This is a genomic window from Geothermobacter hydrogeniphilus (assembly GCF_002093115.1).
GTDB classification, from domain to species: domain Bacteria; phylum Desulfobacterota; class Desulfuromonadia; order Desulfuromonadales; family Geothermobacteraceae; genus Geothermobacter_A; species Geothermobacter_A hydrogeniphilus.
In genome coordinates this window covers 1-57,671 of sequence record NZ_NAAD01000017.1, presented here as the reverse complement: position 1 = coordinate 57,671, position 57,671 = coordinate 1, and the positions used below count along the sequence as shown (strand labels likewise).

The window sequence follows — 57,671 nt, the reverse complement described above, 5'->3', positions numbered from 1 at the left end:
GTCGGCGCGATCAGCGTCTCCGGACCGTCGATGCGCCTGTCAATGGAGCGGATCGAAAAAGAGCTGATCCCGCTGGTGACCGAAGCCGGTGAAGAACTGTCACTGCGCCTCGGCTACCACAAGTAACCGCGCCTCACTCCCCCAAAAAAAATCCCCCGGCCGGCAGGTCGGGGGATTTTTTTTGTCGGCTCAAGGCTCAAGGCTCAAGGCTCAAGGGGGTGGGGGCTCCTTTGGCCCTTCGCCTTTGGCCCTTCGCCGCCGTTCATACATCCAGGGGGGTTGGATTTTCTCTTTCCAAGCGGATAGACTGGTGAGCAATCCAGAGGAAACCAGAAATGCCGACAACCGGGAAGATCAGCGAACAACTCGAACAATGGCGCGACCAGTCCCGGCAGGAGGGTGTCAGCCACCCCGCCAACCTGCCCTTCTTTCTGCCCGGCCGGGGCGAGGAAAAATCCCCGGTACTGCTGGTCCACGGTTTCAGCGCCTCCCCCTGGGAAATGCTGCATCCGGCCCGCCGCCTGGCCCGGGAGGGACATGACTGCCTGGCGGTGCGCCTGGCGGGACATGGCACCACTCCCGAGGACCTCGCCGACCGCTCGTGGCGGGAATGGCTCGATACGGTCTGCCGGGGCGTGGAATTACTGGCCGCCGGGGGACGGTCGGTGGCCGCGGTCGGCTCCAGCACCGGGGCCCTGCTGGTGCTGATGGCCGCGACCCGGGCTCCGCTGCAGCGCCTGGTGCTACTTTCCCCCTACCTGCGCCTGCGCCACTACCTGGCCCCGCTGGCGGGCTGGCTGAAATATCTCAAGGCTTTCCAGCAGCAGCCCAAACCCGAGGACCTGGCCCCCTACTTCTATGACCGGCGGCCGCTGGCCGGCGTCGAGCAGATCAACCTGCTGCGCAATGAACTGCAGAAACAGCTTGCCGGCATCGAAACCCCGACCCTGGTTCTCTGCGCCGAGGGGGATCAGACCGTTGATCCGCAAAGCGCCGAAGAGATCTTCAACCGGCTCGCCAGCAGAGAAAAACATTTCTTCCGCTATGGTCCCGATGTCCCGCACGTACTGACCATCGATGAAAACCCGCAACTCGAAGACACCCTGAAGCGGATCAGCGACTTTCTCGAAAAATAGGTTCAAGGTGCGAGGTTCAAGGTTCAAGGCAAACCCCTCGATCCTCGATCCTCGATCCTTTAGCCTTTAGCCTTCACCTTTGCCTTCCCTTCTTACCCGCTCGTAGAGCGCCCGCACCTGTGCGGCACAGTCCTGCCAGCGGCCGGAGTTGTCGATCACGTAATCGGCGCGGGCGGCCTTGAGATCCTGCGGCAACTGCGCCTCGATACGCTGCCGGGCGGCGGACGCGTCGAGCTGATCGCGGGCCATCAGCCGGGCCAGCTGCACCTTCGGGTCAACCGTCACCACCAGCACCCTGTCGACCCGGTCTTCGGCCCCGGCCTCGTAGAGCAGCGGGGCTTCGTAGACGATCAACGGCGGACCTTCCGCCCGCAATGCGGCCAGTCGCCGCACCGCCAGATCGGCGATGGCGGGGTGGGTGATCGCCTCCAGGTCCCGCCGGGCAACCGGGTCAGCGAAGACCAGCTGTCCCAGCGCCGCGCGATTGAGCTCGCCGTCAGCAAGCAGCACGCCCCTGCCGAAACGATCGACAATCTGCCGCAGGGCCCCGCTGCCGGGCGCCACCGCCTCCCGCGCCAGCAGGTCGGCGCTGACGACCGCTGCTCCCAATTCTCCGAACAGACGGGCGATGCGACTCTTGCCGCTGGCGATATTTCCGGTAATACCAAGAACCATGCTTCTTCATGCCAGTTCGCCGCCTCCCTGTCAAGCCGGCAACTGTCGGGTATAATTCAAGTGATAAGCTGCAAGTTACCTTTTGACAGCGGGGATCGGCTCCACTGGGACTCGGCCCCGCGGACACCATCGGAACGTCATGCCCCCCATCCCGCTCCCGAACCCCAACCCGGAGGCACTATATGAACAACAGCATCCCGACATCGATTCTCAAACTGGCCCCCGCCCGAGCAGAACGCACCGCCCTGCGCCGCAAGCAGAACAACGTCTGGGTCGATATCAGCTGGAAGGAGTTCAGCAGCCAGGTCAGACGCTATGCCGGCGGCCTGCAGGCCCTTGGGCTCAAACGCGGCGAGCGGGTCGCGATCATGGCTCCCAACTGTCCGGAGTGGGCGTTCGCCGACCTGGCGATCATGGCCTGCGGCGGGCTGACGGTGCCGGTCTACCACACCGAGGGACCGGCCGCGGTCGCCCACATTCTCACCGATTCCGGCAGCCGGTTCCTCTTCATCCATGATGAGGCCATGGCGGCCGAACTGCTGCAGGCCGAGGAAACCCTGCCGCAACTGGAAAAGATCATCCTGCTGCGGGGCTGCTTCGACCGGCGGGAAGTCCTGCCGCTCGACCGCTTCCTCGCACCGGCGGTCAACGACGACATGCTCCAGCAGAGCCTGGATGCCATCCGGCGCGATGACCTGGCCTCGATCATCTATACCTCGGGAACCACCGGGCCGCCCAAGGGAGTGATGCTAACCCACGGCAACATCCTTTCGGCCATCGAGGCGGCACGCGACAGCTTCGACATCGGCGAAGAGGATTCCTGCCTCTCCTTTCTGCCGCTCTCCCACATCTTCGAACGGGTCGACGGCTATTACTACATGCTCCAGCAGGGAGCGGTGATCAACTATGCCGAGGGGATCGACAGTGTACCGGCCAACCTCCAGGAGATCAGTCCAACCGTGGTCATCAGTGTGCCGCGACTGTTTGAAAAAATGTACGCGCGCGTCATGGAACGGATCCTGAGCGGCCCCTGGCTGAAAAAGCAGCTCTTTTTCGGCGCCCTCAAGGCCGCGACTGCCCACCTGGCCGCGGAACAGGCCGGCCGCACGCCGTCGGCCGGCCTGACCCTGATCACCCGGCTGGCGCGCGCCAGGGTTTTTTCCAAACTGCGCCAACCGCTCGGAGGGAAAATCCGCTTTTTCGTCTCCGGAGGCGCCCCGCTGTCGCGCCGGGTCGCTGAATTTTTCCACGCCGCGGGACTGCCGATCTACGAAGGCTACGGCCTTACCGAAACCGCCGCCGGCATCACCGTCAACCACCCCCGCGGCACCCGCCTCGGGACCGTCGGCCGGGTGATGAGCGGTACCGAGCTGCAACTGGCCGCTGACGGCGAAATCCTGATCCGCGGCAAAACGGTTTTCAAAGGGTACTGGCAGAACCCGGAAAAAACAGCCGAAGTTTTGATCGACGGCTGGCTCCACAGCGGTGACATCGGCGAAATCGACGCGGACGGCTATCTGGCCGTAACCGACCGCAAAAAAGACCTGATCATCACCGCCGGCGGTGAAAATATCGCTCCGCAGATCATCGAAAACCGGCTCAAGAGCGACAAGTTCATCGCCAACGCCTTTCTTTTCGGCAACCGCAAGCCCTTCCTGGTCGCGCTGTTGGTTCCCAACTTCGACAACCTGGAAAGTTACGCCCGGCGGAAGAATATCAGCTACAGCGATCACTGCGAACTGGTCAGCAACCCCCGGGTTCTCGACCTGCTGCGCCGTCGCATCGACCGACTGCAGGAGGGGCTGCCCTCCTTCCAGCACGTCAAGCGTTTCACCCTGATGTCCCGCGATTTTGCCGGCGATGAAATAACCCCGACGCTGAAACTGAAACGGAAAATCGTCCGTGAACGCTACCAACACCTGATCGATGAGATGTACCGGGCCGAGGACCACGGCATCCATGACAGCGGTTTCTGCATGACCGAAGAGGGCGACACGAATCCGCAGGGATAACGGCAAAGGAATTTACAAGGGACTTTCGACAAGGTATGTTAGGCACTTAACAGCCCTTTATCCCGAGTGAACCCGTGACCCAGACCGCCCCGCCACAACTCGCGACCGCCCTGCGCGAACTGACCCGGTTGATCAAGGCGGTCCAGTACTATCCGGCCGGGCATCCGGCTCTCAAGAGTGCGGCCGGCGATACCCGAAATGCCTTTCTGCCGCTGCTGGAAAGTGGCGACAGCCTGGTCTGCACGGTTCGCAAGGAGGGGTTTTTCCTGGCCGACACGGCGGTCGACAAGAACAACCAGGTGCTGAAGAAACTGGCCGCTTTCCTCTTTTCCAGGCTGGTCCAGCACCTGTTGGTCCTTCCCGACCTGACAGTGGCCGACCTGCTTGCTTTCGGTCGCGCGCTGACCACCGATCCGGCCGAAATCCGCAACGCCGGGGGCATCAAGGAGATCCTGCTGCGGCAGCAGGTGACCACCATCTGGGTCAACGAAACCGACCTGAAAAGTATCCTCCAACGCAAACAGGAAATCGAAACGGCCAGGGCCGCCGGGACCGGTGGCGAGGGAGAGGAAGGCCCCGACGAAGCGGCCGGTGGCGGCGACCTGCCGGATGAAAAACGCAGTCTGCAGGAGGTTCTGGCTCAACTGCGCCAGACGCGGGATGAACAGCAGTTTCGCGGTCTGCTGGAGGAACTGGTCCCCCTGGCGCTGCGGCATCGAACCCCGGAGGACCGGCTGCTGCTGCTCGAAGCACTGGCCCTGCTCTGCCGACTGGTCACTGATCGCGACCAGGAACAGGTCCGACGCGAATTCGCCCTGCACGCCCTGCAGCAGATCTGCGACGTGGAAACCATCGATTTCCTGATCGCGTTTCTCTGCGAACCGCAGTTGCCGGACAAGCACCGGCAGCTGCTGGTCAGCATCCTCGCCTTTCTCAAGCAACGCTCCACCCCGCGACTGATGGATCATCTGGCCCGGGAAACCGATGCCGGCATCCGTAAACAGCTCGCCGCGGTCCTGATCCGCCAGGGGCCCCAGGCGGTTCCGACCCTGCTTGAATACATCCGGGATGAACGCTGGTACGTGGTGCGAAATACTGCCACCATCCTCGGTGAAATCCGTGACCCGGGTACCGCCCGCCATCTCAACGAACTGCTGCACCACGAGGACACCCGGGTCTGCCGCGAGGCGATCCGGGCCCTGACCCGGATCGGCGGCAGCGGCGCGGTCCAGGTCCTGCTGGAAGCTGTCGATGACGAGGACGGCGAAGTAAGCCGCCAGGCACTCCTCTCCCTGGGGGTGATCGGGGATGCGTCCGCCGTTCCCAAGCTGAGCCGCATCATCCGCAAGGCCGATTTTTTTCTCAAGCACAAGGGACGCACCCGGGACGCCATTCGCGCCCTCGGCGAAATCGGCTCGCCCGAAGCTGTTCCGGTGTTAAGTCGTGTGCTGCGTCGCCGTCGGCTGTTCAAACGCCGCAGCTATGATGAACTGCGCGTCACGGCCGCCCAGGCCCTGGGAGAGATCGGTGATCCCGCCTCCATCCCGCCGCTGGAAACGGCGACTCGCGACCGTTCCGCCACCGTCGCCCGCCAGGCCGGCCTGTCCCTGAAACGAATCCAGAGGGAAGATGAACCAGGAACTGCCTAAACAGATCGTCCAGGGGCTGGCCGGAGCTGTCAAAGGCCTGCGTCTCTACCCCCTCGACCATCCCGCCAATGCCCGCCAGATGGAGCTGCTGGTCGATCGCCTGTTCACCATGCTGCGCCGCCAGGACACGGTTCGCCTGGGGTTGCTGGAAGGAACCCTGTTTCTTGAGGAAGTTCTCTTTGTCGACGACAACCCGGCCGCCATGGAAATCGGACAGTTGCTGGAAAAACTGCAGATCGACGGCCTCGAATTCATCCATGGCGTCACCGCCCTGGAGTTGCGCCACCTGCTGCAGGTGCTGCACGACGGCCGGGCCCGGGGCGACCATTTCAGTGAAGTGCTGCACGCCCACGGGGTACGCCACATCCGCCCGGTCATGGTCAGGAAAGATGACGTAGACGACCTGCATTCGCCGCGTGCGGTCTATAAACGTGCCCTGGCGGTTGTTGACCGCATTTTCCACGACGTGCGCATGGGCGCCATTCCAACCTCGAATGAGGCGATGGCCACAGTCAAAAGCATGGTCCACATGACCCTGACCGAACCGCATGCCCTGTTTGCCATGTCGATGCTCAAGGATTACGACAACTACACCTTCACCCACTCGGTCAATGTCGCCGTCCTCGCCCTGACCGTCGGCCGGGCCTGCGGACTGAAGGAAAACCAGTTGCGCATTCTCGGTCTCGGCGCGCTGCTGCATGATATCGGCAAACTGCAGGTCGATTGGGACATCATCAACAAGCCGGGCCAATTGACCGATGAGGAGTTCGAGCAGATCAAACGTCACCCGACCAACGGCGCGGATATCGTTCGGAAGATGGAAGGGATAACCCCGGAAATCATCGATATCGTTCTCGGCCACCACCTGCGCTACAACCGCGAAGGCTACCCGGCCGATGCCCGTGGCCGGACGGCCTCGGCGATGGTCGACATGGCGGCCATCGCCGACACCTACGACGCCATGACCACGCTGCGTTCCTATCAGCGTCCGATGACACCGAAGAGTGCCATTTCACGCCTCGAAGAACTGTCGGGAACGGTCCTGCACCCGGAATTCCTGCGCAACTTCATCCGTTTTCTCGGTCCCTACCCGGTCGGCACCCTGGTGCGCCTGACCAACAACGAAATCGGCCTGGTGATCTGGGTCAGCACCGAGAAGCCGGATGACCTGCGGCTGAAGATCCTCTTCGACAGTGACGGCGAAATGCTCGCCGAACCCCGCATCGAAGAACTGGCCGGGCCCGACACCATCCGCATCACCGCCGAGGTCGATCCCTTCAGCAAAGGCATCAACGTCACCGATTACCTGGACTGACGGATCCTGCGTTGTTCCCCTGGTCCTCGTCATTGCGGAACAGCTGCCGCTGTGCCTCATTCTCGTCCTGCGGGCACCCCCATAAAAAAGGGACGGTCCCCCTGGCAGAGAGGGACCGTCCCCAGGTTTTCCTTGCGCCCCGCGCCCCGCACCTCGCACCTTGCACCTCGCACCTTGCACCTCGCACCTTGCACCTTGCACCTTGCACCTTGCACCTTGCGCCTTGCGCCTTACCCCTAAACATCCAGTTCGCCGAGCGCGGTCGCGGCCGCGGCCCGAATCTTGGGACGGGAATCTTCGAGGGCTTCGAGCAGGTGGGGGGTCGCTGACGGGTCACCGATCCGCGCCAGGGAGCGGATCGCTTCGCAGGCCAGAACATCATCCTCCGCCCTGAGCAGGGCGGCGAGATAGGGAACCAGGCGATTGTCGGCAAAGGAACCGAGGGCGGTCACGGCATGCACCCGCACCGCCGGAGCGGAGTCCTTGAGACGTTTAACCAGGGATGAAAGGGTCTTGGGATGATGCTTGCTGCCGAGAACCTGGGTCGCGGCCGCCCGGATATCGGCATCCTCATCTTCAAGGGCCTTGAGCAGCACCGGGAAAACCCGCGGCGAACGAATCCGTTCCAGGGCAAACAGCGCCTTGACCCGAATCCCCCGCTCACCGCCTTCGGCGGCAACCAGCAGGTGTTCCAGTTCGTCAAGCGCCTCAAGGTCATCCAGCGCCCGGGAGGCCGCCGCCCGCACCCCGGCATCACTGTCGTTGAGGGCCTTTTTCAAACCTTCCTTGCGCTGTTGCAGCATCGGTTCTTTACCCCATTCCGACTGACGGGTTGACCGGATCCGGAGCGACCGCGCAAAGCGGCCGGGGATCTGGCAGGGCATTGAAAAAGTCAGCTTCCCAGGCAGCTATGTCGGACTATCCATGCCCAGGCTGCCAGACTGAGCAAAAATGTCCAGATGCGAGGCGTCCGCACCCCACGGAATAAGGCGTACCGGAAGGTACGTCGTTGACGCGGGGGAAGGACAACGAAGCAGATGGGCGTTTTTCATCAGCTGCCTAAAAAGGGATGTCGTCGTCGGTGTTGTACCCCGGCTCCTGAAAGCCACCGGACGCCGGTTGCTGCTGCGCCGACGACTGTGCCTGTGGCTGCTGCGGCTGAGCCGGAGCAGCGGGTCGCTGGTAACCCTCGTCGTTGCGGCCGCCGAGCATGCGCATTTCATCGGCAACGATCTCGGTGATGTAGCGCTTGTTGCCGTCCCGGTCCTCATAGGATCGAGTCTGGATCTTGCCTTCGATGTAGACCTGTTTGCCCTTGTGCAGGTACTTGCCGCAGATCTCGGCCAGCTGCCGCCAGACGACAATGTTGTGCCACTCGGTCTTTGTCTGCTGCTGGCCGTCGCGGTCCTTGAAACGTTCGGTGGTAGCGATGGAGAAATTGCAGACCGCGGTACCAGTGGGTGTGTAACGCAACTCGGGGTCCTTGCCGAGGTTGCCGACCAGAATGACCTTGTTGACGGACATGGTGAAGATCCTTCCTGAGGATTGAAATGGATGACGAAAATCGGGCAGAAGGAACCGGAAAAGGGCACGCCCGGGATCAGCCCGGGAAGCCGGGGTTCCAATCGGCAATGAGTGTAGCCAAATCAGGCTGGAGTGTAAAGGGGCGAAGGCAAAATCATTGACGCCCCCGGCTCGCTCCTCTAGACTGCCAATCTTGAGAAATCGATGGAGTTCCGCGATTATGCGCACACTTATTTTCTACCTTGCCGTTCTACCCCTGACCCTGCTGATGAGCCTGCTCGTCATTCCCATCTCCTGGATCGGGGCCGACGCGGTGCACAACTGGGCACGACTCTGGGGCCGCATCGGTCTGGTATTGACCGGAATTTCCCTTGAACTGGAATCCCTTGAGCAGATACCCCGCGACCGGCCGGTGGTCTTCATGGCCAACCACCAGAGCAACGCCGACATCCTCGCCCTGCTGGCCGGGATCCCGGTGCAGTTCCGCTGGCTGGCCAAGGCGGAACTGTTCCGTATTCCGGCCTTCGGCGGGGCCATGCGGCGGGCCGGTTACATCCCGGTTGAACGTGGAGACCGCCGCAAGGCGCTGGAAGGCATGAAGACCGCGGCAGCCCGCATCGCCGCCGGTTCCTCGGTCGTCATCTTCCCGGAAGGCACCCGCACCGAAGACGGCCGGTTGCAGGAATTCAAGAAAGGCGGCTTCATGGTGGCCCTGCAGTCCGGGGTGCCGATTGTACCGGTGGCGATCCGGGGCAGCTACCAGGTCATGCCCAAATACGGCCGCGTCGTCCACGGCGGCCGCATCCGGGTGACATTCTTCCCGCCCATCGAAACCCGCGACCTTTCCGTCCGCCAGATCAATAACCTGATCGCGGCGGTACGCGCCCCGATTGCCGCCCACCTGGGGGAATCAGCTTGAAACCGGCGCCACTGACCGCAGACAGCAAAGCCGTCCGTATCCTGCCTCTCGGCGGGCTGGGAGAGATCGGCCTCAACATGCTGGCCGTCGAGGCGGCCGGAAAGCTGCTGCTTATCGACTGCGGACTGATGTTCCCCGAGGCTCACATGCTCGGCATCGACCTGGTCATCCCCGATATCAGCGTACTCAGGGAACGCCGCCGGGACATCCTCGCCATCCTGTTGACCCATGGCCACGAAGATCATATCGGCGCCCTTCCCTACCTGCTGGAGGATCTCGGTTCACCGCCGGTCTACGCCACCCGTCTGACCCTGGGCCTGTTGCGCAGCAAGCTGGCCGAGCATGATCTCGACAAGACGGCCGACCTGCGTGAAGTTGAACTGCGCAAACCGATCGCCCTGGGACCGTTCAGCGCCGAATTCTACCGTGCCGCCCATTCGATTGTCGACGGCGCCGGTCTGATCCTGCAGACCCCGGCCGGGCAGATCGTCCATACCGGCGACTTCAAACTCGATCCAACCCCGGTCGACGGACAGCCGACGGACCTGGAGCGACTCGCCGCCTGCGGCGATGAGGGCACCCTGCTGCTGCTGGCCGACTCCACCAACGTCGAACATGAGGGTCACACTCTGTCGGAACGAACCGTCGGTGAAGCCTTCAACGCTCTGCTGCCGAACTGCAGCGGCAAGGTGGTGGTGGCCACGTTTTCCTCGAACATCCACCGCATCCAGCAGGTTTTCGACGCCGCCGCGGCGGTCGGCCGCAAGGTACTGGTCAACGGCCGCAGCATGGTGGCCAATATCGCCATTGCCCGGCAGCTCGGCTACCTGCACATCACCGACGACGCCCTGCTCGATCTGCACGGTTACCGTGCCGCCCGGCCGGAACAGATCCTGCTGCTGACCACCGGCAGCCAGGGGGAGCCGCGCTCGGCCCTGTCGCGGATGGCGGCCGCCGACCACAAGCAACTGCAGATTGAAACCGGCGACACCGTCATCCTCTCGTCAAAATTCATCCCCGGCAATGAAAAGGCGATCAGCAACCTGATCAACCAGCTCTACCGGCGCGGGGCGCAGGTCTTTTACGAAACCACCAGCGAAGTGCATGTCTCCGGACATGCCTCGCGTGACGAACTGCAGACCCTGCACAGCCTGGTCAAGCCGCGTTACTTCGTACCGGTCCACGGCGAATACCGTCACCTGGTGCATCACGCCGCCCTGGCACGGGAGATGGGAACTCCGGAGGACAATATCTTCATTCTCGGCAACGGTGAGCCGCTCACCCTGTCGGCCGACGGCGCCAGACGGGAAGAACGGGTCGAGACCGGCCGGGTCTTCATCGACGGACGCGGGGTCGGTGATCTTGGAGCGCCGGAGTTGCGCGACCGCAGTCATCTCGCTCACCACGGGGTGGTCAATGTCATCCTGGCCCTCAACCAGGCGAGCGGCGAAATTATTTACGGTCCGGAAATCTTCAGCCGCGGCTTCGTCCCCGAAGAGGACAGCGAAGCGTATCTGGCCGAAGCGGCGCAGAAGGTCCGGGAGATGCTGGCTGAACACAGCCTGGATGCCGTCTCTGACTGGGAGGAAATCCGGGTCGAGGTGCGCCGCACCCTGCGCCGTTTCTTCAACAAGACGATCGACCGGCGGCCCCTGATATTGCCTTTTATCCTGGAACTTTGACTTTATATCCGCATATCCGGAGGGATTTAATAAATGACTTTGGGACAAGCTGTTTTTCTCGGCGTCGTGCAGGGTGTTGCGGAGTTCCTGCCGATTTCAAGTTCCGGCCACCTGGCCATCGCCCAGCACTACCTGCGCGGCTTCGAACAACCGGGCGTCCTGTTTGACGTGCTGCTACACCTCGGCACCATGCTGGCGGTAGTCATCTACTTCCGGAGCGAACTGGCCGCGCTGATCGTCTCGCCGCTGCGCCGCACCGACGAACAGCGGAAGAATTTCCGTCTGCTCGGCCTGCTGCTGCTGGCCTCGATTCCAACCGGCATCATCGGCCTCACTTTCAAAGAGACCTTTGAAGGACTGTTCGACAACATTCCACTGGTGGCCTCCATGCTGCTGGTCACCGGCACCCTGCTCTTCATCTGTGAACGCTTCCGCAACGGCCGACGCGACGAAAGCCGCCTTACAGCCGTCGATGCCATCCTGGTCGGTATCGCCCAGGGGCTGTCCATCATGCCGGGCATTTCCCGCTCCGGGTCAACCATCGCCACCCTGCTGCTGAGGGGCGTCGAGGGCGAGACCGCGGCGCGCTTTTCCTTTCTGCTGGCCCTTCCCGCCGTCGGCGGCGCCACCCTGCTTTCCATCAGGGACCTGCAGCAGGTCGCGACCGGGACGTTGCCGGCCTACCTGGCCGGGGCCACGGCTGCTTTCATCGTCGGACTGTTCTCGATACACCTGCTGATGGGCGTCATCCGCCGCAGACGGCTGGCGGCCTTCGGTATCTACTGCTGGGCGGTCGGGCTGCTGGTGCTGTTACTGAATCTTTAGCAGGACATTGAAACGCCCCCTGGGCTGAGCCAAAATATCCAGGTTCAAGGCGTCCGGAATCCTGCGGGACAAGGCCTGACGGGAAAGTGCGTCGCCACCACGGGCGAGGACAAAATGACAGATGGGCATTTTTCATCCACCCGCCAGGTACAAGTCAGCGGCCTGATTGCCAAAACCCTTTCGAGTAGGCTATAGTGCGCAGGTTATGAGCGACGACAAACCATTTTTCCGCGAGCACCTGCAAAAGGAAATCGCCGGTTTTTTCTGGCTGGCCTTCGGCATCTTCACGCTGTTGAGCCTGGTCTCCTTCAACATCAACGATCCTTCCTTCAACAACAACCTGCACCCAGCGCAGATCAACAACTTCGGCGGTGTGGTCGGCGCCCATCTGGCCGACCTTTTCTTTCAGCTTATCGGCCTGCCGGCCTTCCTGGTGCCGCTGGCCTGTTTTCTGTTCGCCTGGCGGCTGCTCAAGTTCCGCGATGTCAAGGTGCGCCTCTACAAGATCGGCGCTTTCCTGCTGCTGCTGCTGAGCCTTGACGGCCTGCTGGCCCTGCACTGGCGGCTGGTCAGCCCCTTCGGCCAGCCGATCAACGAGGCCGGCGGAGCCCTGGGCCGGATGTTCGCTGATCTGCTGCGCGGCTATCTCAACCTCACCGGCGCCTTCATCGTGCTGCTGGTCTTTTTCCTGGTCGCCTTCATGCTGGTGGCGCGTTTTTCCCTGGTGCTTTTCCTGGAAGGCCTGGCCGAGCGGGCCGGAACCTTTCTCAACAAGCGCCGGGATGCGCGACGCGCCCGAAAAAAACAGAAGGCCCTGGATAAAGGGGTCAGACTGGACAAGGAACCGATCATTGTCCAGGCCGAACCGGTGCAGCTGCCGCCGCCCGCCCCCAAGGTTACCCGCGGCAAACGCAGAAAGAAGGAGCCGCCGGAAGAGCAGGAGGCGTTCGAGTTTCTCGAACCGACCGGCACCTACCACCCGCCGACCCTCAACCTGCTTGACCACGAGGGTGCTCCGGCGCCGCCCGTCGACCGCGACGCGCTGATGATGAACGCCCGCCTGCTGGAGAAAAAGCTGAAAGACTTCGGCGTCGACGGCGAGGTTTCCGAGGTCAAGCCGGGTCCGGTGGTCACCATGTACGAGTTCGCTCCGGCGCCGGGCGTCAAGGTCAACAAGATCGCCGGGCTGGCCGATGACCTGGCGATGGCCCTGCAGGCGCTGTCGATCCGCATTGTCGCGCCGATTCCCGGCCGCGGCGTGGTCGGAATCGAAATTCCCAACAAGCAGCGGGAAACCGTCTACCTGAAGGATATTTTCCTGTCGCCGGAATTCCAGAAAAGCGGCGGCCGGCTGCCGATGGCGCTCGGCAACGACATCTTCGGCCATACGGTGGTCTCCGATCTGGCCAAGATGCCCCACCTGCTGGTCGCCGGTTCGACCGGCAGCGGCAAGTCGGTTTCCATCAACACCATGATTCTCTCGCTCCTCTACCGGGCGACGCCGCACGACGTACGGCTGATCATGGTCGACCCGAAAATGCTCGAACTCTCCATCTACGAGGGGATTCCCCACCTGCTGCTGCCGGTGGTCACCGACCCGAAGAAGGCGTCGCTGGCCCTGGCCTGGGCGGTAAGGGAGATGGAACGGCGCTACAAGCTGATGGCCGACAAGGGCGTACGCAATATCGACGGCTACAACAAGAAGATCGCCAAAGAAGAGAAAGAGGCGGAAAAACTCAGGGCGCGCGGAAAGATGGTTGTCGAGGAGGTGACCGAAGCGCTCGACCCCGATGCTCCGATTCCGGATCCGGAAGAGGTGCTCGACCATGGCCACCTGCCCTATATCGTCGTCATTGTCGATGAACTGGCCGACCTGATGATGGTTGCCGGCCGCGAAATCGAGGAGAGCGTCGCCCGCCTGGCACAGATGGCCCGCGCCGCCGGCATCCACCTGATTCTCGCTACCCAGCGGCCGAGCGTCGATGTCATCACCGGCCTGATCAAGGCCAACTTCCCGACGCGCATCTCCTTCAAGGTCTTCTCGCGCACCGACTCGCGCACCATCCTCGACTCGATGGGGGCCGAAAGCCTGCTCGGCATGGGTGACATGCTCTTCCTGCCACCCGGAACGGGGGTCCTGCAGCGCGTTCACGGCGCCTTCGTCTCCGAACTGGAAGTCCAGCGGGTGGTTGATTTTCTCAAAAAACAGGGTGATCCCGAGTACGACAAGAGCATCCTCGAAGCCCCGGCCGCTGCCGACAGCGGCAGCGTCGATGATGACTACGACGAAAAGTGGGATGAAGCCCTGGCCATCATCAGTGAGACCCGCCAGGCCTCGATCTCGATGCTGCAGCGCCGCCTGCGCCTCGGCTACAACCGGGCGGCGCGGATGATCGAAAAGATGGAGCAGGAAGGAATCGTCGGCCCCTCCGACGGCACCAGCCGTCCGCGCGAGGTGTTTATCGGCAAGATGTGAGGGTTCAGGATCGAGGTTCAAGGCTCAAGGCTCAAGGTTTCAACCTCACACCTCACACCTCACACCTCGATCCTCGATCCTCGATCCCGTTTTCTGAAGCCACGTTCACCGTTACCCCCTTGTTCACAATCACTGAACAGGCTACAATGATGAACAAGGAGCCGCTGGGATGGGACGCAATCTGACCGACAACGAAAAACGAACGCTTGAAGACTGCCTGCGCAACCTGCGTTCCCTGCGGGGCTGCGAAGCGGCCTATATCGAACCCGGCAGCAACCCCGCCGATCCCGATGCCCTTCATCTCAAGGGCCCCTGGGGAGAACTCGACTACCGGGTCATGACCCGGCTGCGACTTTCAACCGCCGGTGCCGAGATCGCCATCAACCAGATCAAAAACGGCCCCGCCCCCGACCGTTCCCTGCTGGTGACCGATTACATCACCGAGGATTTAAGCCGCAAACTCCGCCAGAGCGGCATTGATTATGTCGATGCCGCCGGCAACGCCAGCCTGCAGCGTCCGCCTCTCTACGTTGAAGTCAGCGGCCGCAAACGCGTGGAGCGCCGAGGGCGCAGCAGCCGGGCCTTCCAGCCGGCCGGACTGAAACTTGTTTTCCTGCTGCTGCGGGTGCCGCAGGCGGCGCGCTGGACCTACCGGGACCTGGCCGGCGAGGCGGGCATCGCCCTCGGGGCGGTCGGCCCGATCCTGCGCGAGCTTGAAGAACTCGGCTACCTGGAAAACAGCGGCGGACAGCGCCTGCTGCGATCCCGTCATGAACTGCTGCTGCGCTGGGAACTCGGCTACGGTGAGCGGCTGCAGCCGCTCCTCGAGTGCCAGAGATGCCGCCTCGCCGCCGGACTGAAGATCCCGGACCTGCCGAACCTGATCGAACAGCAGGGGCTGACAGAGACAGTTCTCGTCGGCGGCCGCCTCGGCGCCTGTCTGCTGCTGCAGCAGGGAACAACCGACGGAGCGAGCCTGCACTACGACGGTGATGCCCTGCGCACCATGCTGCGACTTCAGTTGATCCCCGACCCCAACGGCCGGATTCGATTGTTGAAACGCTTCGGCCATGCCGACCACTGGCAGGGCTGGCGCCCGCAGAGCGCCCGGATCGCCGATCCGCTGCTGCTGCATGCCGAACTGCAGATGGACGGCGCCGACTCCGACGATCTGCAGCAACGTCTGTTTCAACGCTATCTTATGCCCCGTTTCGCCGAGGAACGGATTGAATGACTGGAGCCGGGTCAGGGCTGAACGCACTGCCTCGGGAGAAAGAAAGGCCGGCATGCCGGCACAACCGACGGAGGTATCCCATGCTGCCGCAAGTTGACGACACCCGGGCCATCATCGATCGCCTCAGCGCCCTGACCGACACCGACCCGGAGCAGTTCGAGCGCGAAAGCCGCGCCATTATTGAACAGACCATCGCCAGTTTCCCCGAACATCACCGCCACCGCGCCCGGGGTCTGCAATTCCGGATTGACAACGCCCTCGCCCAGTGCTCCGATCCCCTCTCGCGGATGAACAAAATGGTGGAAATTTTCTGGGAACAATTTCGCCAGTTTCACGACATCCTCCACGACCCGGAAAAAGTTCTCAACGAACGGGAATCGAACCGCGAGGTCTGCAGGGTGATCCCCCTGCGGCGCTCCGCCACCAGGCAGGCGGGATAAGGAAGACAGGAACCCGTTTTTCAAATCTCACCCCCACGGGAGACGGCAATGAGCTACGGCATAACCCGTGACCAGGCTCTCGACCTGGTTCGGCAACACATTGAAAGTCCCAACCTGATCAAACACTCCCTGGCCAGCGAGGCGGTGCTGCGCGCCATGGCGCGCCGACTGGGAACCGACGAAGAACAGTGGGGACTGGCCGGACTGCTGCACGATCTGGATGTCGAACGGACGGCCGACGACCTGACGCGCCACACTCACGAGACGGTGCGGATTCTCTCCGAACGGGGCCTCGATGCCGAGATCATCGAGGCGATCCGCCTGCACAACGAGGAGGCCCACCCCGACCGCCGCAGTTCCACCTTTCACCACGCACTGGCGGCGGGCGAGACCATCACCGGGCTGGTTATCGCCACCGCGCTGGTCTACCCGGACAAGAAACTCGCCTCCGTCAAACCAAAGTCGGTCCGCAAGCGCATCAAGGAAAAGGCCTTCGCCGCCGGCGCCAACCGTGACATCATCCGGGAATGCGAACAGGCCGGCATTCCTCTCGATGAATTCTGCGAACTGTCGCTCAGGGCCCTGCAGGACATCGCCGACGACCTGGGGCTGTAGCCACCTCGCTCACAGCGCCGGCCGTTCCCGGGGCCGGAGTCCCGCTCCGTGATTGGCAAAGCCTCAGTCGGCTGTTATAGTTTAATCTTTTCCTGCCACCGCAACGGGCTTTGACTCTTTATGAACCAACGGGAATTGAAAAATCTCCTGGCCGAGATCAGGGACGGCCGGATGGATCTTGATGAAGGGCTGGCACGGCTGCGGCATCTGCCTTTCGAGGATATCGGCATCGCCCGGATCGACCATCACCGCGAATTGCGGCAGGGATCCCCCGAGGTCATCTTCGGCGAAAACAAGACCCCGGAGCAGCTGCTGACCATCGTCTCCGCCATGACCGGTCGACAACGGAATATTCTCGTCACCCGGCTGGATGAAGAGAAAGGCGGGCTCCTGGTCAGCCGCTGGCCCGAGGGGGACTACGATCCTCTCGCCCGGACCTTCTGCCTGCAGTTGTCCCCCCTGCCCGACCTGCACCGGGGACCGCTGCTGATTGCCTGTGCCGGGACGTCCGACCTGCCGGTCGCCCGCGAAGCGATGGTGACCGCCCGCATGTTCGGAATCGAGGTTGAGGAACTGACCGATGTCGGCGTCGCCGGCATCCATCGACTGCTGGCTGAAACCGATCCTCTCAGCCGGGCCGCGGCGATCATTGTTGTCGCCGGGATGGAAGGGGCCCTGCCTTCAGTCGTCGGCGGACTGGTCGCGGTCCCGGTCATCGCCGTACCCACTTCGGTCGGCTACGGCGCGGCCTTCGGCGGCGTTGCCGCCCTGCTCGGCATGCTCAATTCCTGCGCCGGCGGAGTCACCGTGGTCAATATCGACAACGGTTTCGGCGCCGCCTTCGCCGCCGCGCGCATTCTGAGACGACAACCGGCATGAAGACCCTCTATCTCGACACCTTTTCCGGCATCTCAGGAGACATGCTGCTCGGTCTGCTGATCGATCTCGGGCTGCAGGCACGGCAACTGGAAGAGGGGTTGAAAGGATTGCCGCTCAGCGGCTGGCGGTTGCGGATCGGTCGCGAATCCCGCCACGGACTCGGCGGCACGCGGGTCGAGGTTCTCTGCGACCCCGGTCAACCGCAGCGACACTGGAAAGAAATTGACACCATGCTGGCCGACAGCGACCTTCCGCAAACAGTCCGTGATACGGCCCGGCGGATTTTCCGGCGTCTGGGCGAAGCCGAAGCAAAGGTCCACGGCTGCGATATCGACCAGGTCCACTTTCACGAAGTCGGCGCCGTCGACGCGATCATCGATATCTGCGGCGCGGCCCTGGGGCTCTCCCTGCTCGGCATCGAACAGCTGATCTGTGCTCCGCTGCCGCTCAGTCGAGGGTTCGTCACCACCGCCCACGGCCGCATGCCGCTGCCCGCTCCGGCCACCGCCGAACTGCTGACCGGGCACCCGGTCTGCGATGCCGATTCCGGTTATGAACTGGTCACTCCCACCGGGGCGGCCATCGCCGTCACCCTGGCACGTTTCGGTTCCCTGCCGCCGATGCGGCTCGACCGGGTCGGCTGCGGTGTCGGGGGACGCGATCTTGCCGACCGGCCCAACCTGCTGCGTGGTTTTCTCGGCCACAGCCAAAATTCGGATCCGCAACGGGACCAGGTCGCGGTGCTGGAAAGCCACCTTGACGACGGCAACCCGGAATGGCTCGGTCACCTGATGGACCAGCTGCTTGCGGCAGGAGCCCTGGACGTCGCTTTCAGTCCGCTGCAGATGAAGAAAAACCGCCCGGCAACGGCGGTCCGCATCCTGGCGCGGCCGGAGCAGGCCGACGCTCTGGCGCAGCAGCTGCTGCGCCAGAGCAGCGCCGGCGGAGTCCGCATTGACCTGCAGCGGCGCCTGAAGCTGCGCCGGGAGGCGGGCCGGGTTGCAACACCCTGGGGCGAGGTCGCGGTCAAACTCTTCTTCGACGGGGACAGGCTGTTGCGGGTCACCCCCGAATTCGAAGACTGCCGGCAACTCGCCGAGCGGCATCAGATTGATTTGCCAGAGGTCTACCGCGCTGTCGAACGGGCAGCCGACGGACTCTTCCCCCGGAAGGAGCAGGAATGACGGAAGCGGATCACGCTCGCGGCACAGAACCGCGCTTGGCGCTGCTGCTGGCGACCAACGTCGGTCTCGGCCTGGCGCCGGTCGCATCGGGAACCTTCGGCACCCTGGCCGGGATACCGGTTTTCTGGCTGCTCAGCCATCTCGGCGGATTTCTCTATACCCTGGTCTGGCTGCTGCTGCTGGTCATCGCTGTTCGCGTCTCCGACCGTGCCGGCCGCTATTACGGGGTTGCCGACGACGGACGCATCGTTATCGATGAACTGCTCGGCTACCTGGTCACGGTGGCCCTGCTGCCCTTCAGCTGGACAGCGGCAATCCTCGGCTTCCTCTTCTTCCGCCTCTTCGACATCGCCAAACTGCCGCCCGCATCCTGGTTTGACCGGGAGATGAAAAACGGTCTCGGAGTCGTCCTCGACGACGTCGCCGCCGGCATCTACGCCGCCCTGGCCCTGCGCTTCTGCCTGGCAATCTTTACTTGAGTTATCAGTTATCAGTTGGCAGTTATCAGCCTCGAACCTCGAACCTTGAACCTCGAACCTTGAACCTCAATCAAACCTTTGCCCATGACCGACGCCATCGACATAGAGGTTCCGCCAACCGGCAGCGAAAAAGTCACTGCCGAGCTGCTGATCCGCTCCGGTCTGACCCTGGCGCTGGCGGAGTCCTGCACCGGCGGTCTGATCGCCGCCCGGCTGACCGAAGTTCCCGGCGCCTCGGCCTTTCTCGAGCGGGGCGTGGTCTGCTACGCCAATAGCGCCAAACGGGACTGGCTGCAGGTTCCCGAAGCAATCCTCAACGGGGTCGGCGCGGTCAGCAGCGAGTGCGCCGAAGCCATGGCACGCGGTGTTCGTGCCGCGGCGGGGACCGATCTCGGACTGGCGGTCACCGGCATTGCCGGGCCAGGCGGCGGAACGGCTGAGAAGCCGGTCGGCACCGTCTACCTGGCCCTGGCCGATGACGACCAGCTCCACTGCGAGCGCCTGTCCCTCAGCGGCAGCCGCCGTCGCATCCGGGAATTGACACTGGCAAAGGCCCTGGACTGGCTGCAGTCCGCGGCCCGCAGGCATCTGCAGGAGGATTGAGATGCCGTTGCCGCTCACCGAACTTTCAACCGTTGCCGGTCTGATCCTGTTCCTGCTTCTCCTGGCGGCCTTCTTCATCCTCGGCCTGGCACTGGCCCGCAGCCGGAGACAGGCTCGCAAGCTTGCCGCGGAGCTGGAAGCCCGGCAGCGGCACATCGACACGCTGGAACAGGACGTCAGCGCGGCCCGCCTGCGCAGCCGGCAATTGCTCACCTTTGCCGGTGACGCGATGTTTTTTCTCGATGCCGCCGGCGAGCGCCTGGTGGAACAGAACCGGGCCGTCTGTGAACTGCTCGGCTATTCCGCCGCGGAACTGGCCGGGATGAATCTCGACAACCTGTTTCCCGGACACCAGAAACGCCGCTACCAGCGCCTGGTCAAGAAGGTCCGCAAGTACGGCTATGGAGAAGAGGGGGAACTGCTGTTCCGCCGCAAGGACGGCTCGACCTTCATCGGCGCTGTCCATGCCCGGCTCGGCACCCTGGGCAATGAGCAGGTAGTTCACGGAACCGTCCGCGACGTCACCACGATCAAGCAGATTGAAAACGAACTGCGTCGTAAAAACCGCGACCTGGCCCTGCTCAACCGCATCGCCCACAGCGCCGCCTCCAGTCAGGATCTGCAGAGCCTGCTCAACGGACTGCTGAAAACGGTCGTCGAAACCCTCGACACCACCGGCGGCGGCATTTTCCTGCTGCGGCATGCCGGCAGCGCCCTGCACCTTGCGGCCGGTCTGAACATCTCCTCCGAGGTCAACCGGGAACTGGCCCGCATCCGCCCCGACCAGGGGCTGATCGGCAGGGTGATCAGCAACGGCCGGCCGCGTTCCACCACCGACCTCAACCATGATCGACGACGCTGGTCGAAGACGGTTCTGGAGGACGGCTGGAAAGGATTTCTGGCGGTTCCGATCGGAATCGCTGCCCGCACCCTCGGCGTTCTCTTCATTTACAGCCGCAAGGCACGGGTCTTCACCCGCGAGGAGACCCAACTGCTGATGGCCATCGGCCGCCAGGCCGGAACCGCCGTCGAAGGGGCCGAGCTGCTCGATGCCCTGCGCTGGCAGAACCGGCTGACCGAGGCCAGCAACCGGGAGCTCGAGGCGTCCCGCCACCGGTTGAAGGAAAACCTGCGCCGCCAGCAGGAAGCGACCCGCACCCTGGAACGCCTGGAACGGATGAAAAACAATTTCCTCGCCCTGGCCTCCCATGAGCTGCGCACCCCGCTGACCTACATTCTTTCCGGATCGGAACTGCTGCTCGACAACAGCGAATTGCTGAATCAACAGCAGCGGCAACTGCTGCAGGCGGTCCATCGCGGGGGTGAGCGGTTGCAGGAAATTGTCAACGATCTGCTCGAAGTGGCCAGGCTTGAAGCCCAGAGCATCTACCTCGGCAAGGAAAAGATCCGCCTGGTCCCGCTGCTCTCAAGCATCGGCAGCAACCTGGAGAGCCGTCTGGAAAAGCTGCAGCTGCAGCTTTCCATCGACCTGCTGCCCGAAATCGAATTGTACGGCGACCCCGACCATCTGCGGCGGGCCGTGCAGCGGTTGCTGGAAAATGCCGCCAAGTTCACCCCGCCCGGCGGCATGATCGACATTACCGGGCGGAATATTGCGGCCGCCGACCTGGTCGGCCGCAAGGAAACGTTGAAACCCTTCACCACCAACTTCTTCGATCGCCCGCTGCATCCCGCCTACCTGCAGTTGACCATCCGCGATACCGGAGTCGGCATCGACCCTGAAGAGCAGGTCCGTATCTTCGACAAGTTCTATGAAGTCGGTGAGATCACCAGTCACCACACTTCGCAGGCCAGTTTCGGCGGCAAGGGAGTCGGCCTCGGCCTGACCCTGGTGCGCGGCATGATCGAAGCCCACGGCGGGATGATCTGGGTCGAATCGGCCGGCACTGCCGACGGCGGTCGGGGCAGCAGTTTCCACATCGTACTGCCGCTTGAAGGGGAGACGGATGCCGTCGCCGCCACCGGGACCTGAAGCTGCCGACCTCCGCCGCAGCTTTATCGCCATCCCGCTGCCGGAAGAATGCAGAAAACATCTCGCGGCCATTCAACGGCAGATGGCCGCCATCCTTCCGCCAATCCGCTGGAGCCGACTTGACAGCCTCCACCTGACCCTCCGTTTCCTGGGAGACTGGAACGAGGAAACGCTTGAACAAGTTGCTGTTTCTATGCTATCGGTAGCTCGTTTAAGCGCGGCCTTCGAAATCCACCTTCAGCAGCTCGGTGCCTTCCCGACACCACGCCGGGCGCGGGTCATCTGGCTGGGGCCGGATTCGCTCACGCGGCTGACCCGACTGCACCGAAAACTTGATGACGCACTTCGCAGCTGCGGCATCCCGCCGGACGCGAAACCGTTCCGCCCGCACCTGACTCTCGGTCGCATCCGGGGCCGGCCGCTTGACCTGAGCGAACCGCTGACCCGACTCGGCGCCGTTGACGGCGGACGGCTTCGCATCGGCAGCATGGTGCTCTATGAAAGCCGCCTGCTGCCCGGCGGCGCCCGGCACCTGCCGCGGGCAAAGGTTCCACTTGGACAGTGTGACATATCCTGACACGACACCGGACTAACCTGATCCCAACCTGAACGGGAGGACATGGAAATCATGGCGGACAACAATCGCACTCGCAGCATCGAACTGGCCATGGGGCAGATCGAAAAACAGTTCGGCAAAGGCAGCATCATGCGCCTCGGCGACGACAACAGCCTGCCGGACGTCGAAGCGATTTCGACCGGCGCCCTGTCGCTGGACATCGCCCTCGGCATCGGCGGCGTTCCCCGCGGCCGGGTCATCGAGATCTACGGTCCCGAGTCGTCTGGCAAAACCACTCTCGCCCTGCATATCGTTGCCGAAGCGCAGAAGAAAGGCGGCATCGCGGCCTTTGTCGATGCCGAGCACGCCCTGGATGTGCATTATGCCGGGAACCTCGGCGTCAACACCGACGATCTGCTGGTTTCCCAGCCCGATACCGGCGAGCAGGCACTGGAAATCACCGAGGTGCTGGTTCGCAGCGGCGCCATCGACGTGCTGGTGGTCGATTCGGTCGCCGCCCTGGTGCCGCGCGCCGAGATCGAGGGAGAGATGGGAGACGCTCACGTCGGTCTGCAGGCACGACTGATGTCACAGGCGCTGCGCAAGCTGACGGGAACCATCAGCAAGAGCAACTGCTGCGTCATCTTCATCAACCAGATCCGCATGAAGATCGGCGTCATGTTCGGCAACCCGGAAACCACCACCGGCGGTAACGCGCTGAAATTCTACGCCTCGGTGCGCATGGATATCCGCCGCATCGCCGCCATCAAGCAGGGCCAGGATGTGATCGGCAACCGCACCCGGGTCAAGGTGGTGAAAAACAAGATCGCCCCGCCCTTCAAGGAGGCGGAATTTGATATCATGTACGGGCGCGGCATTTCCCGCGTCGGCGACATCATCGACCTCGGCGTCGAACAGGGCATCGTCGACAAGAGCGGCGCCTGGTATTCCTATGCCGGTGAACGGATCGGCCAGGGACGGGAAAATGCCAAGATCTTCCTCAGCGAACATCCGGAAACCGCCGACGCCATCGAAGCGAAGCTGCTGGAGCATTTCGGCCTGCTTGACAACCCGGCGGAGGCACAGGGAGCCTGACGCATGGAACTGAATGATATTCTTGGACTGGCGCTCAAGGCCCGGGCGTCCGATATCCACCTCAAGGCAGGGCTGCCGCCGATCTATCGCATCGACGGCAGCCTGCGTCCGTTGCCGAAAGCGCCGCGCATCAGCCCGGAGGAGACCCGGCAGATCGCCCACGACATCATGAACGATGTTCAGCGGGCGCGGATGGAGGATGTCCACGAAGTCGACCTCTCCTACGGGGTTCCCGGACTCGGCCGCTTCCGCGTCAACGCCTTTCTGCAGCGCGGCTCGGTGTCCCTGGTATTCCGGACCATCCCCTTTGAATCCAAGAGCATCGACCAGCTGCTGCTGCCTCCGGTGCTGAAAAAACTGGCCGATGAACCGCGCGGCATGATCCTGGTGACCGGCGCCACCGGTTCCGGCAAGTCGACCACCCTGTCGGCCCTGCTCGATCACATCAACAACCACCGCACCGCTCACATCGTCACCATCGAGGACCCGATCGAGTACCTGCACCGCGACAAGAAGAGCATCATCAACCAGCGCGAAGTCGGCTTCGACACCGAGGGCTTCGACATCGCCCTGAAGAGTGCCCTGCGCCAGGACCCGGATGTCATCCTGGTCGGCGAGATGCGCGACTACGAGACCATCGAGACCGCCATCACCGCCGCCGAAACCGGTCACCTGGTGCTCTCCACCCTGCACACGGTCGACGCCCCGGAGACCATCAACCGGATCATCGGCGTCTTTCCCCCCTACCAGCAGCGCCAGGTCCGCATGCAGCTGGCGTCGATCCTCAAGGGGGTCATCTCCCAGCGGCTGGTACCGCGCGCCGACGGCAAGGGCCGGGTGCCGGCCATCGAGGTGATGGTTTCCTCGGCACGGGTACGGGAACTGATCGAGGACAAGGAAAAGACCAGACTGCTGCGCGACACCATCGCCCAGGGCTATGTCGCCTACGGCATGCAGACCTTCGACCAGTCGCTGATGCAGCTGCTGCAGAAGAAGCTGATCACCTTCGACGAAGCCCTGCGACAAAGTTCCAACCCCGATGATTTCAAACTCAAGATGTCGGGAGTCTCCTCCACCTCGGACGGCACCTGGGAAGATTTTGAGGACAAGGATGCCAAGATCGAGGGACGGGATGTCCTCAAGGATGGCGAGACCATCCACCTCGACCGTCTCTAGGCGTGGATGACCGGGAGCGCAAGAATCGCTCCGGGGCACGGGAGCAGGACCCCTGGCCCGTGGCCCTGCGAATGCTCACCCGCCGGGACCACAGCCGCGCCGAGTTGCAGCGCAAATTGTTGCGGCGCGGTTTTGACACCGCGGCCGTTGCGGAGGTCCTGGAACGCTGCCGGCAGCTCGGCTACCTGGATGATCGCCGCTATGCCGAACAGCTCGCCCGCAGCCTCGCCGGCAGCGGCCGGGCGGTCGGCCGGCGCCTGGAACTTGAACTGAAAAAACGCGGGATTGAAAGCAGCCTGGTGGAACAGGCCTGCGCCGCTGTCGACGCCCGGACCGACCGCGGAAACCTGATCAGCGACCTGGCCGCGCGACGCTATCCAGGATTTGACTATGCCCGGGCGGATGACGCCCGGCGTCGCCGGGTGGTCAATTTTTTTCTGCGCCGCGGATTTCCCCTCGGGGAGATTCTCGCCGCGCTCAACAGTGAACGATAAAGAAGGATGCACCAGACATGTTGACCGGAAGCCAGATCCGCCAGAAATTTCTCGACTACTTTGCCGCCAGGGGACACACCATCGTCTCCTCCTCCTCCCTGGTGCCGCACAACGATCCGACCCTGCTGTTCACCAACGCCGGCATGAACCAGTTCAAGGACTGCTTTCTCGGCGCCGAAAAACGCAGCTATGTCCGTGCCGTGTCCTCGCAGAAATGTGTCCGCGCCGGCGGCAAGCACAACGACCTCGAGAACGTCGGCCGCACCGCCCGCCACCACACCTTCTTCGAAATGCTCGGCAACTTCTCCTTCGGTGATTATTTCAAACCGGAAGCCATCGCCTTCGCCTGGGAGTTCCTCACCGGAGAGCTGCAGCTCGACACTGACCGCCTCTATGTCACCGTCTACACCGACGATGACGAGGCGGCCGACATCTGGCACAAGCAGGAGGGGGTTCCGAAAGAACGGATCTTCCGCTTCGGTGAAAAGGACAATTTCTGGTCGATGGGCGACACCGGTCCCTGCGGCCCCTGTTCGGAAATCTTCTGGGACAACGGCCCCGGCACCGGCTGCGGCAGTCCCGACTGCGCCGTCGGCTGCGACTGCGACCGCTACATGGAGATCTGGAACAACGTCTTCATGCAGTTCGACCGTCAACCGGATGGCACCCTGGTGCCGTTGCCGAAACCGGCCGTCGATACCGGCATGGGACTGGAACGGATCACCACCGTGATGCAGGGAGTCACCTCCAATTACGACACCGACCTGCTGCGGGACGTGATCCGCAATATCGAGCAGCTCTCCGGCAAGCGTTACGGCGACCGGGAAGACGATGATGTCTCGATGCGGGTCCTGGCCGACCACAGCCGCGCCACCGCCTACCTGATCGCCGACGGCGTGCTCCCCTCCAACGAGGGCCGCGGCTACGTGCTGCGGCGGATCATGCGGCGCGCCATGCGTCATGCCAAGATGCTCGGCTTCGAAGACCCGATCCTCTACCGGACCGCCGTATTCGTACTTGAGTTCATGGCCGAGGCCTACCCCGAGGAAGCCGAACGCCGGGATTTCGTCGCCAGGGTGGTGCAGAACGAGGAACATCGTTTCATCCAGACCCTCGGCAACGGCCTGCGGATTCTGCAGGACGAAGTGGCCAAGCTCAAAGCCGACGGCCGGTCCCGCATCCCCGGCGAGACGGTTTTCAAACTCTACGACACCTATGGCTTTCCGGTCGACCTGACCGCCGACATCGTCGAAAAGGACGGTTTCAGCCTGGATGAGGAAGGCTTCGAAAGCTGCATGGAGCAGCAACGCGCCAAGGCCCGCGAGCACTGGAAGGGATCCGGAGAGGAAGCGATTTCGGCGGTTTACAAGCAATTGGTCGACGCCGGCATCCGCAGCCGTTTCAGCGGCTACCAGACCCTTGAAGACCAGGGAGACGTGCTGGCCCTGGTCCGCGGCGGCGAACGGATCGACGAAGCGGCCTGCGGCGAAACCGTCGACGTCATCACCGCCGTCACCCCCTGCTATGGGGAATCGGGCGGCCAGGTCGGCGACACCGGCGAGATCTGCACGGCCAACGCGACGCTGCGCATTCTCGACACCAGGAAACCGCTGCCGGATCTTCACGTCCACCTCTGCGAAGTGGTCACCGGGGCCATCCGGACCGGTGATCGGGCCACCCTGCGGGTTGACGCCGAACGCCGCCGGCAGATTGTCATCAACCATACCGCCACCCACCTGCTGCAGGCGGCCATGCAGCGCATCCTCGGCGACCATGTCAAGCAGGCCGGCTCGCTGGTCGAACCGGAGCGGCTGCGTTTCGACTTCACCCATTTCTCCCCTCTCAGCGACGACGAACTGCGCCGCATCGAAATCGAGGTCAATCGCCAGATCCGCGCCAATGCCGCAGTCCAGGCCGAGGAGATGTCCGCTGATGCCGCCAGGGAAGCCGGCGCCATGGCCCTGTTCGGTGAAAAATACGGGGATGTGGTGCGGGTCATCAGCATTGATGATTACAGTAAAGAACTGTGCGGCGGCACCCATGCCGAGGCGGCCGGCGACATCGGCCTGTTCCGCATCATTTCCGAAGGCGGCATCGCCGCCGGCGTCCGCCGCATCGAGGCGGTCACCGGCCAGTGCGCCCTGGAACGGGTACAACAGCAGCAACAGGTTCTCAACGGCGCGGCCGGCCTGATCAAAGCCGACCCGGAGCAGTTGCCGCAGCGGCTGGAAAAACTGCTCGAACAGCAGAAGGAACTGGAACGGGAAGTCAGCAGACTGCGCTCTGAACTGCAGGCCGGCCAGGCCGGAGATCTGCTGGCCAAAACGGTTGAGGTCGCCGGCATCAAGGTGCTGGCCACGCCGGTGGAAAGCATGAACGGCAAACAGCTGCGCGAGATGGCCGACAAGCTGCGCGACAAACTCGGCAGCGGCGTGCTGGCCCTCGGCTGTGAATTCAACGGCAAGGCCAACCTGCTGGTCGCCGTCAGCAAAGACCTGACTGACCGGCTGCATGCCGGACAACTGATCGGCAAACTGGCCGCCGGCATCGGCGGCCGGGGCGGCGGTCGCCCCGACCTGGCCCAGGCCGGCGGCAGCGAGCCGGCCAAGCTGGCCGCTACTCTTGAACAGACCACGACACTGATCAAGGAGCAACTGGGCGGCTGAACCAAAGGGAAATCGGCACCTTCATGAAATTATCGCCCCGTCCGGGGCCCGCCCCGGAACAACGGCAGTCCGATCGCACCATTCTCATCGTCGACGACGAAGAAGTGCTCCGCGATCTCTGCGCCAGGGTCCTGGACAACTACCGCACCCTGCAGGCCGCGGATGGCCGGGAAGCCCTGGAAACACTGGGCAGAGAACCGGTCGACCTGGTCCTGACCGATGTCATGATGCCGGGCATGAACGGCCTTGACCTGCTGCGGGAGATCAAGCAGCAGAATCCCAACCGGGCGGTGGTGATGATGACCGGCTACGGTGACAAGGAGGTCATTCTCCGGTCACTGAAGCTGAACGCCGATGATTTTATCAGTAAACCGATCAACCTGCTGCAGTTGCGCACCACCATCGGCAAGGCGCTGGAGAAAATAAGCCTGCGCGAGGAGCTGATCGAACTGCAGAAGATGGATCAGCTCAAGAGCGACTTTCTCGGCCTGATTTCGCACAAGCTGAAGACCCCGGTTACGGTTATCTCGCTGTTCATTCAGAACCTGGCGCGGGAATTCGAAAACCACCCGGATGCCGCGTTCCACCGCAACCTCGCACTGATCCAGGAAGAGTCGAGCTACCTGGCCAGCCTCATCCAGGATCTGCTGCAGTACAGCGACAAGGTTCTCACCCCCCGCCCGCCCCACCGCACCCCGATCGATCTTGCCGATCTCGTCCCCGCCATCCTGGTCGACCTGCGGGAGCAGTCCACCCGGCACGGACTGGAGATGGTCTGCGATCTGCCGGGCGATCTGCCCGCGGTCAGAGTCGACCGGGAGCAGATCAGTTTCTGCCTGCGGGCGCTGCTCGACAATGCCCTGAAATTCACCCCCGACGGCGGCAGGGTCACTTTGACGGCAACGGCCGGAGCGAAATACATCGAACTCAGCGTGACCGACAACGGGCCGGGCATCGCCCCGGATCAGCAGCAGAAAATCTTCGAAAAATTCTACCAGATCGATCCTGACAACACCGGGCAGATCCGCGGCTTCGGTCTCGGGCTTTATTACGCGCGGGAGTTTCTCCGCGCGCACGGTGGGCGACTCGAGGTGCGAAGCCGCCCCGGCCGTGGCGCCACATTCTCCCTGAGCCTGCCGCTCGCGCCCGAAAAAGAAGACCGTTGAGGCTGCTTTCGTTCTTTTTCTCCCCGTCACGCTATGATATATTTGCGTTTTTCGCAAATTGACCTGCAGCGACTCGGGGACTCCGGTTCCCGTTGAGGAGAAACCCATGTTCCGCGGCACCACTATCATCTGCGTGCGCAAAGGCAAAGATGTCGCCCTGGCCGGCGACGGCCAGGTCACTCTCGGCAACACCGTCATGAAGCATACCGCGCGCAAAATCCGCCGACTGCATGACAACCAGGTCCTGGCCGGATTCGCCGGCAGCACCGCCGACGCCTTCACCCTGTTTGAAAAATTCGACGCGAAACTGAAGGAATTCCGCGGCAACCTGACCCGCGCCGCGGTGGAGATGGCCAAGGACTGGCGCACCGACCGGGTGCTGCGCCGTCTCGAAGCACTGCTGATTGTCGCTGACAGCGAAACCACCCTGGTTCTCTCCGGCGCCGGTGATGTCATCGAGCCGGATGACGGCATTGCCGCCGTCGGTTCCGGCGGCAGCTTCGCCCTGGCCGCCGCCCGCGCCCTGACCGCCCATTCCGATCTCGACGCCCGCGCCATTGTCGAACAGTCACTGCGGATCGCCGCCGGCATCTGCATCTACACCAATGAGCAAATCACCGTGGAGGCGCTGCCGTGACCAATTTCACCCCGCGCGAGATCGTCTCGGAACTGGATCGCTACATCATCGGCCAGCAGAAGGCCAAGCGCTCGGTTGCCATCGCCCTGCGCAACCGCTGGCGCCGGCAGCAGGTCGCTCCGGAACTGCGGGAGGAAATCGCGCCGAAGAATATCATCATGATCGGCCCCACCGGGGTCGGCAAGACCGAGATCGCCCGCCGGCTGGCCAAGCTGGCCCAGGCCCCCTTCGTCAAGGTCGAGGCGAGCAAATTCACCGAGGTCGGCTATGTCGGCCGCGATGTCGAAAGCATGGTCCGTGATCTGCTGGAACTGGCCGTCGTCATGGTCAAGGAGGAGGAGGCCGAAAAGGTCCGGGTCAAGGCGGAGGATGTCGCCGAAGAACGGTTGCTGGACCTGCTGCTGCCCGGTGAGGCGCATCGTTTCGACGAAACCGCCGCCGCCCAACCGGGCTCAACCCGGGAAAAACTGCGCAAGCTGCTGCGCGACGGCAAGCTTGACGACCGCTTCGTGGAACTGGAAACCCAGGAGAGCAACATACCGACCATGGAAGTCTTCACCCCGCAGGGCACCGAGGAGATGGGTTTCAACATCAAGGAGATGTTCGGCAACCTGTTCCCGAAGAAGACCCGGCGCCAGCGCATCAAGGTCAGCGAAGCCCGCGAAATCCTGGTGCAGACCGAGGCCGAAAAGCTGGTCGACATGGACCAGGTCAAGCAGCTCGCCCGCACCCGCGCCGAGCAGAGCGGCATCATCTTCATCGACGAGATCGACAAGATCGCCGCCCGCGAGGGGATGCAGGGGCCGGAGGTCTCGCGCGAGGGAGTCCAGCGGGATATCCTGCCGATCGTGGAGGGCAGCACCGTCAACACCAAGCACGGGCCGATCCGGACTGACCATATTCTCTTCCTGGCCGCCGGCGCCTTCCATGTCAGCAAGCCGTCCGACCTGATCCCGGAGCTGCAGGGGCGGTTCCCGGTCCGGGTCGAGCTGGAGAGTCTCGGGGAGGCGGAATTCGTCCGCATCCTCACAGAACCGCGCAACGCCCTGATGCGCCAGTACATTGCCCTGCTGGAAGCCGAGGGGCTGGAGCTGACCTTCGAGGATGAAGCGATTCACGAGATCGCCCGCACCGCGGCACTGGTCAACGAGCGCACCGAGAATATCGGCGCCCGACGGCTGCACACGATCATGGAACGGCTGCTCGAAGAGATCTCCTTCGACGCTCCGGAGATGGCCGAGAAACGCCTGACCATTGACGCCGACTACGTGCGTGACAGGTTGGCCGACATCGTCGAGGACGAGGATCTGTCGAGGTATATACTGTAACCCGGCCCCGCCGGGTCACAGGCCCGAGGCACCGGGCGTCGGGGAAAACCACCCCCTGCGCCTGGCGCCCTGTGCCCGCAGCCTGGAGCAAAGCGACTATGCAGAAACTGATTGAGAAGGCCAATGTCCTGACCGAGGCGCTGCCGTGGATCAAACGCTTCTACGGCAAGACCATCGTCATCAAGTACGGCGGCAACGCCATGGTCGAGGAACGGCTCAAGGAAAGCTTCGCCCGCGACATCATTCTGATGAGATACATCGGTCTCAACCCGGTGGTGGTACATGGTGGCGGTCCGCAGATCGGCCAGGTCCTCGAAGCGATGGGAATCGAAACCCGCTTTGTGCAGGGGATGCGGGTCACCGACGCGGCGACCATGGGAGTGGTCGAGATGGTCCTTGGCGGCAAGGTCAACAAGGAGATCGTCGCCAACCTCAACCGCCACGGCGGTCGGGCGGTCGGTCTGACCGGCAAGGACGGCGGACTGATCACCGCCCGCAAGCTGGAAATGAAACAGATCAATCCAGACACCCTGACCCCGGAAATCATCGATATCGGCATGGTCGGCGAAGTCGAACAGATCAATCCCGAGATCATCGAGGCGCTGGAACAGAACAACTTCATTCCGGTCATCGCCCCGGTCGGCATCGGTGCCGACGGCCGTTCCTACAATATCAACGCCGACCTGGTCGCCGGGCGTATCGCCGGGGCGCTGCGGGCGGAAAAACTGATCCTGCTGACCGATGTCGATGGAATCCGCGGCAAGGACGGCAAGCTGATCTCGACCATCGACCACTGCCGGGTGGCGGAACTGATCGCCGACGGCACCCTGACCGGCGGCATGATCCCGAAGGCCAACTGCTGCGTCGAGGCGGTCAGGGCCGGGGTCGGCAAGACCCATATCATCGACGGGCGGATGGAACACGCCTGTCTGCTGGAAATTTTCACCGACAAGGGAATCGGCACCGCGATTGCCGATTTTGAAAACCCCCGGGCGTAAGGCACGAGGCTCGGGGCAAGAGGTTCTGTTGGCCGCCCCTGGCGGCCCATTCGACCTCGCGCCCCTCGCCCCGCACCCCGCGCCTGTTCCCGAAGGGAACCATATGACCACATCAGCCAACTGGATATCACGGGGAGAGCACGTCATCACCCGCACCTACGGCCGCTACCCACTGGTCCCGGTACGCGGCGCCGGCTGCCGGCTGTGGGATGTCGACGGCAGGGAATATCTCGACTTTCTGGCCGGGGTCGCGGTCAACAATCTCGGTCACTGTCACCCGCAGGTGGTCACGGCCCTGCAGCAGCAGGCGTCGACCCTGCTGCACTGCTCCAACTTCTACCACATCCCCCAGCAGATCGAACTGGCCGAACTGCTGACCGCCAACAGTTTCGCCGACCGGGCTTTTTTCTGCAATTCGGGGGCCGAGGCCAACGAGGCGGCGATCAAGCTGGCGCGCAAATACAGTCTGGACAAGCGCGGCCCCGACCGTTCCGGCATCATCACCGCCCTCGAATCCTTTCATGGCCGGACCATCGGTGCCATCAGCGCCACCGGGCAGGACAAGGTTCGGACCGGTTTCGCTCCGACGGTCCCCGGCTTCAGCTACGTCCCCTTCGGCGAGATCGACGCCCTCGAAGCGGCGATCACCCCCGAAACCTGCGCCGTGTTACTTGAACCGGTTCAGGGCGAAGGGGGCGTCAACCTGCCCCCCGCCGGTTACCTGAAGCAGGTACGGCAGCTCTGCGACAGGCACCAGCTGCTGCTGATTTTCGACGAGGTCCAGGTCGGCTGCGGCCGTACCGGTCACCTCTTCGCATACCAGCACGACGCCGTCGAACCGGACATCATGACCCTCGCCAAGGCCCTCGGCGGCGGTTCGCCGATCGGCACGATGCTGTCCACGGAGGAGGTCGCCACCAGTTTCGGCCCCGGCACCCACGGTTCAACCTTCGGCGGCAACCCGCTGGTCGCCGCCGCCGGCATCGCCACCATGAAGGTGCTGCTCGAAGGGCATGTGCTGGACAACTGTATCGCCGTCGGCGCCTACCTTCGGTTCCGCCTGGAACAGCTGAAAAAGGACTTCTCCTTTATCCGCGAGGTTCGCGGCCGCGGCCTTATGCTGGGCGTCGAACTCGATATCGAGGGCGCCGACATCGTCGTCCGGGCGATGCAGAAGGGCCTGCTGATCAACTGCACGGTCGGCAAGGTGCTGCGCCTGGTGCCTCCGCTGATCGTCAGCCGCAGTGAAGTCGATCAGGCGATCGACATTCTTGAAGATATTTTCCGAGAGATGCCAGGAGCAACCCGATGAAGAAAGACTTTCTCTGCCTCAGCGACTGGAGCAAGGCGGACCTCGACCAGCTGTTCGCCCTCACCGGCGATCTCAAGGCCCGGCAGAAACGCGGTGAACCGCACCGGCTGCTGGAAGGCAAAACCCTGGCGATGATCTTTGAAAAGAATTCGACCCGTACCCGGGTCTCTTTCGAGGTCGGCATGCACCAGCTCGGTGGTCACGCCCTGTTCCTGCATTCGGGAACCACCCAGATGGGACGCGGCGAACCGGTCAGGGATACCGGCCGGGTGATGGCCCGCTACTGCGACGGCATCATGATCCGCACCTACTCTCAGCAGGCGGTCGAAGAGCTGGCGAAATGGTCGGACGCCCCGGTCATCAACGGCCTGACCGATCTCTACCACCCCTGCCAGCTGATGGCCGATATTTTCACCGTCATCGAACACAAGGGCGGCTACCGGGGATTGACCTTCGCCTGGATCGGCGACGGCAACAATATGGCCAACAGCTGGATCAACGCCGCCGCGGTCCTCGGCTTCAGGCTGCGGATCGCCACCCCGGAAGGCTACCGCCCCGACAGCGACGTGGTCGCCCGCGCCGAACAGCTCGGCGCCGACCTCAGCTTTACCAGCGATCCGCTGGAAGCGGCGGATGGCGCCGATGTCCTGTCGACCGACGTCTGGGCCAGCATGGGGCAGGAAGAGGAGGCGGAAAAGCGCCGCCGCGCCTTTGCCGGATTCCAGCTCGACCGACGGGTCCTCGACGCGGCGGCGAAGGACGCGATTGTGCTGCACTGCCTGCCGGCCCATCGCGGCGAAGAGATCAGCGACGAGGTGATCGAGTCACCGCAATCGGTGGTCTTCGACGAAGCAGAAAACCGTCTCCACGCCCAGAAGGCGATTATGGCAACCCTGATGGGATAAAAGGCAAAAGCGGGTAAGGGCAAAAGCGGCTAATGGCCAAAGGCTAAAGGAGAAAAGACAACCCTTAGCCCTTAGCCCTTAGCCCTTAGCCCTTAGCCCTTAGCCCTTAGCCCTTAGCCCTTAGCCCTTAGCCCTTAGCCCTTAGCCGAACTTAATTTTCAACTTTAGCCAACTTATATGACCATCACCTGCCCTCATTGCCGCTATTCGCGCGACATCGATCCGCTGACGGTTCCGGCCAACGTCGTCCGGGTACTCTGCCCCGAATGCGGCAAGCGGTTTCCCTGGCCGCCGAAGGAACCGGCCGAACCCCGGCCCGAGGTCGAACCGCGCGTCAGGCCGTCTCTGCCCGTGACCCGGACGTTGCCGCGGACCGCCGGTTTCGGCCTGCGTCTGGTGGCGCAGTTGATCGACGGATTGGCCTACGGGCTGCTGACCCTCATCATCGCGATCGGGCTCTACCTGATCATCGCCTTTTTCGGCGGCAGCAACGAACGTGTTCTCGGCATGATGAGCGGGCTGGCCCTGTTCACCATCATTGCCGTCAGCTGGCTGTTCAGCGTCTTCTTCATCGGCTACTGCGGCCAGACGCCGGGCAAGATGGTCACCCGCATCAAGGTGGTCCGCAGCAGCGGCGGAGAGATCGGCTTCGGCGCCGCTATCTTCCGCGAACTGGTGGGCAAGTTCATTTCGACCATGCTCTTCGGCTGCGGCTACCTGATGGTGCTGTTCGACGAGCAGCATCGGGGACTGCACGACAAAATTGCCGATACCAAGGTTGTCAAGCTGTGAGCTGCCGGATGTGAGATGTGAGATGAAAAAAGCTGCAGGCGCCTGTCGGTGCCTGTGTTGTGAAGCGAAAACATCATGAGAAACCAGTCAGGAGTCATGCGATGAGTAAATACGGTTCAGTTAAAAAAGCGGTGCTCGCCTATTCCGGCGGGCTGGATACCTCGATTATCCTCAAGTGGCTGATCGAGGAGTACGGCTGCGAGGTGGTCGCCTTCTCGGCTGACCTCGGTCAGGGCGAAGAACTCGACCATATCCCGCAGAAGGCCAAAGATACCGGCGCTGTAGCCTGCCACATCCTCGACCTGCGTGAAGAGTTCGTGCGCGACTTCGTCTTCCCGATGTTCCGCGCCAACGCCATCTACGAGGGCCGCTACTTTCTCGGCACCTCCATCGCCCGGCCGCTGATCGCCAAGGCGCAGATGGAAATCGCCGCCAAAGAGGGTGCCGACGCCGTTTCCCACGGCGCCACCGGCAAGGGCAACGACCAGGTGCGGTTCGAACTCGGCTACTACCATTTCGACCCCTCGGTCAAGGTCATCGCCCCCTGGCGGGAGTGGGATCTGAACAGCCGCTCGGCGCTTGAGGCCTATGCCAAAAAACACGGCATCCCGATTCCGACCAGCAAGAAATTCCCCTGGAGCAGCGACCGCAATCTGCTGCACATCTCCTTCGAGGGAGACGTGCTGGAAGACCCCTGGGCCGAGGCTCCCGAGGAGATGTACCTGCTCACCCGGCGGCCCGAAGATGCCCCGGACCAGCCGGAATACCTGGAGATCGAATTCGAAAAAGGCGACGCCGTCGCCGTCAACGGCGAACGGCTCTCGCCGGCGGCCCTGCTCGAAAAGCTGAATGCCTACGGCTACGAGCACGGCATCGGCCGCCTCGACCTGCTGGAAAACCGCTACGTCGGCATGAAGAGCCGCGGCGTCTACGAGACTCCCGGCGGCACTATCCTCGAGGAAGCGCACCGCGGTGTCGAGCAGATCACCATGGACCGCGAGGTGATGAACCTGCGCGACTCGCTGATTCCCCGCTACGCGGCCATGGTCTACAACGGCTACTGGTTCTCGCCTGAGCGCGAGGCACTGCAGACCCTGATCGACGAGACCCAGCAGACCGTCAACGGCGTCGCCCGGGTCAAACTCTACAAGGGGCACTGCCGGGTGGTCGGCCGCAAGTCGGACACCCACTCCCTCTTCAACCCGGAGTTCGCCACCTTCGAGGCCGACGAGGTCTACAACCAGGCCGATGCCGAAGGCTTCATCAAACTCAACGCCCTGCGGCTGAGAATCCGTAGTATGATGAATAAAGGCAAGGCCGGTTGAAAATCGAGAAGCGGCGAAGGGCGAAAGGCTAAGGGAATCGGGCCCGGTCAACCTTTGGCCTTTTGCCCTTGGCCTTTCGCCGGGGTTAATGCACCCATGGATTTTCGCAAACAACAGATCAAGACCTCGGTTGTCGCCTGCATCATCGACGAACAGGGACGAACCCTGTTGACCCGACGGTGTATCGAGCCCTTCTGCAGCCAGTGGGTGATGCCGGGCGGCAAGATCGACCATGGCGAGGCGATCCTCTCCGCCCTGCATCGTGAAGTTGTGGAAGAGGTCGGACTTGAAGTCAGCGTTGAGGAACTGATCGATGTCTATGAACATATCGACATCGGCAGCAATGGAGATCATTATGTCATCCTCTACTACCGCTGTCGACTGACCGGCGGGGAACTGAAGCCGAACGGCAGCGAGTGCACCGAGGCACGCTGGGTTACGGAGGAGGAACTGCCGACCATGGCCCTGCCGCCGGGTTGCCGCTATATTCTCGGCCAGGTTTTCCCCCACCTGCCGTGGGGCAAGCTTTCCGCGGCCATCGACGTGGCCGGGGAGGTTCCCGATCAGCTGCAGATGCCGCGTTCCTGAAAACATTCCGGAAAACTTTATGGTCCGTATCGTCGAGAAGGATATCCAGGTTGCGTTCCCCCGCGGACATCACCTGCACGCCCTCTGCTGCCAGGTGCCGAACCTGCTCGAACGGACCGATTTCGCCTTCCGCATCCGCGAACCGGAGCACCAGTGGCGGCAGGTCCGCACCATCCTGGAACTGGTTGCCGAAGGCCGGGGGAACCTGAAAAAACTCCATTTTCTGCTGCTGCCGGAACTGATCCTGCCGGCCGAGCAGATTTTTGCGGCCCTGGAGCTGATCGAACGCCGGTTTCGACCAAACACCATCACCATCATCGGCCTCGAACACATCAGCCTGGCCCGCTTTCGCGACCTGCTGTGCCGCTACCGCGCGGACAACAGGGAAATCCTCGCCGCCGTCGATCGCGATCTCGATGCCGGCGAGGTGGAACAGGTGCCGGTCAACAGCTGCCTGATCGCCTGCAAGGAACAGGACGGCCGACTGCGGGTCTTTTTCGAGGCCAAGAGTCATCCGTTCGGCGGCGAGGAACATTTTGACGCCCGGCACGATCTATACCGGGGCAAGGTTTTCCCGCTGTTCCGCTGTCACCCGACCTGCTTCAACTTCATGGCCCTGATCTGCCTCGACTATGTCTACCGCGACCTCTACCAGTCGAATATCAGTGTCATCATTGAACGGGCCAACAAGCTTTTTTTCGAAACCCGACAGCGGCTGGATCTGCTGGCGGTGATCGAATGCAATCCGAAGCCGGAACACCAGGCGTTCCGGGATGTCGTCAACGGCTTCTACGGCGAATATCTCGAATACACCCCGGGGGTGCGGGACGCCATCACCCTGTTCTGCAACAGCGCGGCGGGAACCCGCTGCGAGGGAATCCCGAGCGGAGAAGACGGCTTCGGACATTCGAGTGTCATCATTCACGAGAGCCACAAACTTGAACAGGTTCAGCTGGGTGAATTCGCCACCGACGATTTCGACGGCCTGCCGGTCTGTCGACTGCGATTCGGCAGCGCCCCGCGGCTGTATTTTTTCAACCTGCCGGTCTTTCACGAGCTCGACCCCCGCACCACCCGGGTGCCGCTGAAGATCCATTCCATCTTCCGCCCGACCCGGGACGGAGGATGGACACGGATGAGCAGCGAAGAGCTGGTGGGACGGGTCGCCGGCAGCGGCGGAAACATTCTTTAGCGGGATGATGAAAAACGCCCATCTGCGGCGTAGTCCTCAGCCCGGGGACCGTGGCTTTTTCAACTCCCGGCCATGCCCCGGCATTACACAAGGAAACAACCATGAGCGAAAAACCCTGGGCCGGGCGCTTCACCCAGCCGACCGACAAGTTCGTTGAAGAATTCACCGCCTCGATCAGTTTCGACCAGCGGCTCTACCGCTATGACATCCAGGGCTCGATCGCCCACGCCCGGATGCTGGCCAGACAGAAGATCATCAGCGACAAGGACGCCGAACGAATCGTCTACGGTCTGAATGAAATCCTCGAGGAGATCAATGCCGGCAAGTTCAAATTCTCGGTGGCCCTTGAAGACATCCACATGAACATCGAGAAACGCCTGATCGAACAGATCGGTCCGGTCGGCGGCAAGCTGCACACCGCCCGCTCACGCAATGACCAGGTGGCCCTCGACATCCGCCTCTACCTGCGTGAAGAACTGGACAGCCTGGCCGACTACCTCGACGCCCTGCAGGGGGCGCTGCTCGACCAGGCCGAGGCCAATATCGACGTCATCATGCCCGGCTACACCCACCTGCAGACCGCCCAGCCGGTGCTCTTCGCCCACCACCTGCTCGCCTACCACGAGATGTTCCTGCGTGACGCCGGTCGTCTGCGTGACCTGCGGCGGCGGATGAATGTGCTGCCCCTCGGCGCCGGAGCGCTGGCCGGAACCACCTTCCCCATCGACCGCGAATGGGTCGCCGAACAGCTCGGTTTCGACGGCGTCACCCGCAACAGCCTCGATTCGGTCTCCGACCGCGACTTCGGCCTGGAGTTCTGCGGCGCCGCCAGCATCCTGATGATGCACCTGTCGCGCCTGTCGGAGGAGTTGATCCTCTGGTCGAGCGCTGACTTCAGCTTCATCGAACTCTCCGATTCCTTCTGCACCGGCTCCTCGATCATGCCGCAGAAGAAGAACCCCGACGTGCCCGAACTGGTGCGCGGCAAGACCGGTCGCGTCTACGGCAACCTGATCAGCCTGCTGACGCTGATGAAATCCCTGCCGCTGGCCTACAACAAGGACATGCAGGAAGACAAGGAGCCGCTCTTCGACACCCTCGACACGGTCAAGGGATCGCTGAAGATTTTTGCCGACATGATCGCCCAGCTGCAGGTCCGGGCCGACAACATGCGGATCGCCGCCGCCCGCGGCTTCTCGACCGCCACCGACGTCGCCGACTACGTGGTGCGCAAGGGCATCCCCTTCCGCGAAGCCCACGAAATCGTCGGCAAGACGGTACGCTACTGCATCGAGAACAACAAGGACATCCCGGAACTGAGTCTCGAAGAGTTCCAGCAGTTCTCACCCGTCATCGGCGCCGACATCTTCGATTTCGTCACCCTCGAAGCCTCGGTCAATTCCCGCAAGGCGACCGGCGGCACCGCCCGCGAAGCGGTGGAACGGGAAATCGCTCGTGCCCGCCAGGCGCGCGGCCGCAACTGAGCGATGCGTATCCGAACCCCGGTCCTCATCCTGACCTGCGGACTGCTGTTGTCAGCCTGCGGCCACAAGGCGGCCCCCATGCCTCTGCTGAAGCCCCTGCCGAAGGCGGTGGAGAATCTTTCGGTCCGTCAGCTCGGCGCGGCGATGCGCGTTTCCTGGCAGGCGCCGAAAACCAACCAGGACGGCACGCCGATCACCGACCTCGATCATTTCGCCGTCTACCGCATGAGCTACGATCCGGCCGATGACTGCCTCGAATGCCGCGACACCTCGACCCTGCTGCGGGATGTCGACCCCGACTTCCCGGGTGACGTCCAGGTCGTCGACGGCCGATATTTCCTGATCGACCGTCAGGACCTGCTGGCCGGTCGCGGTTACCAGTATCGCGTCAGTGCCGTCACCAACGGCGGTTACCCGGGGGTGCCGGCCAAGATCCGCCGCCCCTACCTGCAGCCGCCGACGGCGCCGAAAGAACTCTCGGCAACGAGCCTGGAACGATTCATCCGCCTGAAATGGCAACCGGTCCAACCCGTTGAAGGCATGACACTGCTCGGCTATCACCTCTACCGGGCCACCGGATCAGCCCCGCTGGCCCTGTCGCCGCTCAACGCCACGCCCGAACTGGAAACCGGCTACGACGATTTCACCATCACCGTCGGCAGCAGCTACCGTTACGCCGTCCGCGCGGTCTGGAAGCGGGACGACACCGAACTGGAAAGCGAACTCTCCAACCTGGTGACCGTCCCCGCCGACGGTTTACAATAGTTTCGGTCTGTGCTACCAAGGGAATCTTATCGGGGAAAGAAAAAAATACCGCTGTTCCACGCAACAGGAGGAGGTCCTTTCATGTCGCATTTTTCCGGGTCCATGGTCGCCATCATCACCCCTTTCGGGGAAGACGGCCGATTTGATGAAGAGAGTTACCGCCAGCTGATCGAGTTCCAGATCGAGAACGGCACCGATGTCATCGTCCCCTGCGGGACGACCGGCGAATCGGCCACCCTCGGCTTCGAAGAGCACGACCGGGTCATCAAAACCTGTATCGACCAGGTCAGGGGACGCATCCCGGTGGTCGCCGGAACCGGCGCCAACAACACCGCCGAGGCGATTCACCTGTCGCAGAACGCCAAGGCCAACGGCGCCGACGGCCTGCTGCTGGTCTGCCCCTACTACAACAAACCCTCGCAGGAGGGAATCTTCCTGCACTACCGGAAGATTGCCGCCGAGGTCGCCCTGCCGCAGGTGCTCTACAATGTTCCCGGCCGCACCGGCATCAACATCGCCGCCGAGACCACCTGCCGCCTGGCCGAAATCGACAACATCGTCGCCATCAAGGAAGCTTCCGGCAGCATCACCCAGGCCAGCGAGATCATCGCCAACGCCGGTGACAAAATCGACGTCATCTCCGGCGATGATTTTCTCACCTTCCCGCTGATGGCCTGCGGCGCGGTCGGCGTCATCTCGGTGACCGCCAACATCGCCCCCGCTCAGGTCAAGCAGATGGTGGTCGCCGCCCAGGAAGGCAACTATGCCAGGGCCCGCGAACTGCACCTCAAGCTGCTGGAACTGCACCAGTTGATGTTCATCGAGGCCAATCCGGTACCGGTCAAGACCTCGGCCAGCCTGATGGGCAAGTGCCGCGCCGACGTGCGTCTGCCCCTCTCACCGCTGCAACCGGGCAGCCTGGAGAAACTGCAGACGGTGCTGAAGAAGTACGCGTTGATCTGATCACAAGCTGCCACCAAGACACCAAGGACACCAAGAAACCTTTTAACAGAAGGTCCACGACAGGAAGAAACCACGGGAAATTGACTTGTTTTTGCTCTGTAGACAAGACATTTTGTCCAGTTGCCTTTTTCCCGTTGTGTTTTTTTCAGGCCTCACGTTGAACATTGGTTGATTTTGCCCTTCTTGGTGCTCTTGGTGTCTTGGTGGCCTGACTTCCCTACAAAGGTTTAGCCATGACCAGAATAGCCGTTACCGGAGCCGCCGGCCGCATGGGCGGGCGGATCATCACCCTGGCAACCGAAAGTGATCAACTGCATCTCGTCGGCGCCGTCGAGATGGCCGGACACCCGAAACTCGGCCAGGACGCCGGCCATGTCGCCGGTTGCGGCGAACTCGGCGTCGCCATCAGCGATTCCCTGGAAGAGGCGCTGACCGGAGCCGATCTGCTGATCGATTTCACCTTCCCGCAGGTGACCCTGGCCAATGCCGCGGTCTGCGCCCGACTCGGCAAGGGGATGGTGGTCGGTTCGACCGGCTTTACCCCCGAAGAACGGGAACAACTGCAGGGTTTTGCCGAACAGATTCCGGTCGTCTTCGCCCCCAACATGAGCGTCGGCGTCAACGTCTGCTTCAAGCTGCTCAAGGAGATCGCCCGCACCCTGGGGGACGGCTTCGATGTCGAAATCGTCGAGCTGCATCACAACAAAAAGAAAGACTCCCCCTCCGGGACCGCGGTGCGCATGGGCGAGATCGTCGCCGAGGCCCTCGGGCGCGACTACAATCAGGTCGCCAACTACCACCGCGAAGGGATGTGCGGCGAACGGACCACCGAAGAGATCGGCATGCAGACGGTCCGCGGCGGCGATATCGTCGGTGAGCACACCGTCTACTTCATCGGTATGGGCGAACGGATCGAACTGACCCACCGCGCCATGAACCGCGACATGTTCGCCCGCGGCGCCATCCGCGCCGCCTCCTGGCTGGGCGGCAAACCGGCCGGGATGTATGATATGCAGGCTGTTTTGGGCCTGGATGAGGGGTAAAAATCGGCTAAGGGCCAAGGGCTGAAGGATTGAGGCAAAGCGAGGGTGACCGGCTGGTTCGGTCACCTTTTCACACATTCAGGACAACACCCCCCAGGGAGCGAGAAATTTTTCGTCAGATCAAGGAAGGGGATCGGCAATCGGCGCAGGCGTAGCAGCGCTACGTCGAGCACGTATTGCCGGTCACCTGACGCTGAGTTGGCGGAAAAGAGCCGCTCCCCCCACGGAGATGAAACATGGCACGAATCAACGATAACTACTTGAAACTCCAGGCCGGCTACCTGTTCCCCGAGATCAGCCGGCGGGTTTCCGAATTCACTTCCGCCAACCCGGATGTCGACGTTATCCGACTCGGCATCGGTGATGTCACCAGGCCGCTGGTCCCGGCAGTGGTCAAGGCTTTTCACGAGGGCGTGGATGAGATGGCCCGGGGCGAAACCTTTCACGGTTACGGCCCCGAGCAGGGCTACGACTGGCTGTCGCAGATCATTATTGACAAGGCCTACAAGCCGCTCGGCGTTGAGCTGAAACCGTCCGAAGTGTTCATCTCCGACGGCTCCAAGTGCGACAGTGCCAACATCCTCGACATTTTTGATCTTTCCAACAAGGTCGCCATCGGTGATCCGGTCTATCCGGTCTACAACGACACCAACGTCATGGTCGGCCGCAGCGGAAAGATGAATGAGCAGGGCTACTACGAAGGCATCATCTACATGCCCTGCACCGAGGAGAATGGATTCACTCCGCAGTTCCCGAGCGAGAAGGTCGATCTGATCTACCTCTGTTTCCCGAACAACCCGACCGGCACCGTGGCAACCCGGGAACAGCTCAAGGGCTGGGTCGACTACGCCCTGGAAAACGATGCGGTGATCCTCTTCGACGCCGCCTACGAGGCCTTTATCACCGAAGACCACATTCCCCATTCGATCTACCAGATCGAAGGCGCTGAAAAATGCGCCATCGAGTTCCGTTCCTTTTCCAAAACCGCCGGTTTCACCGGGGTGCGCTGCGGCCTGACCGTGGTTCCCGAAGCATTGACCGGCACCACCGCCGATGGCGAACGCGCCAGCTTCAACCAGCTCTGGAACCGCCGCCAGTGTACCAAGTTCAACGGCGTCTCCTACCCGGTGCAGAAGGCCGCCGCCGCGGTCTACTCGGAAGAGGGCTGGGCCCAGGTCAAGGGGGTGATCGACTATTACATGGAGAACGCCCGGATCATCCGCGAAGGGCTCACCGCCGCCGGCATCCAGTGTTACGGCGGGGTCAACGCCCCCTACATCTGGTTGAAGTCACCACAAGGGATGAGCAGCTGGGATTTCTTCGACAAACTGCTGCACGAATGCTCTGTTGTCGGCACCCCGGGCAGCGGTTTCGGTCCTTCCGGAGAGGGCTACTTCCGCCTCAGCGCCTTCGGTGAGCGGAACAACGTCGAAACCGCGGTCCGGCGCATCCGGGAGAAGTGGGGAAAATAGCAGAGACAGAACCATACCGGGCGGCCGAAAAGGCCGCCCGTCTTTTTTCCCCCTCCAAATCCGCTATACTTACCCTGAATCAATGAATTCCTTGTCGGCGGACAGCACAAGTCATTGACCTGCCTGAGCTTCCCAAAAATCACCAGCGAACCTATGGGTGCGCTTTAGATTTTTGAAAATCCCATTCAGGCTAAGCACTTGCACTTTCCATCCAACAGGAACTCACAGATTCAGGTTGCCCTGAACACTCCATGACCGTTGTGCATGGTGGCATGGTGACATAACCGCGCCGCATCTGCCATTTCCTCCTCGTTCCGGGATACGTCATGACCACCATCTCCCTGCAAGATATCCTGATCCTGCTCGGCCTGGCCCTGGCGATCGCTTTTCTCTGCCGCCTGATCAAACTTTCGCCGATCATCGGCTACCTGATGACCGGGTTGCTGGTGGGGCCTTACGGCTTTCACCTGATCAAGGGGATCAACGATGTCGAGATGATGGCCGATATCGGGGTGATCATGCTGCTGTTCACCATCGGCCTGGAGTTCTCGGTCAGCCGGATTCTACGCCTGAAAGGACTGCTGCTGAAGTGCGGCTCCACCCAGGTGATCCTGACCGGCCTGCTGATCTGCGGACTGGCCGTCATGGCCGGGCTGCCGATGCGGACCGCGGCGGTGCTGGGAATGGCCCTGGCACTCTCCTCGACCGCCATCGTCCTCAAGCTGTTGCTGGAAAAAGGCGAACTCGATTCCGCCCATGGCCGGATCGCCCTCGCCGTACTGCTGTTCCAGGATCTGAGCGTGATCTTCTTCCTGGTCGCGCTTCCCCTGTTGGGAGGCCAGGCCCGGGAGTTCACCCTGCTCGGCGTCGCCGGGGCGCTCGGGCTGCTGGCCGGACTGTTCGTTTTTTCCCGCTACCTGCTGCAACCGCTGCTGATCAGCGTGCTGCGCACCAGGGCACCGGAGCTGTTCCGGCTGACCATCCTCTTCCTGGTCCTGGGAACGGCCTGGGTCACCCACCTGGCCGGGCTGTCCCTGGCCCTGGGGGCCTTTCTGGCCGGGCTGGCCCTGGCCGAGTCGGACTACTCGCACCAGGCGCTGTCCGACATCATCCCCTTTCGGGATACCTTCCTGGCGATCTTCTTCATCTCCATGGGAATGCTGGTCAATGTCCGCAGCCTGAGCGACGACGGTCCGCTGATCCTCGGCCTGTTCCTGCTGCTCTGCCTGCTCAAGGCTCTCATCGCCACCCTGGCCGCGCTCTGGGCACGATTTCCGTTGCGCATCTCGCTGCTCTCCGGACTGATCCTGTTTCAGGTCGGGGAGTTCTCCTTCATCCTGCTCAAACAGGCCAGGTCTCTGTATCTGATCCCCGAACACAGTTACCAGATCACCCTGTTCGTCATCACCCTGTCGATGATGACCACGCCGCTGCTCTTCTCGCGCGCCGGGGTCATCGCTGAACGACTGGCGGGCATGCTGAGCAACCGCAAGGAGTCCTGGAGCGACACGGAGGAAGAACAGACCGCCAACCTGCAGGGGCATGTGGTCATCGCCGGCTACGGTCTGGCGGGGCGCAACGTCGCCCGGGTACTCAGGGACATGCAGATTCCCTACATCCACATCGAAATGAACGGTGAGATCGTCCGCCGCGCCCGCGAACGGGGAGAGTTCATCGTCTACGGCGACGCCACGTCACGCACGGTGCTGGAACGGGTCGGTACCGGCCGGGCCCGGGCCCTGGTGCTGGCGATCAATGACCCGTCCGCGCTGGCCGGCACCATCCAGGCCGCCCGGGAAATCAACGACCGGCTCTACATCCTGGTGCGGACCCGCTTCGTCCTCGACCTCGACCGGCTCTACGAATTCGGCGCCGACGAAGTGATTCCCGATGAATTCGAGGCCAGCCTGCAGATGGCGGCATGTCTGCTGCGCAGCTTTGCCATCCCCGAAGGCAAGACCCTCAAGCTGATCGCCTCCCTGCGCCAGGAACACTACGGCGGCCTGCGTGAACCGGCCGTCCCGCCGGCCGACCTGGCCGGCTATCTCAGCGTGCTTGAAGACGGCCGGATCGAGTTCCGCCCCCTCCCCGAACATTCCCCCTGCATGGGGCGCACCCTGGCGGAACTGCAGTTTCGCGCCCGCACCGGGACCATGGTGGTCGGCGTGGTGCGCAAGGAGCGGATTCTCTACAATCCGACTGCCGAATTCAGCCTGGAGGAGGGGGACACCCTGATGCTGCTCGGCGCCGGCGAAGATCTCGACCGGGCCCGCCAGCTGCTCCACGGAGAACTGTCCGATTCCCCTGTGGACACGCCCGTCTCCTGAAAGGTCCGGGCGTGTCGCGTCCGGCAGCCGGCCCCATGCCGGGCAGACAGAAACGCGGCCACCGGGTTGCCGGTGGCCGCGTCGCGCGAAACAGATGGTTCCGTTCCGGGCTCAGAACTTCAGGTTCATCTGCACGTAGGCAAAATCGGCATCTGCCGCTTCAACTTTGGCGTTCTCGACCGCGTCACCGACGAAGAAGTGCGCGTAGGCCGCCTCGAAGGTCAGCACCTGATTGTACTTGTAGGTCGCGACCAGATCGATCTCCTGGCCGACCTCGCGCTCGCCGTTGGCGGCGCCAGCAGCGAAAATGGTCCCGCCGCCAGCATGGTAGAGAGCGTCCTCCTCTTCGGCCAGTTCGAAATACCAGAAGTGCAGTTTGGTCTTCAGCTTGGCGGTGACCTGGCTGTCCAACTTGAGCGCGTAGTTGCGGGCGTTGCTCCAGCCGACCCGATCCATGTAGCCGTAGTGCAGGTGGTTGGTCGGAAACAGGTTGCTGAAGGTGTTGAAATCGCCGTCGGTGGGATCGTCGTCACCACTGGCCCAGTTGGCCTCGATGCTCAGGCGGGATTTTTTGAACAGCGGCAGAGCGTAACCGAGTTCTCCGTGCAGGGCGAAGGCGCTGATATCGAGATCGGCCCCGTCACCGAACTGGTAGGCGCCCTCAAAGCCGTAATCGAGACCGGCCAGGGCCGGCAGCGGCCCCTTCAGGCGGGTGCCGAGGGTCCACAGCTCGATATTCTCGGTTCCCGTGGTGAGCGGCGTTCCGGCGCCGATACCCCGGGTCGGGACTACGGTAGGGGAGTTGTCCTCCATGTAGAGCAGGTAGAAATCAGCCACCTGCCTGCCGGGCGTCCACATGGCATAGGCACCGTAGAAGTTCTGGTCCTCGTCGGCGCCGGCGGTGGCATTGCCGGAAACCAGGGTCGGAGAGAAGGGGGTGATCGACTCCTGCTCGCCGACCGCGTTGTCCAGTTCGGCGACCTTGGTGGCGAACAGGTCGAGCTGCAGGTTGTCCGTCAGCCGGATCATGGCCCTGGCGCCGTCGAAAGCCCGCCCGACGTTGTTCCAGTCGAAGGCGCCGATCAGGCGCTGATCGCCGTATACCAGGGTCTGTCGGCCGACCCGCAGGGTCATGGGCAGCCCGGCGAACTCGAGCACATCGACATAGCCCTGACGCAGATCCAGACTCTGTCCGTTGTCGGCCTCGTTCTGGTTGGCACCGAAGATGCGCGAATCCTGAATCTGGACGAAGGCCTTGACATCGTCGGTCACGTCCATGCCGATGTTCAACCGGGTTCGCAGCAGGGTGAAGTCGGAGCTGTTGGGCGTGGCGTCATCGAAATCATGATTGTAACGGTTTTCGTAACGGGTCCTTATCGCGGCCCCGAGGGTGATCTTCTTGGCCTTGGTCACAACCTCGCCGAGTTCCACGGCGGCAACAACCTGCGGCAGGGCCAGCAACAACATGACTAACAAGCAGATTCCTCGTTTCATTCCTCTTTTTCCTCCATCTCTGGTGGGTCATTCCCGGGGCGGAAACCGCCCCTGCGTGTTTTGCCGAAAAAGCCGGACGCTGCCGGCAGGACAGTGGGAAACCTCCTTTTCAAAAAAATTTAGAAGATACTAACGTTACTACAGCAGGCGAACCTTGACCTGGGTCAAAAGCGCGCAGGTCCGCACGCCGCGGCCAGGCCGAAAGAAAAAGCCGCAGAGGCCAGGAGGAAAAACATTCAGGCAGGGGGAGTGACGGGAGGCGTCCGTTCCATCTCCAGACGCCGCGCGAACCAGTCGAGCAGCTCGGCAGTGGTGGCGGCGACCGCCGGAGTCAGGCCCTCCCCCAGTTGCATGTCGACAGCCTGAATACCCAGGCAGAAGCAGCGGGTCGGGTACTCGGCCTCAATCCAGGCGATCAGTGCCGGCAGGGGCAGCCGATGGCTGCTCAGGGAGCGGCTGCTCAACTCGGAGGGGTCGATACGCCGCAGCTCGCCGGGCCGGCCGCCGAAATCGGCGGCATCCAAAAAGACCAGCTGCCGCGGGCGGTGCCTGGCGGCGAAGTCGATGGCCCGTTCCGGCCGGTCACCGGCGTTTTCGCTGCGAATGCCGGAAAGCTTTGCCAGTTCTTCGGCCAGGTACGGCCCGACCCCGTCATCCCGGCGCAGGGGGTTGCCGAGACCGACCAGCAGGCTCTCCGGCAGCCGGTCGGTGAACAACTCGGTCAGAAGTTCAGCGACCAACGAACTCAACCTGCAGAAAATGGGTCGAACAGGAGATGCAGGGGTCGTAGGCCCGTACCAGCATCTCCAGAGCCAGGGTGATCTCGGCCGGATCCCGGTCGAGGATCTCCGGTACCAGCTTGTGCATGTCATCCTCGATGTTCTGCAGGTTCTGCCCGGTCGGAATCACGCAGTTGGCCTTCTGAATGATCCCCTCGGCATCGACCTCATAGTCGTGGAAGAGAATCCCGCGCGGCACCTCGACCGCGCCGACACCGTGCCCGGCACGCACCGGAATCTGCCGGTTCTCGTTGACGCCGACAATGACCGCTTCGCCCTGATCGATCCCCTGCTCCAGAAACTGCTCGATGATACCGATGGCTTCCTCGCTGCAATGCACGCACTCGACCAGCTGGGCGGCGGTATTGAGAAACGGATTGTGACAGGGGGCGCTCAGGCCGATCTCTGCGGCCGCCTGGCGGGCGGCGGGATGCAGCCTGGCGGCATTGAGATTGAACCGCGCCAGCGCGCCGACGGCGTAGGAACCACGACTGAGCCGGGCATGTTTGGCGGTGGAGTGCGGAACGAGGAATTCGTTGGTGACCGCCCGGTAGTCTTCCTTGACCTTGCGCACCCCGTCGCTGGAACCGACATCGCCGCTGAGCAGCGGATACTCGGGTTCGTCACTGACCAGGGCGACATACTCGGTTTCGCGTTCAAACTCGGGAAACTTCAGGGCCCCGAGCAACGCGACCGTCGGCACCAGGTCCTCGCGGATCTGCAACAGCAGGGCGTGCATCGCTTCGAGTTGGCGAACATCGGGAAGTTTGGTGAACCCGCCGACAACGCAGGAGATCGGATGCACATGGCGACCGACCAGGATATCGCAGACATCGTTGCAGGCTTTCTTCATCCGCAGCGCCCGCCGCACCGCGTCGGCATGCTCCGGCATCAGCCCCATGAAGCTCTGCACCCCGAGCAGGTCGGGAGCGGCCAGCATATAGATATGGAGGATATGGCTGTCGAGATTCTCCATGTGCAGCAGCAGCTTGCGCAGAGCAATGGTCTGCGCGCTCGGGCTGAAGCCGATGGCGCTCTCGGCCGCCTGAATCGAGGCCAGGCTGTGTCCGCAGGCGCAGATGCCGCAGATCCGCGAGGTGATGTGCTGGGCCTCGAAGATCGAGCGCCCCTGCAGCAGGGCCTCGAAAAACCGCGGCGCCTCGACGATCTGCAGTTCGGCTTTCTGCAGGACACCGTTCGCCACATCGACGACGATATGACCGTGTCCCTCAACCCGGGTCAGAAATTCCACATTGACCGAAACATTTCTACTCATCACACGGCTCCATCGCGGCATTGTACATCAGCATCTTGTTGGCAATCAGCCCGGCATCCAGCCCGTGTTCGCGCAGCACCTCTTCAGCACCGGCCCGGTTCGGGTTGCTGACCAGTCCCCGGCAGCCGTAGCAGACATTGCCGTTGTTGACGCACCAGGCATTGCAGCCGGCCCGGGTCACCGGACCGAGACAGGTCACCCCCTTGTCATACAAGCAGACATTCTCGTTGAATTTGCATTCGACGCAAACGGCGTAGTCGGGCACCTGGTAGGGCAGTCCCGCCAGGGCCGACTTGAGGACCTTGATGAATTCCTGCGGATGAATCGGGCAGCCATGAATGAAATAGTCGACCTTGACCAGCTGGTGCAGCGGTCGGGTCCGATCCGTCGGAAACCAGTCGGCACGCTCACCGTAAACCTCCTGCTGAACCTCCGGCAGGGGCTTGCGGTTCTTCATGCCGTTGACCCCGCCGATAGTCGCGCAGCTGCCGTAGGCGATCAGCAGGTCGCTGCGCCGGCGGATCTCGCGCAGGCGCTGCTCCGACTCCTCGTTGACCACGCTCCCCTCGACGATGGCGACATCGTAGCGGCCTTCCCAGGTTTCGGACATCACCTCGCGAAACTCCACCAGATCGATCAACCCGAGGACGTCGAGCAGTTCTTCCCCCAGATTCGCCACCTGCAGCTGGCATCCCTCGCAGCAGGAGAGATCGAAAAATGCAACCTTGGGCCGCTCCATCATATCGCTCCTTTGATTTTCTTCACCCAGCTGTAGTTGAACACCGGACCGTCCTGACAGCAGTAGACATCGTGAATCTGGCAGTGACCGCACTTGCCGAGCCCGCATTTCATGTGCCGTTCAAGCGACAGGTAGATATGCGATTCCGGTATTCCCTTTTTCAGCAGCTCGTCAACCACGAACCGGTACATGATCGGCGGACCGCAGGCGACCGCGATGGTCTTCAACGGATCCAGGCTGGCCCCCGGAATCAGCGCCGTGATCAGGCCGACATTCCCTTCCCATTCGGGAGCAGCCCGGTCGACCGAACAGCAGAAATTGATATCGATCCGCTTGCGCCAATAGGCCAGTTCGTCGCAGAACAACATGCTTTCCGGGTCACGACTGCCGAGCAGAATGTCGACCTTGCCGAAATCACGCCGATTGTCGATGATGAAATTGATCAGCGAGCGCAACGGCGCGATGCCCAGACCACCGGCGATCAGCAGGACATCGTTCCCCTCCAGGGGGACCACCGGAAAACCGACTCCGAAGGGTCCCCGGATACCGACTTCATCCCCGACCTTAAGCTGATGCAGAGCCGCGGTAAAACGACCGGCATTACGCACGCAGAGTTCGAAAGAGTCGCGCCGGGTCGGTGACGAACAGATCGAGATCGGCGCTTCGCCGACTCCGAACAGTGAAACCTGGACAAACTGCCCGGGATCATGGTCAAGAGCTTCATCGTCGGGCAGAACGATTCTGAACAACTTTTCCAGTTCAGTCAGCTCGGTGATTTCCTCGATTCGGCCCCGCTTGATCTGGTAGCCGGACTGATTGATGGCGATACTTTCCATGTTATCCCCGTTCCTCCATCAAGGCGCCCAAAGTCTCCTTCAGGTCGATTTTCGCCATGCAGCTGCGGCTGCAGCGGCCGCAACCGGTACAGAACATCCGCTTGTAGCGTTTCATCGGGTAACGGAACTTGCGGTTGAACCGGTGCCGCTTGCGGTCGGAACGCTGCTCCCGGAAACTCTCGTCGCCGGCGACCTTGGCAAAGGTCTCGTGCTGGCAGGAATCCCAGACCCGGATCCGCCGCCCCCGGGTCAGGTCGAGATCGGGTTCATCCATCACGTCGAAGCAGTAGCAGGTCGGGCAGACATTGGTACAGTTGCCGCAGGAGAGGCATTTTTCACCGATCCTGGTCCAGACATCACTGTCGAAGGTTTCGTCGAACAGCCGTGGGATATCCTGGTAGCGGATCGGCACTTCGCTGCGGAAAATCTGTTTCTTGGCCCGCCGCAGTTCCTGAAGCTGCTCCCGCGCGGCATCGCTGACCGGTTCAAACAGGCCCGATTCCTCGACCAGCTGCTCCCCTTTCTGGGTCTTGATATCAACGAAGTAGCCGTCACTCAACTCGCTGAAAAACAGGTCGTAACCACCTTTCGGCAGATGGTTGCGCAGCATGGCACAACTGGCGTAGCTGTCGCAGTAGTCACTGCACTCCAGGCCGATCAGGGTGATGTGATTCTTGCGGATCATGTAATGCAGATCGCGCGGCCGGTCGGAAAAAACCACGTTGAGACACTGGATACCGGCCAGGTCGCAGGTATGCACCCCGAACAGCACCAGTTCCTCGACCTCGACCACGGCCTGCATCTGCTGACCGTCGGCACCATCGTAGCGCAGCAGGGTTTCATACTGGGGCATGAAGTACTTCTTCGGCGGCAGGATGGTCGGGATGTAGTCCAGCGCCATCTCGGCAAGCGAACGGACCTCGGCGAACTTGAACTGGCCATGGCCCAGGGGAACCGGCCCGACAACCTTCCCGCACAAGGCCAGAAAGCTGACCAGGTCAGCCAGTTTCGTTTTTGCTATCAGAGCCTGAGTCACGCAGGGTCTCCTTTCTCTCAGGAAAACATTCTTGATGCTTTTTGCGAAAACATCATTCTTGAGCTGAAAAACTCCTGTTGCCGGAATCTGACCGGAGAATCAAATCTTGTCAGTATACAGCGACCGGCGTCACCAGGCACGACTGGCGTTCACGCATCATGAAAATGACGACAAGAACACTGAGCCGGTCCGGCAGCACCACTGGAACTTGAACAATAAACTGACATATCGGCTATCTTCCCGAAGAGTTTAGTTTTTTCACCCGTTCGGAGTCCCTCATATCAGTGGGTTCATGTTGGATGGAGAGTGTGAGCGCCTGGTCTGAATGAGATTTTTGGGAAGATCAGGCAGGCCAATGATTTGCGCTGTCCGCCGACAAGGGACTCGCTGATTCAGGAGTATAATAAAAAGAGATACTGGACGGGGGGGAGAAAGGATAAGTTGTATGAATCGCAAAAACTATCGCAAACTCTGTGAACTGGCCGCCGACGGCGACCGGCGCGCGATCATCAACCTGGAGAGCCACACCCAGGGCGAAGTACTCTCCTGCCACCACAACTATTTCAATGTCCGCGTCGGCGATGGATGGGAAGTGTGGGACCGGCGGATCTGCGAACCGACGATCATGACTCGGGAAAGCCGCGACCGGGAGGACGCGATGATCGATTTCCAGATCTGAACCGGGAACAGGCCTGCCCTGCTCAAACCCCGGGCAAAACCAGAAACTCCGGGCCGGCAACAGCTGTCGCTGCCGACCCGGAATTTCTTTACGTTCCCCAGGCTGAGCAAAAATGTCCAGATGCAAGGCGTCCGCACTCCTGCGGAATAAGGCGTACCGGAAGGTACATCGTTGCCGCAGGGGGAGGACAACGCAGCAGATGGACGTTTTTCATCAGCCTGTCAGTGCGCGCTTTTGGCCGGCCGGGCCTTGCGGCTCCGATACTCGACGATCGGCTCGCGACGGCGCTGGCTGCCGCCGGGCTTGCCCTTGCCGCGGTTGAAGCCGCCATGGCGCTTGTTGCCGGGACGTCCGTCACGCTTGCCCGCCGGGCGGCCGCGCCGCAACGGCCGGGAGGGTTCCAGCCCGGGGATTTCTTCCTGCGGCAGCCGCTCGCCTATCAGCTTCTCAATCCGCTCCAGGCGCTGCACGTCAACACCGTTGCTGGCGAAGGAGATGGCGATGCCGCTGGCGCCGGCGCGCCCGGTGCGGCCGATGCGATGGACATAGTCTTCGGCGGCCATCGGCAGGTCGAAATTGATCACGTGGCTGATGCCGGGGATATCGATGCCGCGGGCGGCGACATCGGTCGCCACCAGCAGCCGCACCCTCCCTTGGCGCAGGCCCCTGACGGTCCGGTTGCGCGCGCCCTGGGTCATGTCGCCATGCAGGGCGGCGGCGCGATGTCCCTGGTCGATCAGTTCCTGCGCCAGACTGTCGGCATCGCGCTTGGTGGCGGAGAAGATAATCGCCTGGGAAACCTCTTCCGACTCCGCGAAATGCTGCAGCAGGCGTTTCTTGTGATGATAGCTGTCGGCGACATGCAGGCACTGGGAAATCTGGTCAAGGGTCATTTTCCGACCGGCGATATCAACCCGCACCGGGTCATTCAGCAACCGGTTGGCGAGGTTTTCCATGGTCCGGTCCATAGTCGCGGTAAAGAGCAGAGTCTGCCGTTCAGCGGGGGCGGCGGCCACCACCTTCTCGACATCCTCCTTGAAGCCCATGTCGAGCATCCGGTCGGCCTCGTCGAGAATCAGCACTTCAAGCCGGGAAAGATTGAGGCTGCCGCGCTCGAGGTGATCGATCAGCCGTCCCGGGGTGCCGACCACCAGGTCGATCGGCCGCCCGAGATCGCGGAACTGCGGACCGTAAGCGGTGCCGCCGAGGATCGCGGTGCTGCGCAGGCGCAGGAAACGGCCGTAGTTGCGGGTCGCTTCGGTGACCTGGGCGGCCAGCTCCCGGGTCGGCGTCATCACCAGCACCCGCGGCGCGCCCTTGGGTCCTTTTTTCAGCGTCGAGAGGCGGTCGAGGGCCGGCAGCATGAAGGCCGCGGTCTTGCCGGTTCCGGTCTGAGCCGAAGCGAGCAGGTCGCGACCGGCGAGGATCTCGGGGATCGATTTTTCTTGAACCGGGGTCGGTTCGGTGTAGCCGCACTGGGTGACCGCGCGCAGAATCGGCGCGGCCAGCTTGAATTGATCAAAAGACATATGAATCCCTTCGTCCGCGACAACAAAAATGCGCGGACCATTGACAGACGTGCGGAGACCGGTCGGACAGACAGCTGTCCGACAGCAAAGGCGGTCATCCACTCCGGGACTGGCGTATGGACATGAACATCGTCGCCAACCGGATGAAGCTGCCAGAGATTCAAAGGGAATCGACTGCAGAGGTGGGTCAGGGAGCGATGGGTGGGTACCGGCGGTGCCGGACTCGGTGCATAAATCAGTCGTCGCGCATCATACAGGGTTGCGGATAAAAGGCAAGGGTTAAATGGCGGGACGGAATTCAGAGCCGGTGCCGGGGGCAGTCCCCCCTTCAGGTGGGGGACTGTCCCCTTGAGATATTCAGGGCATCACTGCTTGATCATCACCAGCAGCATCTTGTAGCGGGTGATCGCCTTGAGGGAGTGCGGCTGGTCGGCCGGCATGATGATGAACTGGCCGGCTTTGACACGATGCTCTTCACCGGCGATGGTGATTGCCGCTTCGCCGTCGGTAATCTGCACCAGGGCGTCGAAGGGGGCGGTATGTTCACTCAGCCCCTCGCCCTTGTCGAAAGCGAACAGGGTCACTGTACCGGTGTCTTTCTTGATGATGGTGCGGCTGACCACGGCTCCATCCTGGTAGTCGAGCAGTCCGTTCAGATCAAGAGTCTGTGCCAGCAGGTCGTTTACTTCACTCATCGTTTTTTCTCCTTTGTTGAGTTCGTTGCGGTCAAGTCTAACCGCTGTCGGCCGGAATTTCCTTGCGCCAGGTCAAGTTTATTCCCTGCATCCGTGAGCCCCTTGCCGGTGGATAGCGCAAGTCATTGACCTGCCTGAGCTTCCCCAAAATGACCAGCGAACCTATAGGCGCGCTGCAAATTAATTGTGAATCCCATTCAAGCCAAGCACTTGCACTCTCCATCCGACAGGAACTCACGAATTCAGGTATTCTTTTTTTCCGGCCGGATGTGCTAACCTGCGGCCATTTACCGCCATGACATACCTTCATCCCCACATCAGATTACTGCTGATGAGTCTGGTTCTGCTGCCGGGCCTGCTCAGCTGCGCCGGGCAACCGCGAACGGCAGCGCCTGCCCCTCCGCCTGCCGGGCAGGTCGACCCGATCGCCGCCCTGCTGCCCCGGACGACACCCGCACCCATGACGCCCGGCACCGATCCCCGCCCTGCTCCGACGGCAACCGCCAAACCCTCCCGACACCACCTTGAACGGATGGGTTTTTCGACCCAGGTCGGCGCCTTTTCCAACCTCGACAACGCGGTACGCCTGGAACGGGCTCTCGACGCAAAAGGGATCGACGCCTACTATTTCCGCCACGAATCGGGGCTCTACAAGGTCCGTTTCGGCAACCACAAGAGCTACCGGGCCGCCCGTAAAGAAGCTGAAACGCTGCGCCGCCTGGGGCTGATCGGCCGCTTCTTCATCGTTATTCCGGAGGACTACGCGGCGGCCAGGATACGCCGCAGCGGCAAAGGGAATCTGCGCAACGAGCTGGTACGTACCGCCCGCCGGTTTCTCGGCGTTCCCTACCGCTGGGGCGGCGAGGATCGCAAACGGGGCTTCGACTGCAGCGGTCTGACCATGGTCTGCTACCGTCTCAACGGCCTCAACCTGCCGCGCAATTCGCGCATGCAGTACCGCGCCGGCCGGGCGGTCGGCAGGCGGCAGCTACACAAGGGAGACCTGGTCTTCTTCGCCACCCACGGCGGCAAACGGGTCACCCATGTCGGCATCTACGCCGGCGGCGACAAATTCATCCACGCCCCGCGTACCGGCAAGACCGTCCGCTACGCCAGCCTCTCCAACGCCTACTGGCGCAAAGCCTATGTCGGTGCCCGCAGCTATCTCTGACATCCGACACAAGGGAGCTATTTCGGGTAGAATAGAAAGAGGATGCGGAAGCAACGCATCCTCGACCACTCGAAAAAGGAGGTTGTCCATGATCCGCCTCGAACTGAATGACATGGAACAGGAAACCCTGCGACAGGCCCTTGCCAAACGTCTCAGCAGCCTGGTTGATGAAATCGCCCACACCGACACCCGTGATTACCGGGATTTTCTCAAGGAGCGCAAGGAGATTCTGACCGGCATCCATGACCGGCTGCACTGAGCCGCAAGGACCGCAACGGACCGGATCAGAGTTCTTCAAGCAGACGGGCGAAAGCAGGAATGGTGCGGCTCTTCTTCAGCCGGCGCACGGTATCGGCAAAGGCGGGCTGATCGATGAACAACAGAACATTTTTCATCTTGTCGAGAACCTGTTTCTCGCCGCAGAAACGCTCCCGGTAGAGGGGCAGCAGACCCTGCAGGTAGCCGTGCAGGTCACGGGCCTGCTGCTCGAGGTCGGGTATCCCGGGAGCGTCCCCGCGCAGACGGGCGAAAATCAGCGGGTCGGCCATCGCCGCCCGGCCGATCATCAAACCTGCTGCTCCGGTCCTTTCAAGCATCAACCGACCTTCCGCGGCACTGCGGATATCGCCGTTGGCAATCACCGGCAGCCGGGTTCGGGCGACAACCTCGGCGGTCAGGCGATGGTCCGCTTCACCGGCATATTTCTGCACCACGGTCCGGGGATGCAGCACCAGCCAATCCACACCGGCATCCTCCAGCAGCGGCAACAGGGAGAAGATCTGCCGCGGATCCTCATAACCGGCCCGCAATTTCACCGAAAATCCCCCCGCAATCGCCCGCCGCAGGGCCGGCAGCAGCTCCGCCAGCCGTTCGGGATACTGCAGCAACGCGCCACCGGTGGCGGCAGTGGTCATCCGCCCGTAGGGACAACCGAGGTTGAGATTGAGGTGCCGCGCGCCGTTGTCCCGGGCGATCAGTGCGGCATCGACCAACGGCTCGACCCCGTGTCCCACCAGCTGCACCACCAGCGGCACTCCATCCTGTTCAGCCGCGATATCGGCCATGTCGCGCCGCCCGAAGCGGCGCCGGCTGACGCCGCTGACCCGCAGAAATTCGGTGAACACCACCTCCGGCCGTCCACGGTCGATGACCAGCCGGCGCATGGCGCTGTTGGTCAAGCCCTGCATCGGGGCCAGCATCAGCGGCACCGTCCCCGGCGCCCAGGGCAGCTTATGATCTGCGGAAGCATTCATGACGCGGCAGAATAACCGATCCCGCAAGAAGGGTCCAGATGCAACGGCTCCGCAGTGGCTGAGGGAGTGAACAAAGCGGCAGATGTGCGGATATCGACCGTCCCAGCACTACCGTTGAAGGCGGCCGAGACGTGTGCAGATGCAAGGCGCGAGCAACGCAGCAGATGCGTGCGTATCGACCGCCCTCGCAGTACACCGCGGGGTTGCGGCCCCGCTCGCCGCCTTCCTCTTTTGCTGGCCCAAAAGAGGAAGCAGAAAAG

General features: G+C 62.4%; 53 protein-coding genes (1 of these 53 running past the window's edge). 41 read left to right on the top strand and 12 right to left on the bottom strand.

What is annotated here, in order from left to right:
- Together B5V00_RS13015 and B5V00_RS13010 are read left to right on the top strand one after the other, a co-directional pair.
- Nucleotides 1-126, top strand: the 3' end of a protein-coding gene (locus B5V00_RS13015; protein ID WP_085011240.1) for an IclR family transcriptional regulator. It extends 654 nt beyond the left edge of the window; only the last 126 of its 780 coding nucleotides appear in the window; the start codon falls outside the window, past its left edge; the stop codon is at nucleotides 124-126.
- A 209-nt stretch (nucleotides 127-335) separates the two neighbouring features.
- Nucleotides 336-1,136 (top strand): alpha/beta hydrolase, encoded by an 801-nt coding sequence (locus B5V00_RS13010; protein WP_085011239.1) that lies wholly within the window; start codon nucleotides 336-338, stop codon nucleotides 1,134-1,136.
- 66 nt (nucleotides 1,137-1,202) lie between these two features.
- Here B5V00_RS13010 and coaE read toward each other — a convergent pair whose 3' ends face one another.
- Nucleotides 1,203-1,811: a dephospho-CoA kinase gene (coaE, locus tag B5V00_RS13005; RefSeq protein ID WP_085011238.1), complete on the bottom strand. Its 609-nt coding sequence runs from the start codon at nucleotides 1,809-1,811 to the stop codon at nucleotides 1,203-1,205.
- Nucleotides 1,812-1,993: 182 nt separating this feature from the next.
- On the opposite strand from coaE, the gene B5V00_RS13000 reads away from it, so the two are divergent.
- The 3 genes from B5V00_RS13000 to B5V00_RS12990 all read left to right on the top strand — a co-directional run bounded on the left by B5V00_RS13000 (nucleotide 1,994) and on the right by B5V00_RS12990 (nucleotide 6,787).
- Nucleotides 1,994-3,823, top strand: a complete 1,830-nt coding sequence (locus B5V00_RS13000) for an AMP-dependent synthetase/ligase (RefSeq protein ID WP_085011237.1) — start codon at nucleotides 1,994-1,996, stop codon at nucleotides 3,821-3,823.
- A gap of 74 nt (nucleotides 3,824-3,897) precedes the next feature.
- Nucleotides 3,898-5,472, top strand: a complete 1,575-nt coding sequence (locus tag B5V00_RS12995; RefSeq protein ID WP_085011236.1) for a HEAT repeat domain-containing protein — start codon at nucleotides 3,898-3,900, stop codon at nucleotides 5,470-5,472.
- Nucleotides 5,453-6,787, top strand: a complete 1,335-nt coding sequence (locus B5V00_RS12990) for an HD-GYP domain-containing protein (RefSeq protein ID WP_085011235.1) — start codon at nucleotides 5,453-5,455, stop codon at nucleotides 6,785-6,787. Before B5V00_RS12995 ends, B5V00_RS12990 begins: the two co-directional genes overlap by 20 nt.
- 236 nt (nucleotides 6,788-7,023) lie before the next feature.
- Here the strand turns inward: B5V00_RS12990 and B5V00_RS12985 are convergent, their stop codons facing one another.
- Nucleotides 7,024-7,590 carry a HEAT repeat domain-containing protein gene (locus tag B5V00_RS12985; protein WP_172399751.1) on the bottom strand — a complete coding sequence of 189 codons (567 nt, stop codon included), beginning with the start codon at nucleotides 7,588-7,590 and terminating at the stop codon, nucleotides 7,024-7,026.
- A 256-nt stretch (nucleotides 7,591-7,846) separates the two neighbouring features.
- Nucleotides 7,847-8,311, bottom strand: coding sequence for a single-stranded DNA-binding protein (locus B5V00_RS12980; RefSeq protein ID WP_085011233.1), 465 nt, complete (start codon nucleotides 8,309-8,311; stop codon nucleotides 7,847-7,849).
- A 220-nt stretch (nucleotides 8,312-8,531) separates the two neighbouring features.
- On the opposite strand from B5V00_RS12980, the gene B5V00_RS12975 reads away from it, so the two are divergent.
- The 33 genes from B5V00_RS12975 to B5V00_RS12815 all read left to right on the top strand — a co-directional run bounded on the left by B5V00_RS12975 (nucleotide 8,532) and on the right by B5V00_RS12815 (nucleotide 45,924).
- On the top strand, nucleotides 8,532-9,230 hold the full coding sequence (locus B5V00_RS12975; RefSeq protein WP_245803975.1) for a lysophospholipid acyltransferase family protein: 699 nt from the start codon (nucleotides 8,532-8,534) through the stop codon (nucleotides 9,228-9,230).
- Nucleotides 9,221-10,912, top strand: a complete 1,692-nt coding sequence (locus B5V00_RS12970; protein ID WP_139800771.1) for an RNase J family beta-CASP ribonuclease — start codon at nucleotides 9,221-9,223, stop codon at nucleotides 10,910-10,912. Before B5V00_RS12975 ends, B5V00_RS12970 begins: the two co-directional genes overlap by 10 nt.
- A gap of 33 nt (nucleotides 10,913-10,945) precedes the next feature.
- Nucleotides 10,946-11,737 carry an undecaprenyl-diphosphate phosphatase gene (locus B5V00_RS12965; protein ID WP_085011232.1) on the top strand — a complete coding sequence of 264 codons (792 nt, stop codon included), beginning with the start codon at nucleotides 10,946-10,948 and terminating at the stop codon, nucleotides 11,735-11,737.
- Between the two features lie 205 nt (nucleotides 11,738-11,942).
- Entirely contained in the window at nucleotides 11,943-14,213 is a 2,271-nt protein-coding gene (locus B5V00_RS12960; protein ID WP_085011231.1) for a DNA translocase FtsK, read from the top strand.
- A gap of 169 nt (nucleotides 14,214-14,382) precedes the next feature.
- A complete protein-coding gene (locus B5V00_RS12955) occupies nucleotides 14,383-15,447 on the top strand; it encodes a hypothetical protein (protein WP_085011230.1) in 1,065 nt (354 codons plus the stop codon).
- 80 nt (nucleotides 15,448-15,527) lie between these two features.
- Nucleotides 15,528-15,887: a DUF3135 domain-containing protein gene (locus tag B5V00_RS12950; protein WP_172399750.1), complete on the top strand. Its 360-nt coding sequence runs from the start codon at nucleotides 15,528-15,530 to the stop codon at nucleotides 15,885-15,887.
- Between the two features lie 48 nt (nucleotides 15,888-15,935).
- On the top strand, nucleotides 15,936-16,502 hold the full coding sequence (locus tag B5V00_RS12945) for an HDIG domain-containing metalloprotein (RefSeq protein ID WP_085011228.1): 567 nt from the start codon (nucleotides 15,936-15,938) through the stop codon (nucleotides 16,500-16,502).
- Nucleotides 16,503-16,622: 120 nt separating this feature from the next.
- Nucleotides 16,623-17,381, top strand: coding sequence for a nickel pincer cofactor biosynthesis protein LarB (gene larB, locus B5V00_RS12940; RefSeq protein ID WP_085011227.1), 759 nt, complete (start codon nucleotides 16,623-16,625; stop codon nucleotides 17,379-17,381).
- On the top strand, nucleotides 17,378-18,565 hold the full coding sequence (gene larC / locus B5V00_RS12935; RefSeq protein ID WP_085011226.1) for a nickel pincer cofactor biosynthesis protein LarC: 1,188 nt from the start codon (nucleotides 17,378-17,380) through the stop codon (nucleotides 18,563-18,565). Before larB ends, larC begins: the two co-directional genes overlap by 4 nt.
- Entirely contained in the window at nucleotides 18,562-19,044 is a 483-nt protein-coding gene (locus B5V00_RS12930; protein ID WP_085011225.1) for a phosphatidylglycerophosphatase A family protein, read from the top strand. Before larC ends, B5V00_RS12930 begins: the two co-directional genes overlap by 4 nt.
- An 84-nt stretch (nucleotides 19,045-19,128) precedes the next feature.
- On the top strand, nucleotides 19,129-19,647 hold the full coding sequence (locus B5V00_RS12925) for a CinA family protein (protein WP_085011224.1): 519 nt from the start codon (nucleotides 19,129-19,131) through the stop codon (nucleotides 19,645-19,647).
- 1 nt (nucleotide 19,648) lies between these two features.
- Nucleotides 19,649-21,640 (top strand): ATP-binding protein, encoded by a 1,992-nt coding sequence (locus tag B5V00_RS12920; protein WP_085011223.1) that lies wholly within the window; start codon nucleotides 19,649-19,651, stop codon nucleotides 21,638-21,640.
- A complete protein-coding gene (gene thpR, locus B5V00_RS12915) occupies nucleotides 21,615-22,217 on the top strand; it encodes an RNA 2',3'-cyclic phosphodiesterase (protein WP_085011222.1) in 603 nt (200 codons plus the stop codon). Before B5V00_RS12920 ends, thpR begins: the two co-directional genes overlap by 26 nt.
- 51 nt (nucleotides 22,218-22,268) lie before the next feature.
- On the top strand, nucleotides 22,269-23,291 hold the full coding sequence (gene recA, locus B5V00_RS12910) for a recombinase RecA (protein ID WP_085011258.1): 1,023 nt from the start codon (nucleotides 22,269-22,271) through the stop codon (nucleotides 23,289-23,291).
- A gap of 3 nt (nucleotides 23,292-23,294) precedes the next feature.
- Nucleotides 23,295-24,467, top strand: coding sequence for a type IV pilus twitching motility protein PilT (locus B5V00_RS12905; RefSeq protein WP_085011221.1), 1,173 nt, complete (start codon nucleotides 23,295-23,297; stop codon nucleotides 24,465-24,467).
- Nucleotides 24,468-24,526: 59 nt separating this feature from the next.
- Nucleotides 24,527-24,961, top strand: coding sequence for a regulatory protein RecX (locus B5V00_RS12900; RefSeq protein ID WP_245803974.1), 435 nt, complete (start codon nucleotides 24,527-24,529; stop codon nucleotides 24,959-24,961).
- A gap of 20 nt (nucleotides 24,962-24,981) precedes the next feature.
- Nucleotides 24,982-27,627: an alanine--tRNA ligase gene (alaS, locus tag B5V00_RS12895; RefSeq protein WP_085011256.1), complete on the top strand. Its 2,646-nt coding sequence runs from the start codon at nucleotides 24,982-24,984 to the stop codon at nucleotides 27,625-27,627.
- Nucleotides 27,628-27,650: 23 nt separating this feature from the next.
- The gene (locus B5V00_RS12890) at nucleotides 27,651-28,793 is read left to right on the top strand and encodes a hybrid sensor histidine kinase/response regulator (protein WP_085011220.1); all 1,143 of its coding nucleotides are present in this window, start codon (nucleotides 27,651-27,653) and stop codon (nucleotides 28,791-28,793) included.
- A gap of 106 nt (nucleotides 28,794-28,899) precedes the next feature.
- Nucleotides 28,900-29,430, top strand: coding sequence for an ATP-dependent protease subunit HslV (hslV, locus tag B5V00_RS12885; protein ID WP_085011219.1), 531 nt, complete (start codon nucleotides 28,900-28,902; stop codon nucleotides 29,428-29,430).
- Nucleotides 29,427-30,758: an ATP-dependent protease ATPase subunit HslU gene (hslU, locus tag B5V00_RS12880; RefSeq protein WP_085011218.1), complete on the top strand. Its 1,332-nt coding sequence runs from the start codon at nucleotides 29,427-29,429 to the stop codon at nucleotides 30,756-30,758. Before hslV ends, hslU begins: the two co-directional genes overlap by 4 nt.
- A gap of 98 nt (nucleotides 30,759-30,856) precedes the next feature.
- Nucleotides 30,857-31,756 (top strand): acetylglutamate kinase, encoded by a 900-nt coding sequence (gene argB / locus B5V00_RS12875; RefSeq protein WP_085011217.1) that lies wholly within the window; start codon nucleotides 30,857-30,859, stop codon nucleotides 31,754-31,756.
- Between the two features lie 103 nt (nucleotides 31,757-31,859).
- Entirely contained in the window at nucleotides 31,860-33,068 is a 1,209-nt protein-coding gene (locus B5V00_RS12870; RefSeq protein ID WP_085011216.1) for an acetylornithine transaminase, read from the top strand.
- Nucleotides 33,065-33,973 carry an ornithine carbamoyltransferase gene (argF, locus tag B5V00_RS12865; RefSeq protein ID WP_085011215.1) on the top strand — a complete coding sequence of 303 codons (909 nt, stop codon included), beginning with the start codon at nucleotides 33,065-33,067 and terminating at the stop codon, nucleotides 33,971-33,973. Before B5V00_RS12870 ends, argF begins: the two co-directional genes overlap by 4 nt.
- A 177-nt stretch (nucleotides 33,974-34,150) precedes the next feature.
- Entirely contained in the window at nucleotides 34,151-34,765 is a 615-nt protein-coding gene (locus B5V00_RS12860) for an RDD family protein (protein WP_085011214.1), read from the top strand.
- 101 nt (nucleotides 34,766-34,866) lie between these two features.
- Nucleotides 34,867-36,090: an argininosuccinate synthase gene (locus B5V00_RS12855; protein ID WP_085011213.1), complete on the top strand. Its 1,224-nt coding sequence runs from the start codon at nucleotides 34,867-34,869 to the stop codon at nucleotides 36,088-36,090.
- Between the two features lie 96 nt (nucleotides 36,091-36,186).
- Nucleotides 36,187-36,678: an NUDIX domain-containing protein gene (locus tag B5V00_RS12850; RefSeq protein ID WP_085011212.1), complete on the top strand. Its 492-nt coding sequence runs from the start codon at nucleotides 36,187-36,189 to the stop codon at nucleotides 36,676-36,678.
- A 19-nt stretch (nucleotides 36,679-36,697) separates the two neighbouring features.
- Entirely contained in the window at nucleotides 36,698-37,870 is a 1,173-nt protein-coding gene (locus B5V00_RS12845) for a hypothetical protein (protein WP_085011211.1), read from the top strand.
- A gap of 101 nt (nucleotides 37,871-37,971) precedes the next feature.
- Nucleotides 37,972-39,354: an argininosuccinate lyase gene (argH, locus tag B5V00_RS12840; protein ID WP_085011210.1), complete on the top strand. Its 1,383-nt coding sequence runs from the start codon at nucleotides 37,972-37,974 to the stop codon at nucleotides 39,352-39,354.
- A 78-nt stretch (nucleotides 39,355-39,432) separates the two neighbouring features.
- The gene (locus B5V00_RS12835) at nucleotides 39,433-40,119 is read left to right on the top strand and encodes a hypothetical protein (RefSeq protein ID WP_139800770.1); all 687 of its coding nucleotides are present in this window, start codon (nucleotides 39,433-39,435) and stop codon (nucleotides 40,117-40,119) included.
- A gap of 81 nt (nucleotides 40,120-40,200) precedes the next feature.
- The gene (gene dapA, locus B5V00_RS12830) at nucleotides 40,201-41,082 is read left to right on the top strand and encodes a 4-hydroxy-tetrahydrodipicolinate synthase (protein ID WP_085011208.1); all 882 of its coding nucleotides are present in this window, start codon (nucleotides 40,201-40,203) and stop codon (nucleotides 41,080-41,082) included.
- A 233-nt stretch (nucleotides 41,083-41,315) separates the two neighbouring features.
- Entirely contained in the window at nucleotides 41,316-42,125 is an 810-nt protein-coding gene (dapB, locus tag B5V00_RS12825) for a 4-hydroxy-tetrahydrodipicolinate reductase (RefSeq protein WP_085011207.1), read from the top strand.
- A 236-nt stretch (nucleotides 42,126-42,361) separates the two neighbouring features.
- Nucleotides 42,362-43,597, top strand: coding sequence for an LL-diaminopimelate aminotransferase (locus tag B5V00_RS12820; protein ID WP_085011206.1), 1,236 nt, complete (start codon nucleotides 42,362-42,364; stop codon nucleotides 43,595-43,597).
- 326 nt (nucleotides 43,598-43,923) lie between these two features.
- The gene (locus B5V00_RS12815; protein ID WP_085011205.1) at nucleotides 43,924-45,924 is read left to right on the top strand and encodes a monovalent cation:proton antiporter family protein; all 2,001 of its coding nucleotides are present in this window, start codon (nucleotides 43,924-43,926) and stop codon (nucleotides 45,922-45,924) included.
- A gap of 111 nt (nucleotides 45,925-46,035) precedes the next feature.
- Here B5V00_RS12815 and B5V00_RS12810 read toward each other — a convergent pair whose 3' ends face one another.
- The 6 genes from B5V00_RS12810 to B5V00_RS12785 form a co-directional block, all read right to left on the bottom strand.
- Nucleotides 46,036-47,391, bottom strand: a complete 1,356-nt coding sequence (locus B5V00_RS12810) for an alginate export family protein (RefSeq protein WP_172399749.1) — start codon at nucleotides 47,389-47,391, stop codon at nucleotides 46,036-46,038.
- Nucleotides 47,392-47,654: 263 nt separating this feature from the next.
- Nucleotides 47,655-48,158, bottom strand: coding sequence for a hydrogenase maturation protease (locus tag B5V00_RS12805; protein WP_172399748.1), 504 nt, complete (start codon nucleotides 48,156-48,158; stop codon nucleotides 47,655-47,657).
- Nucleotides 48,148-49,473, bottom strand: coding sequence for a Ni/Fe hydrogenase subunit alpha (locus B5V00_RS12800; protein ID WP_085011202.1), 1,326 nt, complete (start codon nucleotides 49,471-49,473; stop codon nucleotides 48,148-48,150). The genes B5V00_RS12805 and B5V00_RS12800 overlap by 11 nt, the downstream gene beginning before the upstream one ends.
- Entirely contained in the window at nucleotides 49,466-50,215 is a 750-nt protein-coding gene (locus tag B5V00_RS12795; protein ID WP_216355491.1) for an NADH-quinone oxidoreductase subunit B family protein, read from the bottom strand. Before B5V00_RS12795 ends, B5V00_RS12800 begins: the two co-directional genes overlap by 8 nt.
- Nucleotides 50,212-51,048: an FAD/NAD(P)-binding protein gene (locus B5V00_RS12790; protein WP_085011200.1), complete on the bottom strand. Its 837-nt coding sequence runs from the start codon at nucleotides 51,046-51,048 to the stop codon at nucleotides 50,212-50,214. The genes B5V00_RS12795 and B5V00_RS12790 overlap by 4 nt, the downstream gene beginning before the upstream one ends.
- A 1-nt stretch (nucleotide 51,049) precedes the next feature.
- Complete coding sequence (locus B5V00_RS12785; RefSeq protein WP_216355490.1) at nucleotides 51,050-52,084, bottom strand: 4Fe-4S dicluster domain-containing protein; 1,035 nt, start codon at nucleotides 52,082-52,084, stop codon at nucleotides 51,050-51,052.
- A gap of 445 nt (nucleotides 52,085-52,529) precedes the next feature.
- Here B5V00_RS12785 and B5V00_RS12780 point away from each other — a divergent pair, with 445 nt between their 5' ends.
- Nucleotides 52,530-52,763, top strand: coding sequence for a hypothetical protein (locus B5V00_RS12780; protein WP_085011199.1), 234 nt, complete (start codon nucleotides 52,530-52,532; stop codon nucleotides 52,761-52,763).
- Between the two features lie 221 nt (nucleotides 52,764-52,984).
- Here B5V00_RS12780 and B5V00_RS12775 read toward each other — a convergent pair whose 3' ends face one another.
- A complete protein-coding gene (locus B5V00_RS12775) occupies nucleotides 52,985-54,292 on the bottom strand; it encodes a DEAD/DEAH box helicase (RefSeq protein ID WP_085011198.1) in 1,308 nt (435 codons plus the stop codon).
- A 365-nt stretch (nucleotides 54,293-54,657) separates the two neighbouring features.
- Entirely contained in the window at nucleotides 54,658-54,987 is a 330-nt protein-coding gene (locus tag B5V00_RS12770; RefSeq protein WP_085011197.1) for a cupin domain-containing protein, read from the bottom strand.
- A 331-nt stretch (nucleotides 54,988-55,318) separates the two neighbouring features.
- On the opposite strand from B5V00_RS12770, the gene B5V00_RS12765 reads away from it, so the two are divergent.
- Together B5V00_RS12765 and B5V00_RS17220 are read left to right on the top strand one after the other, a co-directional pair.
- The gene (locus B5V00_RS12765) at nucleotides 55,319-56,158 is read left to right on the top strand and encodes a C40 family peptidase (protein ID WP_245803973.1); all 840 of its coding nucleotides are present in this window, start codon (nucleotides 55,319-55,321) and stop codon (nucleotides 56,156-56,158) included.
- Nucleotides 56,159-56,246: 88 nt separating this feature from the next.
- Nucleotides 56,247-56,417: a hypothetical protein gene (locus B5V00_RS17220; protein ID WP_172399747.1), complete on the top strand. Its 171-nt coding sequence runs from the start codon at nucleotides 56,247-56,249 to the stop codon at nucleotides 56,415-56,417.
- A gap of 25 nt (nucleotides 56,418-56,442) precedes the next feature.
- Here the strand turns inward: B5V00_RS17220 and B5V00_RS12760 are convergent, their stop codons facing one another.
- Nucleotides 56,443-57,411: a tRNA dihydrouridine synthase gene (locus B5V00_RS12760; protein ID WP_245803972.1), complete on the bottom strand. Its 969-nt coding sequence runs from the start codon at nucleotides 57,409-57,411 to the stop codon at nucleotides 56,443-56,445.
- Nucleotides 57,412-57,671: the final 260 nt, after the last annotated feature.

Bases quoted from the DNA above. Each gene is read 5' to 3' on its own strand.
- argB (WP_085011217.1), top strand. From the start codon at position 30,857: ATGCAGAAACTGATTGAGAAGGCCAATGTCCTGACCGAGGCGCTGCCG.
- B5V00_RS12905 (WP_085011221.1), top strand. From the start codon at position 23,295: ATGGAACTGAATGATATTCTTGGACTGGCGCTCAAGGCCCGGGCGTCC.
- coaE (WP_085011238.1), bottom strand. From the start codon at position 1,811: ATGGTTCTTGGTATTACCGGAAATATCGCCAGCGGCAAGAGTCGCATC.
- B5V00_RS12960 (WP_085011231.1), top strand. From the start codon at position 11,943: ATGAGCGACGACAAACCATTTTTCCGCGAGCACCTGCAAAAGGAAATC.
- B5V00_RS12855 (WP_085011213.1), top strand. From the start codon at position 34,867: ATGAGTAAATACGGTTCAGTTAAAAAAGCGGTGCTCGCCTATTCCGGC.
- B5V00_RS12820 (WP_085011206.1), top strand. From the start codon at position 42,362: ATGGCACGAATCAACGATAACTACTTGAAACTCCAGGCCGGCTACCTG.
- recA (WP_085011258.1), top strand. From the start codon at position 22,269: ATGGCGGACAACAATCGCACTCGCAGCATCGAACTGGCCATGGGGCAG.
- hslV (WP_085011219.1), top strand. From the start codon at position 28,900: ATGTTCCGCGGCACCACTATCATCTGCGTGCGCAAAGGCAAAGATGTC.
- B5V00_RS12985 (WP_172399751.1), bottom strand. From the start codon at position 7,590: ATGCTGCAACAGCGCAAGGAAGGTTTGAAAAAGGCCCTCAACGACAGT.
- B5V00_RS12950 (WP_172399750.1), top strand. From the start codon at position 15,528: ATGCTGCCGCAAGTTGACGACACCCGGGCCATCATCGATCGCCTCAGC.
- B5V00_RS12925 (WP_085011224.1), top strand. From the start codon at position 19,129: ATGACCGACGCCATCGACATAGAGGTTCCGCCAACCGGCAGCGAAAAA.
- B5V00_RS12845 (WP_085011211.1), top strand. From the start codon at position 36,698: ATGGTCCGTATCGTCGAGAAGGATATCCAGGTTGCGTTCCCCCGCGGA.
- dapB (WP_085011207.1), top strand. From the start codon at position 41,316: ATGACCAGAATAGCCGTTACCGGAGCCGCCGGCCGCATGGGCGGGCGG.
- larB (WP_085011227.1), top strand. From the start codon at position 16,623: ATGAACCAACGGGAATTGAAAAATCTCCTGGCCGAGATCAGGGACGGC.
- B5V00_RS12765 (WP_245803973.1), top strand. From the start codon at position 55,319: ATGAGTCTGGTTCTGCTGCCGGGCCTGCTCAGCTGCGCCGGGCAACCG.
- B5V00_RS12760 (WP_245803972.1), bottom strand. From the start codon at position 57,411: ATGAATGCTTCCGCAGATCATAAGCTGCCCTGGGCGCCGGGGACGGTG.
- B5V00_RS12955 (WP_085011230.1), top strand. From the start codon at position 14,383: ATGGGACGCAATCTGACCGACAACGAAAAACGAACGCTTGAAGACTGC.
- B5V00_RS12795 (WP_216355491.1), bottom strand. From the start codon at position 50,215: ATGATGGAGCGGCCCAAGGTTGCATTTTTCGATCTCTCCTGCTGCGAG.
- B5V00_RS12800 (WP_085011202.1), bottom strand. From the start codon at position 49,473: ATGAGTAGAAATGTTTCGGTCAATGTGGAATTTCTGACCCGGGTTGAG.
- B5V00_RS12790 (WP_085011200.1), bottom strand. From the start codon at position 51,048: ATGGAAAGTATCGCCATCAATCAGTCCGGCTACCAGATCAAGCGGGGC.
- B5V00_RS12815 (WP_085011205.1), top strand. From the start codon at position 43,924: ATGACCACCATCTCCCTGCAAGATATCCTGATCCTGCTCGGCCTGGCC.
- B5V00_RS13000 (WP_085011237.1), top strand. From the start codon at position 1,994: ATGAACAACAGCATCCCGACATCGATTCTCAAACTGGCCCCCGCCCGA.
- thpR (WP_085011222.1), top strand. From the start codon at position 21,615: ATGCCGTCGCCGCCACCGGGACCTGAAGCTGCCGACCTCCGCCGCAGC.
- B5V00_RS12780 (WP_085011199.1), top strand. From the start codon at position 52,530: ATGAATCGCAAAAACTATCGCAAACTCTGTGAACTGGCCGCCGACGGC.
- B5V00_RS12810 (WP_172399749.1), bottom strand. From the start codon at position 47,391: ATGTTGTTGCTGGCCCTGCCGCAGGTTGTTGCCGCCGTGGAACTCGGC.
- argH (WP_085011210.1), top strand. From the start codon at position 37,972: ATGAGCGAAAAACCCTGGGCCGGGCGCTTCACCCAGCCGACCGACAAG.
- B5V00_RS12990 (WP_085011235.1), top strand. From the start codon at position 5,453: ATGAACCAGGAACTGCCTAAACAGATCGTCCAGGGGCTGGCCGGAGCT.
- B5V00_RS12980 (WP_085011233.1), bottom strand. From the start codon at position 8,311: ATGTCCGTCAACAAGGTCATTCTGGTCGGCAACCTCGGCAAGGACCCC.
- B5V00_RS12930 (WP_085011225.1), top strand. From the start codon at position 18,562: ATGACGGAAGCGGATCACGCTCGCGGCACAGAACCGCGCTTGGCGCTG.
- B5V00_RS12850 (WP_085011212.1), top strand. From the start codon at position 36,187: ATGGATTTTCGCAAACAACAGATCAAGACCTCGGTTGTCGCCTGCATC.
- B5V00_RS12975 (WP_245803975.1), top strand. From the start codon at position 8,532: ATGCGCACACTTATTTTCTACCTTGCCGTTCTACCCCTGACCCTGCTG.
- larC (WP_085011226.1), top strand. From the start codon at position 17,378: ATGAAGACCCTCTATCTCGACACCTTTTCCGGCATCTCAGGAGACATG.
- B5V00_RS17220 (WP_172399747.1), top strand. From the start codon at position 56,247: ATGATCCGCCTCGAACTGAATGACATGGAACAGGAAACCCTGCGACAG.
- B5V00_RS12775 (WP_085011198.1), bottom strand. From the start codon at position 54,292: ATGTCTTTTGATCAATTCAAGCTGGCCGCGCCGATTCTGCGCGCGGTC.
- B5V00_RS12870 (WP_085011216.1), top strand. From the start codon at position 31,860: ATGACCACATCAGCCAACTGGATATCACGGGGAGAGCACGTCATCACC.
- B5V00_RS13010 (WP_085011239.1), top strand. From the start codon at position 336: ATGCCGACAACCGGGAAGATCAGCGAACAACTCGAACAATGGCGCGAC.
- B5V00_RS12945 (WP_085011228.1), top strand. From the start codon at position 15,936: ATGAGCTACGGCATAACCCGTGACCAGGCTCTCGACCTGGTTCGGCAA.
- dapA (WP_085011208.1), top strand. From the start codon at position 40,201: ATGTCGCATTTTTCCGGGTCCATGGTCGCCATCATCACCCCTTTCGGG.
- B5V00_RS12965 (WP_085011232.1), top strand. From the start codon at position 10,946: ATGACTTTGGGACAAGCTGTTTTTCTCGGCGTCGTGCAGGGTGTTGCG.
- B5V00_RS12920 (WP_085011223.1), top strand. From the start codon at position 19,649: ATGCCGTTGCCGCTCACCGAACTTTCAACCGTTGCCGGTCTGATCCTG.
- B5V00_RS12770 (WP_085011197.1), bottom strand. From the start codon at position 54,987: ATGAGTGAAGTAAACGACCTGCTGGCACAGACTCTTGATCTGAACGGA.
- B5V00_RS12835 (WP_139800770.1), top strand. From the start codon at position 39,433: ATGCCTCTGCTGAAGCCCCTGCCGAAGGCGGTGGAGAATCTTTCGGTC.
- B5V00_RS12860 (WP_085011214.1), top strand. From the start codon at position 34,151: ATGACCATCACCTGCCCTCATTGCCGCTATTCGCGCGACATCGATCCG.
- argF (WP_085011215.1), top strand. From the start codon at position 33,065: ATGAAGAAAGACTTTCTCTGCCTCAGCGACTGGAGCAAGGCGGACCTC.
- B5V00_RS12890 (WP_085011220.1), top strand. From the start codon at position 27,651: ATGAAATTATCGCCCCGTCCGGGGCCCGCCCCGGAACAACGGCAGTCC.